Below are 56,829 nucleotides of genomic sequence, written 5' to 3' on the forward strand. Positions count from 1 at the left end.
GCAGGTCCACGTCCAGGGTCTTGTCACGCAGCGCCAGCAGCCCGGACCTGGCGGGCTCCCAGCCCCCGGCGATGTAGGCCAGGCCGTACAGCGGGCCCCATGCCCACGCGGGCGCGCCCAGCAGCTGCAGGGGCAGCGCGAGCAGGAAGAACACCGTCGCGGCGGCGGCCCAGCGGGCCTCCGGCAGCGCGAAGACGCGCGTTCTGCGTCTGGGCGTGTCGCGCGCGCCGGGCGCTGTGTTCACAGCGGAAGACATGGTGGAGGGCCCCTTCGTACGGGCGGGGGTGTGCCGACCCCATCCACCATACAGGAATACATGAACACCCTTTCATCTATCCCGGGTAGACTGTCCGCCATGGGCCACAAGACCGTCCCCGTCACGCGAACCGCCGTTCCCCGTGCCCGCCTGGACGCGGCCAGCGCACCGAAGGTGGCGGCCACACTGCAGGCCCTCGCCACCCCGTCCCGCCTGCTGATCCTGGCCCGGTTGCGAGAGGGGTCCCTGCCCGCGACCGAGCTGGCCACGGCGGTCGGGATGGAGCAGTCCGCCTGCTCCCACCAGCTTCGCCTGCTGCGCAACCTCGGCCTCGTGGTGGGGGAGCGGCGTGGCCGGTCGGTGGTCTACGGGCTGTACGACCACCACGTCGCCGAGCTCCTCGACCAGGCTCTCTACCACGTCGAGCATCTCCAGCTCGGCCTCAGCGAGACCCCCGAGCGGGACGTCGATGAGGACATGGACCAGGACGTCGCGCAGGTCGCGGGCGCCTCGGCCCTTGAGTAGCAACTCGGACGGCCAACGGCGTCAGCGAGGAGAGCGGGGCACGGTTACCGCCGCCCGGCGTTCTCTCGGGCGTCAGGGGAGGGTCAGGATGACCGGTCCGTCGTCGGTGACGATCCGGCCCCGCCCTCGTGCATGATCTGGAGGGCCGGCTCGTCGAGTGAAGTCGGCCCGGTTTGGTGGACTCATGACCTCTGGGTAGCCCCGGTTCCCGGAAGGAGTCCACTGTGCCGAACAACTGTCCGCCGGAGTCCCGCCGGCAGATGGTGGAGCCGATGCGCGCGGCCGGCCGGTGTCTCCCGGCGTAAGGGCCGCCGCACGATGATCGCGGATAGCGGGCTGTGGCCGCGTCCGACCTGGTGAAGCGGACGTTCGAAGCGGACGAGCCGAACCGGATCCGGACGGCCGACATCACGTACGTGCCGACATCACGTACGTGCCGACCTGGCAGGGGTTCGTCTATATCGCTGTGGTCCTGGACGTATCCTCCAGGCGGATCGTCGGCTGGGCGATGGCCGACCATATGCGACTGAGCTGGTGACCGACGCCCTGGCGCCGGAGTGATCCATCACAGCGATCCGGGCGGTCGGCCCAGTACGCCTCGATCGCCTTCGGCCGGCGGTGCGAGCAGGCAGGAGTTCGCCTCTCGACGGGCAGGACCCGGCGCGTCGTGATCACGCAGGTCACACATGGTTGCCATGAATCATTGTAACGAATACAGTGTTTCGCCATCAGCGGGAGGGGTCCGATGAAGGAACAGGCCGATAGTGATCTGCTCGCCGACGCGCCCGGCGTCCATGGGGTCTCGCGCGGCTTCTCCATGCCCGGCGTCCAGTTCGATGTCGCCTCCCATGCGCTGTGCTCGTGCGTCGACCGGATCGACTCCATCGCCATCGGCGACGATCCCGGAGCGCCGCATGGGGATCTCGGTTCAGGCCGGCGCGACGCCGGCGTCCCGTATGGCGGCCCTGGGCGGTGGAGGCTCGGCCACGGAGGCTCGGCCACGGAGGGGGAGGGGTGCGGGTCGGGCGGTTCGTTGAGTGCGCGTGGGTCATGGTGCGGCCTCGCGTGCCCGAGATTCGTGTCACGAATCGTTACACCGTCGAAACATCAGTATCTACATAATTCATAACATTCATTTAGTCCGGGCGTGTGCTCCGCGCCTGTGTTGAAGGACCACCATGAAACGAAGCATTGTTACCCTCGTCGGTGCCGTAGGTGCGAGCGTGCTCGCGCTGACCGGCTGCAGCGCGACCGACAATGGCGACGCAGCGTCGGACGGCGTCACCTACGCGCTCGCCGGCGACCCGGGCCAGCTCAACCCCATAAAGAACGCGACCGTGGCGGCCCAGAACCTCGCCGCGTTCGGCTACGAGTCTCTCGTGTCCTTCACGGCCGGCGCCGACCCGCAGGGACTGCTCGCCGACAAGTGGGAGGAGTCGACCACCGAGCTGCGCTTCACCCTCAAGGACGGCATCGTCTGCGCCGACGGATCCCCGCTGACCGCGAGCGACGTCAAGGCGAGCTTCGACTATGCCGGCCTCAAGGAGACCGGATCCCCGTACCGCGGCGTGTACTTCCCGGCCACCGGACTCAAGATCGACGCCGATGACGCGAGCCGCACTGTCACGTTCCACAGTGACACCCCGCAGAGCTTCCTGCTCGCGACGATCGGCCTCATGCCGGTCGTCTGCCACGCAGGCTCGGCCGACCCCGGCAAGCTCGACAAGGAGTGGATCGGCACCGGCCCGTACAAGCTCGCCGAGTCGTCGCCCGGCCAGAGCTACACGCTCAAGCTCCGCCCCGAGTACGCATGGGGCGCCGGTGGAGTGACCGCCAAGACGCAGGGACTGCCTGCCACCGTGACCGTCCAGGTCGTCGAGAGCGAGTCGACGATCGCCAACATGCTCCAGTCGGGTGAGGTGAACCTCGGGCTCATCGCCGGCGACGATCGCCAGCGGCTCGACTCGCTCGGCCTCAACAAGATCGACGTTCCGGCTCGCCCGGGCCTGGTGTTCTTCAACCAGGCCAAGGGTCGCGCGACCCACGACCTCGCCGTGCGCCAGGCGCTCGCCGGCGCCATCGACCGCGACGCGGTCGGCAAGGTGAGCACGGGCGGTCGCGGCACGCCGATGAAGAGCCTCACGACGTCGTACAGCAACGTCTGCAAGACGACCGACATCACTCCGGCGCTCACGGCGTTCGACAAGGATGCCGCGGCGGCCGCGCTCGACCAGGGCGGCTGGGTGAAGGGCGCGAACGGCACCCGGGAGAAGGACGGCAAGCCGCTGTCGCTCGTGCTGCTCTATCCCGCGAACTCCGACAAGTCGGCTGTCTCGGGTATCGAACTCATCCAGCAGCAGCTCGCCGAGATCGGGGTGAAGGCGACCCCGACGCCGTCGCCGTCGTACACCGACGTCATCTTCCAGGGCGGCGACTGGGACATGTTGTGGGCTCCCATCTCGACGACCCTGCCGAACACGTGGCAGGGCATCCTCTCGGGTGACTTCCCCCCGAAGGGCGGCAACTGGACGTACAACACCAACCAGGAGTTCTTCGACCTGACCGCCACGGCCCAGGGCCAGGCCGGCGAAAAGAGCTGCGACGGCTGGGAGGCCGCGCAGCGGTCGCTGGTCAAGGACCTCGAAGTGCTGCCGCTGTACGAGTCGACCGAGACCGCCTACGGCAACGGCGTCACGTTCAACCTGAACTCCAACACGCTCGTAGTGCCCACCAGCCTGCGCGTGTCGGAGTCGAAGTAGCCTGATGACGCCCTCGACATCCGTGTCCGGTAGCCGCCGCGGCGGCAACCGGTGGCTCGGCTTCCTTCTGCGCCGCACGGGGCGCATGCTCGTCGCGATGTGGGTGATCATCACCGTCGCGTTCCTCGTGCTGCGGATGGCGGGGGGCGACCCTGTCCGTTCCGCGCTCGGCGCGACCGCGGACGAGAGCGTGGTGCAGGCCCGACGGGAGATGCTCGGCCTGAACGATCCCCTCATCGTGCAGTACTTCGACTATCTCTCGGGCCTGTTCCGCGGCGATCTCGGTGTCTCGATCATCACGGGCCGCTCCGTCACCGAGCTCGTCTCGCACCGGCTGCCCGCGACGCTCGAGCTCGCCGGCATCGCCTTCCTCGTCGTGCTGCTCGTCGCCGTCCCGGTGGGTCTCGGCATCGCGATCATCACCCAGGGCAACGGCCGCCGCGGCGCCGAGGCGGTCTTCACGGGGATCACGGCCTTCATCGCCGCCATCCCCGAATACCTCCTGGGCGTGGTCCTCGTCATCGTCTTCGCCATCACGCTGCACGCGTTCCCCGTCGCCGGGCGCACAGGCCCGGCGTCGTACCTGCTGCCCGTGATCGCCCTCTCCGTGTCGGCGGCCGCGTCCATCTCACGCATCGCCCGTATCGAGGCTCTCCACACGCTCAAGGACGACTACGTGCGTACGGCGCGCTCGAAGCGGCTCCCCGCCTGGATGGTCTACTTCCGGCACGCCCTGCCGAACATGCTCACCGCGACGCTCACGATCGGCGGGACGCTGCTCGGGGCGATGATCGCGGGCAGCGTGCTGGTCGAGCAGGTGTTCAACTGGCCGGGGCTCGGAATGGCGTTCGTAGGAGCCATCACGACGAAGGACTACGGCATCGTCCAGGGCCTCGCGCTCGTGTACGCCGCGATCATCCTCGTCGTCAACCTGCTCGTCGACCTCGTGCTCTCCCTGCTCGACCGGCGTACCTCGCTCCTGGAGACCTCATGACGACCCGCCGTTCCGCACTGTCGCGGCAGCCGATGGCGATCATCGCCATGTGCATGCTCGGGGTGCTGGTCCTGCTCGCCGTGTTCGCTCCGGTCGTGTGGGGCGACGAGGCCGTGGCGGCGGATCCCGACTCCATCGCGCTGCCCCTGTCCGCTGAGCACCTGCTCGGCACCGACAAGCTCGGTCGCGACATCCTCCTCCGCACGCTCGTGGCCACCCGGCTTTCGCTCGTGATGGCCATCGCGGCGACACTCATCGGCGCGTGCATCGGCCTGCTGCTCGGGGCCCTGCCCGCGGTGCTGGGCGCTCGCGCCCAGCGTTGGTTCGCGAGCGTCGTCAGCACGTGGCTCGCGTTCCCGGTGCTCCTCGTGGCCATGCTCACGGTAGTCCTCCTCGGGCCGGGGGCCACGACCGCGGTCGTCGCCCTCGCGCTCACGATGACACCGTCGTTCGCGCGCCTCGCGCAGACGCTCTCCTCGCGCGTCGGCGGCTCCGAGTTCCTTGCCGCCGCGCGCATGCTCGGTGTCTCTCGGAGGCGCCAGTTCACGCGGTACGTGCTTCCGAACATCGCCGAGCCCGTCATCGTCAACGTGACCACCTCGATCGGAGGTGGCCTGCTCGCGCTGTCCAGCCTGAGCTTCCTCGGCGTCGGCGTGCAGCCGCCGGACTTCGACTGGGGACGGCTGCTCAGCGAGGGATTCGGTGAGGTGTACAACTCGCCCGTCGCCGCCATCGGCCCCGGTGTCGCCGTCGTGTTCGCCGGCCTCGCGTTCAGCATGCTCGGTGAGTCGCTCGCCGCGCAGTTGCGCAACCGTGAGCACGGGAAGGCGTTGTCGCCTCGCCGGCTCGGCCCGGCACCGGTCGCCGAGCGACCGGCGGAGACGCCGTCCGCGACCGCGACCGACCGTGCGGAGACGATCGTCCCGCTTCTCGAGGTCGACGGGCTCTCGGTCTCCTTTCCCGGACCGGACGGCTGGATTCGCCCCGTCCAAGATGTCTCCTTCCGCATCGCCCCGGGCGAGATCGTGGGCGTGGTCGGCGAGTCCGGCAGCGGCAAGAGCGTCACCATGATGTCGGTCGCGCAGCTCGCCCCGGCGGGTGCGGCCGTGACCGCCCGACGGCTCCGTTTCGACGGTGAGGACCTGACCGGCCTCACGCCCGCGGCTGCGGGCAAGGTGCTCGGGACCCGCGTCGGCGTGGTCTTCCAGGACTCCCTCACGGCGCTCAATCCCGCCCTGCGCGTCGGTACCCAGCTCGCCGAGATCCCGCGCGTCCATGGCGCCGTCGGCCGTGGACAGGCGCATGAGATGGCGGTCCGAGCGCTCGACGACGTGCAGATCCCCGATGCCGCGCACCGCGCTCAGCAGTTCCCGCACGAGTTCTCAGGAGGCATGCGCCAGCGTGCGCTCATCGCGATGTCGCAGATCGGCTCGCCGTCGCTCATCATCGCCGACGAGCCCACCACGGCGCTCGACGTGACCGTCCAACGGCGTGTGCTCGCGCTTCTCCGTCGCGAGTGCGCCGAGTCGGGCACGGCCGCCATCGTCGTGTCGCACGATGTCGCCGTCCTGGCCGAGCTCTGCCAGCGGATTCTCGTGATGTACGCCGGCCGCATCGTCGAGGACGTCGACATCGCCCTCCTCGCGACCCCGGAGCGGCTTGCGCATCCCTACACAAGGGCGCTCACCGCATCGCTTCCCGACCTCGACACCGACCGAACGACGCCGCTGGTGACGATCCCCGGCGAGCCGCCGGACCTGTCGCGTCCCATAACGGGGTGCGCCTTCGCCGCCCGCTGCGCGTTCGCGACCGAGCTCTGCCGGACCGAGACCCCCGTCCCTGTTCCGCACCGCCACGGCGGCCGGGTCGCGTGCTGGCATCCGCAAGACGCGATCGCACCTGACACGACACCTGGACGCGAGGAGGTAGGAGCCTGATGGCCGAACTCGTCATCGAGGACTTGGTCGTGACCTTCGGTCACCGTCAACGCGCCTTCAACGCCGTCGACGGGGTTTCACTGACCGTACCGCACGGTACGATCGTGGGCCTGGTCGGGGAGTCGGGGTCGGGCAAGTCCACCGTCGCACGCACGGTCGCCGGGCTGCAGCGCGCGACATCCGGGCGCATCACGCTCGACGGCGACGACCTTCTGCATACGCGCGGCGTGGACCGTCGTCGCCGTGCGCAAGGCGTGCAGATGATCTTCCAGGATCCCTACTCGTCGCTGAACCCGCGTATGACCGTCGGCGAGACGATCGAGGAGGCCCTGACCACGCACCGCGACCTCGACGCGAAGCAGCGGGCCGCGTCCGTCCGCGAACTGCTCGAGCTCGTGCGGCTGAAGCCGGCGGTCGCAGGCCAGTACCCGTCGCAGATATCGGGCGGGATGCGACAGCGTGTGGCCATCGCGCGGTGCCTCGCCGTGCGTCCGCGGCTCATCGTCGCCGACGAGATCACTTCGGCGCTCGACGCCTCGGTCCAGGGCGCGGTGCTCAATCTCATCCGCGACCTGCAGCGTGAGCTCGAACTTTCGATGATCTTCATCACCCACAACCTCGCCGCCGTCCGCTATATCGCCGATACCACCGCGGTGATGAGCCGCGGACGCGTGGTCGAGTACGGCGACGCGGAGGAGATCGTCGCGAATCCGCGCCATCCCTACACCCAGGCGCTCGTGTCGGCGATCCCGCGCATCGAGAACGCGGGCACCGACCACCTGCTCCGACTCGCCGATGAGGACGGTCTGCGTTGATGCACGAGGACGCCCGCCGGATCCTGCCCGAGCTCATCCGCCTGCGCCGCGGGCTCCACGCGGACCCCGAGCTCGGTCTGCGGTTGCCAAGGACCCAGGAGCGGATCATCACCGCGCTGGCGGACCTCGACCTCGAGGTCACGCTCGGCGAGGAGCTGGATTCGGTCGTGGCGGTGCTACGGGGCGGCCGTCCCGGACCGGTGGTGCTGCTGCGTGCCGACATGGACGCGTTGCCCATGCGTGAGGAGGTCGACCTGCCCTATCGCGCGCGTGGAGACGCGATGCACGCGTGCGGACACGACCTCCACGTGGCCGGACTCGTCGGTGCCGCGATGCTCCTGCACACGCAGCGCGAAAAGCTCGCCGGCGACGTCGTGTTCATGTTCCAGCCCGGCGAGGAGCTCGGCGACGGCGCTGCTCGCATGATCGCCGAGGGGGTGCTCGACGCCGCGGGGGCGCGCCCCACCGCGGCCTACGGCATCCACGTGGTACCAGGCGAGTTCGGCGTCTTCTCGACGCGTCCCGGGCCGCTCATGGCCGGATGCGCCGAGCTGGATGTCGTCGTCCGGGGTCGAGGCGGCCACGCTTCCGCCCCGCACCTCACGGTCGATCCCGTGCCCGCCGTCGCCGAGCTCGTCCAGGCACTCCAGACGTTCGTGACGCGTCGGTTCGACGTCTTCGACCCTGTGGTCCTCACCACGACGCAACTGCAGGCGGGCGGAGTGGCCCGCAACATCATTACGGATGAGGCCAAGCTCGGCGCGACGATCCGCATGCTGTCCGCGGATGTGCTCGACCGGCTGCAGGCCGAGCTTCCCGGGCTGGTCAGGGGTGTCGCCGCGGCCCACGGGTGCGACACCGACGTCGAGGTACGCGTGGTGTGCCCCCCGACGGTCAACGACCCCGCCCTCGCAACCGACGCGTTGGCCACGCTGTCGGCGACCTTCGGCGACGAGCGCGTCCGCGTCTCACCCGCTCCCGTCATGGGATCGGAGGATTTCAGCCAGGTCCTCCGCGAAGTGCCCGGGGTCTTCGTCTTCCTCCGCGCGACGCCGCGCGACATCGATCACGAGACGGCCGCGCCGAACCATTCGCCGCACGTCGTCTTCGACGACGCCGTACTCGCCGACCAGGCCGTCGCGCTCGCGTCGCTGGCGATCCGGCACCTCGGCTGACTGTGCGGACTGTGAGGACGGCGTCGGTGGCCTGACGCAGGCGATCCGCGAGCCGTGCGGTGCTCATGCCCCGCGCGGCTCGCTCCGCCTCGCTCGCCGAACCGTCAGGAGGGGTCGACCGGCTTGTGAGCGGTCGATCGGGCGTAGAAGGCCGCGAGGTCGGCCTTCATCCGCGCTACGACGACCTCGTCGACGAACGTCATGTGGCCCGATTCGTAGAAGCGGAACTCGATGTTCCCGCGCAGATGCGGGGCGAGATACAGCTTGGCGATGTCGACTTCGGCGCCGAAGAACGGAGTCGCGAGGTCGTAGATGCCGCCCATCACCGCGACCCGCAGGTTCGGGTTGCGGCGCATCGCCGCCGAGAGGTCGAGGCTCACGACGGGCACCGGCATCGGTTCGTCGACGCCGGGGGCCTTGTGGTGCCAGTCCCACGCACGCGAGATGACCATGTTGTACAGGTGGCGGTAGTGCAGATCGCTCGTGTAGCCGAGATCGCCGGCGAGGTGCTCCCGGAACGCCGAGAGGTGCGCGCTGTTCACGCCGGCCGTCGCCGCGTCGTCGGTCGCGGGATCGTGCGAGCCGGTGCCGACCACGTACTGGTGATCGGCGACGAATCGAGTGTCGAAGCGGCCGACGACCCGGCCCTTGTCGGCGAGGAGGGCGTAGCGGAACGGCTCCATGCCGACGCGGAACCGACGCTGGCGCACGAGGTCGGCATCGAGGCCGGTGAACGCGCTGAACCGCTCGGCGACCGCCTGCTCACGATCGGCGGGGAGCCGGTCGCCGAGCTGGAGCGCCGTCGCGTACTCGCCCTGTGCGAACTCGCGCGCCTGATCCAGTACCTGCTCGATGCTCGTCGCGTCGATGCGGGACCGGCCGTGGTACCAAGCGGTCGCGGCGAACGAAGGCAGGAGGTTGATGTGCTCCTGGTCGAGACCGAGGTGGTTCTCCGCCCAGTTGAGCATGGTCGAGAGCAGCACGACGCCGTTGAAGTCGAGCCCCTGGTTCTGCAGCCGATGCACGAGCGCGGCCGCTCGCGTCGTGCCGTACGACTCGCCGAAGAGGAAACGGGGCGCGTTCCAGTTGTTCGTCAGGGTGAGGTAGCGGGTGATCGCGCGGGCGAACGCGTCGACGTCCTGGTCGACGCCCCAGACCTCCGCGGCCGACGTGTCGCCGAGCAGGCGCGAATAGCCGGTGCCGGGGGCGTCGAGGAAGACGAGATCGCTGTGCTCGAGCAGGCTGTGCGGGTTGTCGCCGACGGTGTACGGCGGGGGCGGGGTCGCCGCCGGCGTCGCGGTCGGTGTGCGCTTCGGCCCGAACCCGCCGATGTTGAGCCACAGGCTCGCCGAGCCGGGTCCACCGTTGAAGAGGAAGGTGATCGGTCGCCTCGGGGCGCCTTCCTCCTGGAGGGCGGAGTACGCGACGTAGAACATGCTCGTCCTCGGGCGCCCCTGGTCGTCCTGGACGACGACGGTTCCCGCGGCCGCGGTGTACTCGAGCGTGCGCTCGCCGAATCGGATCGTGTGCCGGGTCTCGACGCGTTCCTCCGCGTCGACTGCGGCTGCGGGATCGGTCATCCTGCTCCAATCAATACATACGATTATTGCGAATAGCCTAGCGGAATGTTCCGTGATGGCCCGTTCACGCGATGTGTGGGGCTACGTCGTCTTCGGGTCCCGACTGCTGTTGACAGTGGTAACTCCCGTTTCATATCATCTTAAATGATTATAACTATTTATGTGATGGCTTCGCGAGGACCACGACATGCCCCAGCACTACACGAGCCGGCACTCCGCGGTGATCCGTGACGCCCGCGTTGAATTCACGGCGGAGGTGCGGCGCATCTCGATCGCCGACGAGTCGGAGCGCACGCTCGGCGACGCGTGGACATTCGCGTACATCCGGGACCCGGCAGAGGTGGAGCGCCCGGTGCTCTTCCTCTTCAATGGCGGGCCGGGCTGTGCCTCTGTGTGGCTCCACCTTGGTGGACTCGGCCCCTGGCGCGCCGCGGTGCCCCACGAGCTCGACGTCGCACCCGTCGTGCGCGACGCGCTGGCACCGAGCCCCGACGCCCTCATCGACACCGCCGACCTGGTGTTCGTCGACCCGATCGGCACCGGCTTCGGCCGACTCGCTGACGGCGTCGAACCCGCCGCGATCTCGAGCGTCGACCGCGACGCCGCGATCACCGCGCAGATCGTACGGTCGTGGCTGGAGCGCCACAACCGGCTCGAATCACCGGTCTACCTGCTCGGCGAGAGCTACGGCACGATCAGAGCCGCACTCACCGCCACAGCCCTTCTCGCCGCTGATGAGCCGGTCGCGGTTTCCGGCGTCGCCATGCTCGGCCAGTGCGTGAACGCGCAGGAGACCACACAACGTCCGGGCAACCCCGTCGGGTTCGTCGCCGCCCTCCCGCTGCTCGCCGCCACCGCGTGGTACCACGGGAAGAGCGCCCACGGCGCGCTCGCCCTGGATGAGGTGGTGCGCCGGGCGCACGCGTTCGCCGTGGACGAGTACGCGGTGGCGCTGCTCACCGACGAGATGCCTGCCCCCGTCGTCGAGCGACTGGCGGGCTTCACCGGACTCGGCGCCGCGGAACTCCGGGCGCGCCGCCTGCGTGTCGACAAAGAGGAGTTCCGTACGCTGCTCCTGGCGGACCGAGGGCTCGTGCTCGGGCTGACTGACGCGCGCTACACCTTGCCTGCGCCGGCCGGTACAGGCGAGCCGCATATCGACGCCGCGTCCGTACGACTCGATCCCGTCTTCTACGCCGCCGCACGGCGATTGTTCACCGAGCACTTGGGGATCCCCCGCGAGCAGCGCTACCGCGTCGCCGTCGCCGCGCATGAACGCTGGAACTACCTTGAGAACGCCGCCGTCGCACGGTTCGGCGGCAGCGCGATGCCCTCGCCCTTCGCGATGTTCGACTACCCGGCGCACCTCGCGGCGCTGCTCCGTGCGAATGCCGGCGCGCGCCTGTTCTTCGGCACCGGACACTTCGACACCCTGACGACCGTCGGCTCGCTCGAGCACCTGCGCTCGCAGTATGGACTGCCGGCCGCGCGTCTGCGCGAGGGACGCTACCCGGCCGGACACATGATGTACACCGATCCCCACAGCTTGACCGCGCTGTCGGACGACCTCAGGGCCTTCGTCCGCGAGGGAACAGCGTGACCGACGACGCCGGGAGCGCACCCGCGCGACCCGACTTTCTCGCCGGCGTCGGCATCGACACACTCGCGCGGCGGATGGCCGCGCTCGGCAACAGCAGGGAAGGGAAGTGAGCATGGCGGATGTCGCATTCGTCGGTGGACGCGTGGTGACCGGCACCGGCCGCGTCATCGACCGCGGCACGGTCCTGGTGCGAAACGGCGTCATCGAACGCGTCGACGACGATCCACTCGTACCCAAGGGCGTCCCCATCATCGAGGCGGACGGATGCTGGGTGCTCCCCGGGTTCGTCGACACGCACACCCACATCGGCGCCCACGAGGACGGTGAAGGCCCCGCGGGCGCGGATGCCAGCGAGGTCAGCGCACCTGACATGTCCGCCGTGCGTGCCATCGACGGCATCAACATCGAGGACCGTGCCTTCCGGGACGCGCTCGCGGGCGGAGTCACGACCGTCGTCGTGAAGCCAGGATCGAGCAACCCGATCGGCGGGACGAGCGTGGCGATGAAGACCTGGGGCGGCCGGACCGTCGACGAGCAGGTCGTGAAGCATCCGGTCGGGATGAAGTCGGCCCTGGGCGAGAACCCCAAGCACGCCTGGGGGGAGCGCGGTCAGCTGCCGCGCACGCGGCTCGGCGTCGCGCTCGTCATCCGGAAGGCGCTCATCGAGGCGGGCGAGTACGCCGCCCGGCGGGCCGACGCCCAAGAGAAGGGCGAGTTCTTCGCACGCGACCTCGGCAAGGAGGCGCTCGCCGCGGCACTGGCAGCCGACCTCGTGTGGGACCAGCACGTGCACCGCCACGACGACATCGCGACCGCGCTGCGGATCGCCGACGAGTTCAACCTTCGCCTCGTGCTCAACCACGGCACTGAGGCCCACCGGCTCGCCGCCGAGCTGGCCGAACGCGACGTGCCCGTCATCTTCGGCCCAGTGCTCAGCACCCGAGGCAAGGTCGAGACCCGCGAGGCGTCCGTGAACAATCTCGTCGCGCTGACGCGCGCCGGCGTCCGCACCGCCATCTGCACCGACCACCCGGTGGTGCCGATCGACGCTCTCGTTCTCCAGGCGGCCGTCGCCCGAAGAGCCGGACTGACCTGGGACGAGGCGATCTCGGCGATCAGCTCGGCCGCGGCTGAGATCGCCGGGCTCGACGAGCGGGTCGGCGCACTGGAGCCGGGCCGCGACGGCGATGTCGTCGTGTGGAGCGGCGACCCGCTCGACGTCGGCTCGACCGTTGAGCGCGTGCACATCCACGGACGTGAGGTCTACCGAGTCGAGAGCGGCGCGCCGATCGTGGCGGATCGGTGGGCCGGGCGATGAGCGCGTCGACGCCCGAGTCGCTGCGCGAGGACGCCGCCGGACTCGCCGAAGGTCTCATCGCACTTCGACGCCGTCTGCATCGCGAACCCGAGGTGGGCTTCGACCTGCCGCGCACCCAGGCGGCGATCATCGAGATGCTCAAGCCGCTCGAGCTTGAGATCAGCACGGGTGAGCGTCTCAGTTCTGTGACCGCCGTCCTTCGCGGAGACCGGCCCGGCCCCTCGGTGCTGCTGCGTGCGGACATGGACGCGCTTGCGATCCGTGAGGAGACCGGGCTGGAGTTCGCGTCGCAGAACGGTGCCATGCACGCCTGCGGCCACGATCTGCACGTCGCCGGCCTCGTCGGTGCGGCGCAGTTGCTCGCGGCTCGGAGATCCGAGATCTGCGGTTCCGTCGTCTTCATGTTCCAGCCCGGAGAGGAAGCCGGCGGGGGCGCCCCCCTGATGATCGACGAGGGCGTTCTCGAGGCGGCCGGGCAGCGCGTCGAGGCGGCGTATGGCATCCATGTTCTCCCTGGTGCGCCCGGCACGTTCTCCACGCGTCCCGGTCCGCTCATGGGCGGTGCGAACGTGCTGCGTGTGCGGGTCATCGGACGCGGCGGACACGGTTCGCGCCCTCACGAGGCCGTGGATCCGGTACCGGTGCTCGCGGAGATCGTGCTCGCGCTTCAGTCGTACGTCACCCGTCGCGTGTCCGTGTTCGATCCGGTCGTCATCTCGGTGGCGAAGCTCGCGGCCAGCGACGTGCTCAACGTGATCCCGGAGCATGCGGAGCTCGGCGGGACGGTGCGCACCATGTCGAAGGCGTCGTCCGAACGCCTGGCCACGGAGTTGCCCGCGCTCGCGACGCGTATCGCGGAAGCCCACGGCTGCCGCGCTGAGACGGAGTTCGAGATCGTCTATCCGGTCACCGTCAACGACGCGGAGCGTGCCGACGCCGCCATCCACACGCTGGCCGAGACCTTCGGGGTCGACCGCGTGCAACGGCTCGAGTCGCCGGTGATGGCCTCGGAGGACTTCTCGTTCGTGCTCGACGAGGTGCCCGGAGCCTTCGTGTTCCTGGGGGCGACGCCGTCCCACGTCGATCCGGCGCGGGCGGAGATGAACCACTCGCCTCGTGCGGTTTTCGACGATGGCGTGCTCGCCGACCAGGCTGTGGCGCTTGCCGCACTCGCGCTGCGCCACGTCACAGCTCGGGGCTGAGCGGCTCGGCGTGGGTTGTGCCGCGATGGCGGCGTGACGACCGCCTGATGTCCCACCTTCGGCGCCGACGACCCGCGGCGGACTGCCCGGGCGTCGGCGCCGGCAAGGTCAGGACCGCCGCAGCAGTTCGGCGGCGAGGGTGAGGAAGCGGTCGTTCTCCTCGGTCGCGCCGATCGTCATGCGCAGCCCGTCCGTGCCGTACGCGCGGAGGATGACCCCGCGCTCCTCGAACGCGGCGGCCATGGCCGGGCCGTCGGGCATCGGCATGAAGACGAAGTTGGCCTGGCTGGGCACGACGGGGACGCCCAGGTGGATCAGTTCGTCGGTCACGCGGGTGCGCTCGGCGACGACGTGGGCGATGCGCCGCTTGAGTTCGACGGCGGACTCGGGAGCCAGCGAGGCGAGGGCACCTGCCTGGGCCAGGGTGGAGACCGAGAACCCGACGATCGACTTCCTGATCAGGTCGGCCGTCTCCGGCCGGGTCACGCAGTACCCCACCCGCAGCCCGGCCAGGCCGTACGCCTTGGAGAACGTGCGTAGCACGGCGACGTTGGGCCGCTCGCCGACGAGGTCGATGCCGCACGGCGAGCGAAGGTCGGTGACGAAGTCCTGGTAGGCCTCGTCCAGCACCACGAGCACGTCGTCGGGAAGCGCGTCGAGCAGCTTCTCCAACTCGACCCGGGAGACCACGGTGCCGGTCGGGTTGTTCGGGTTGCAGATGATCACCATCCGGGTCCGGTCGGTGATCGCCGCCGCCATCGCGGGCAGGTCGTGGGCGTACTGCTCGTCCAGCGGGACCGCGACCGCGGTGGCTCCCGAAACCGCGGTCACGATGGGGTAGCTCTCGAAGGCCCGCCACGCGTAGAGGATCTCGTCGCCCGGACCGGCGATGACCGAGGCCAGGACCTGCAGCAGCGCGCCGGAGCCGTTGTCCACGACCACCTGCGACGGATCCACGTCATGCCGCCTCGCCAGTGCCTCGGTCAGTTCCACGCGGTGGAAGTCGGGGTAGCGGTTCAACGTGGCGGCGGCGTGCGAGATCGCATCCAGCACGGTCGGCAACGGTCCGAACGGCATCTCGTTCGAAGAGAGCTTGACCTGGGGACGGCCCGCCACAGGAGCCCGGCCCGGCTTGTAGGAGACCAGCTCGTCGATGGCGGCGCGGTGCTTGACGGTCATCTCACTCCTCTCACAGAGAACAAAATCACGTAAATCTATATAATGATTCTTGTAGAAGAGCAAGACGCGGAAGGGGCCGGCGCCCGTTCGGCGCCGGCCCCTTCCGGGTCCTCGAGATCCTCGAGGTCAGCGGTCGTCGCGTGTCAGCCCGCGGTGGCGCAGGGCCATGGCCTCGGCGCCGCGCTGGTCGCCCCGGATGACCGCTTCGATCAGGTCGACGTGCACCTGGAGCCGGTCGTCGGAGCCCTTGCGGAAGTCCTCCGCGGTTATGGCGGAGGACAGGTCTCTGCTGATGTAGTCGACCAGCCGGGTGTACATGGTCCGCAGCAGGATGTTGGGGGAGATCAGGGCGAGGCGGCGGTGCAGGTCCCAGTTGCGGCGCTGGGCCTCGGCCGCGTCCGGCCAGGATCGCCGCAGCTGCTCCATCATCTCGACCAACTCGTCGATGTCCCGTTCGGTGCGGTGGGCGGCCGCGTCGAGCGCCACCTCCTGGTCGAGCACGTCCAGGACGGCCAGGCAGTGTGTCACCGACGCGCCGTCGTGGCCGAGTTGGAGCATGTCGTGGCCGAGCCGGACCAGTGGTGACTGTTCGGCCACGAAGATGCCGCCACCCGGCCCCGGGCGCACGTCCAGCACGCCGCGCAACCGCAGCACGCGGATCGCCTCGGCCAGCGTTGCCGGCGCGACGCCGAACTGCTGGCGGAGCTCGTCCTTCGTGCCCAGGCGGTGGCCCGGCATGAGGCGGTTGCGGCGAATCGCGCTTTCGAGGCGCTCAACCAGCGTCTCGGCGATCGACGACCGCGCGTCGGTGCGGTCGAAGGTCACCTCGGTGACCGTGTCTGCGTCGTACATTCCGGCTTCTCCCGTGTGCGGCGACCCGTCAACTGTAGATCGTTCGTCGCGCGGCGGGGCGTCTTCCACGCGTCCTCATCCATAGAAACCATACAAATGGTTGACACCCTCCCAGAACAGCCATAACCATATACATGATTTGCGGGGTCGGCTCGGTTTGGAAGAGGTGCGCGATGGGCTCGATCGTCCTCGTGACGAAGATCGCGCACGTGCCGTCGATCCGGCTGTCGCTGAACACTGACACCAGGCATGAGGGCGTCCGGCGGAACGCCGCGGACGGCTTGGTCGAGCTCGGTCGCCGGGCGCGTGAGCGCGGCGCGGACACCTTTGTCCCGCTGAACGCGCACCGGCAGAAAAGCGCCGGCTCTCAGCCTGAACGCGAGCCGCCGGCGACACGATGGTCATCCGCGTCGCCCGCTGCCGCTCGCCGCGCCTGGTCCTCGACCGATGAACTTCCCTAAGGAGACCCATGAACATGACGGGCGGCGAGGCTCTCGCCCGTTCCCTGGCGGCCAACGGCGTCAGCCAGATATTCGGCATCCCCGGCGTGCAACTCGACCACGCCGCGGACGCGCTCTACCACGCGGCCGACAAGATCGCCTTCACCTGCGCGCGCAATGAGCAGGCCGCCTCCTACATGGCCGACGGCTACGCCCGCTCCACCGGGCGGCCCGGCGTCTCGATGGTGGTGCCTGGACCGGGCATGCTGAACGGCCTGGCCGGCCTCGCCACGGCGTACGCCTGCTCCTCGCCGCTGCTCTACATCAGCGGGCAGATCGACTCGGGGGCGATCGGCAGGGGGCTCGGCGCGCTGCACGAGATCCCTGACCAGAGCGGCATCCTGCGCTCGCTCACCAAGTGGAGCGGGCTCGCGACCAGGCCGGAGGACATCCCCGGCATGGTCCACCGCGCCTTCGCCGAGCTGCGCTCCGGCCGGACCCGCCCGGTCGGCCTGGAGATCCCGCCGGACGTGCTCGGCGCGACCGCCGACGTCGAGATCCCCGGTGCGGCTCCGCACGCGCCCGCTGTACCCGACCGGAAGCTGATCGACGCCGTCGCCGAGCTGCTGCGCGGCTCCCAGCGGCCGGTGATCTACGCGGGCGGCGGTGTGATCGCCGCCGACGCGTCGGAGGAGCTGCGCGAGCTGGCGGAGATCCTCCACGCACCTGTCGTGGTGAGCGAGAACGGCCGCGGCGCGATCTCCGCCAGGCACCCGCTCGCGTTCGACGCGCTGGCGTTCCGCCGGCTGCGCGAGCACGCCGACGTCGTGCTCGCCGTCGGCACCCGCTTCGTGACCGCCTTCAGCGAGCAGGTGAACACGGCCGGCGCCCGGCTGGTCCTGATCAACGCCGAGGCCGCCGACCTGGGCGAGCCGCGTACGCCCGACCTCGCGGTGCACGGCGACGCGCGCCTCGCGCTCGCGGCGCTGGCCGAGGAGCTGCGCGGGGTGGCCCGCGAGTCCCGCACGGCCGAGCTCGACGCCGCGCGGGCCTGGCTGGAGGAGCAGTACGCCGACATCGCCCCGCAGCGGGCCTACCTCCGGGCGATCCGCACCGCGCTCCCGGACGACGGGGTCCTGGTCAGCGAGCTGACCCAGATCGGCTACGCCGCCAACACCTGCTTTCCCGTCTACCGGCCGCGCACCTACCTCACCCCCGGCTACCAGGGCACCCTGGGGTACGGCTTCGCCACCGCGCTCGGCGCGAAGGCGGCGGACCCGGACCGGCCGGTCGTCTCCATCACCGGCGACGGCGGCTTCTCCTGGACGCTCCAGGAGCTCTCCACGGCGAAGAAGTACGGCCTGGCCACGGTGACGGTGGTCTTCAACGACGGCTTCTTCGGCAACGTGCGGCGCATCCAGAAGAACCGCTTCGGCGCCCGCTACTTCGCCACCGACCTGGTCAACCCCGACTACGCCAAGCTCGCCGATTCCTTCGGCATCGCCGCGGCCCGCGCGAACGGCCCCGAGGAGCTCGAGGTGGTGCTGAAGGAGGCGCTCACCGCGGGCGAGCCGGTGCTCGTCGAGGCACCCGTCGGGGAGTTCCCCGGCCCCTGGCACCTGATCCACGAGGGCGTCCCGCGCCCCGCACCCCTGGAGGCACCGTGATCCAGCGTGACGACCTGCTGATCGGCGGCGCGTGGATCGCCCCGCGCGGCGACGACGCCTCCGACGCCCTGGCCACTCCCCACACGCTCGACGTGGTCGATCCGGCCACCGGCCAGGTGGCCGGACGGGTCCCGATCGCCTCGGCCGAGGACGTCGACGCCGCCGTACGCGCCGCCGCGGCGGCGTTCCCGAGCTGGTCCCAGGTGCCGATGGCGGAGCGGGCCGCGCTGGTCGAGCGGATCAGGGCGGGAGTCGAGGAGCGGCGCGAGGAGCTGGCCGGGCTGCTCACCCTCCAGATGGGTACGCCCATCACCTTCGCCAGGCAGGCGCAGCTCGGCGTGGCGCTGGCCGACCTCGACGAGATCGTCAAGGCCGGGCGTGAGTACGCCGCCGAGGAGTCCGTCGGCGGCGCCCTGGTCCTGCGTGAGCCCGCCGGCGTCGTCGCCGCGATCACCCCGTGGAACTTCCCGCTGCACCAGATCGCGCTCAAGGTGGGCGCGGCTCTCGTGGCCGGGTGCACGGTGGTCCTCAAGCCGAGCGAGCTGACGCCGCTGGACGCCTACGTCTTCGCCGAGATCGTCCAGGCCGCCGGGGCGCCCCCTGGCGTGTTCAACCTCGTGCCGGGCGACGGGCCGGTCACCGGGGAGGCGCTCGTGGCGCATCCGCTGGTCGACGTCGTCACGCTGACCGGATCCGTCCGGGCCGGAGCGCGGGTGGCCGAACTGGCCGCCCGCACGATCAAGAAGGTGACGCTGGAACTCGGCGGCAAGTCGGCCGGCATCGTGCTCGACGACGCGGACCTGGCGTCCGTCGTCCCGCAGGCGGTCGGCGGGTGCTTCGCGAACGCGGGGCAGATCTGCGCCGCGCTGACCCGGCTGCTCGTCCCCGAGCACCTGCTGGAGGAGGTGGAACGGCTCGCGGTCTCGGCCGCGTCCGGCTGGGTTCCCGGCCCGCCGTCCGATCCCGCCACCAGGCTCGGCCCGCAGGCGTCGCGGCGCCAGCAGCGGGTCGTCCAGGACTACATCTCGGCCGGGATCGCGGAGGGGGCGCGGCTCCTCGTGGGCGGCACCCCGATAGAGGGACCGGGCGCCTACGTCACGCCGACGATCTTCTCGGGGGTACGCCCCGAGATGACGATCGCGCGTGAGGAGATCTTCGGCCCGGTGCTGTCGATCATGAGCTACGCCACCGAGGACGAGGCCGTCGCCATCGCCAACGACTCCGAGTACGGGTTGTCCGGCGGGGTGTGGTCGGCCGACCCGGCCAGGGCGCTGGCGGTCGCCCGTCGCCTGCGTACCGGGATGGTGAGCGTCAACGGCGCGGGGCTCAACGTGGCGGCGCCCTTCGGCGGCTACAAGCGGTCGGGCGTCGGCCGCGAGTGCGGACGCTACGGCATCGAGGAGTTCCTCGAGGTCAAGAGCGTGGTCGGGCTGCCCGAAGGCATGGCCCGAGGCGTCGCCTGAGACGTCGGCGGCCGCATCACCGGCCGCACCCCGGCGCGTCGCGGGTCATGTGACGGGCCGTACCGCGGTTCTCCCACTGGGCCGCGACATCACGAAATTGGCATCTATTTGGTTGAGTGGAGCGGGCATGGCGGAAGTCCGGATCAGCGGGCTGGTGAAGCGCTTCGGAGACTTCACCGCGGTCCGGGACGTCGAGCTGGCGATCCCCGACGGTGAGTTCCTGACGCTGCTCGGCCCCAGCGGCTGTGGCAAGACGACCACGCTGCGCTGCCTCGCCGGCCTGGAGACGCCGACCGAGGGTGAGATCACCATCGGAGGCGACACCGTCTACTCGGCCGCGCGCGGCGTATGCGTGCCGCCGGAGCGGCGCCGGGTCGGCATGGTGTTCCAGAGCTACGCGCTCTGGCCGCACCTGACGGCCGGCGCCAACGTCGGCTACCCGCTTCGCGCGGCCCGCATGGGCGCGGCCGAGCGCAGGGCCAGGGTGGCCGAGATGCTGGAGGCGGTCGGTCTGGCCGACCGCGCCGGGCGCTACCCGGGCGAGCTGTCCGGCGGACAGCAGCAGCGGATCGCGCTCGCCAGGGCGATGGCCGCGCACCCCCGGCTCATGCTCTTCGACGAGCCGCTCTCGAACCTCGACGCCAAGCTGAGGGTCGGCATGCGCACCGCGATCCGCCGGCTCCAGCGGGAGATCGGCACCACGGCCGTCTACGTCACGCACGACCAGGAAGAGGCGATGGCGCTCTCGGACCGGGTCGTGGTGATGAGCGAGGCCGCGGTGCAGCAGCAGGGCACACCCCGGGAGGTCTACACCCGACCGGCCAACCGGTTCGTCGCGGACTTCATGGGGTTCGAGAACCTCCTCGACGGGACCGTGGGGGAGGCCGACGACACCGGGTTCGCCTTCCATCCGGCTCCCGGAGGGCCGCCCCTGCGGGTCGCCGGGCCGCCCCCCGGCCGGTCGGGCTCCGCCGTCGAGATCGCCGTCCGGGCCGCGCATGTGCGGCTTGTCCCGGAAGGGGCCGCGGGCGAGGAGCCCGGCGTACGCCGGGCCGTGGTCCGTGACGCCGTCTACCTCGGCGGACGGACCGAACTGACGGTGGACGCGGAGGGGCTGCCGCTCACCGTGTCCCACGGGCACGTCGACGACGGCGCCGGGGTCCCCGGCGTGGGTGAGCGGGTCGCGGTCGCCCTGACCGCCGCGCACGCCGTGGTGCTCGGCCGGGCCGGAGTCCCGGCGGGGGTGGCCGCGTGACCGCCGGCGCGCCGCCGCACCCCGGGGTGGGGCGGCGTTTCCCTGGCCGTCTCCCCGGCCGACTGGTCGCGCGGGCGCGGCAGATCGGGCCGGGCGCGTGGGCGCTGGCGGTGCTCTGCACGGTGCTGTTCGTGTGGCCGGTGGCGATGATCGCCGTGGCGGCCTTCCACGACGGGCTGATCAGCGATCCAGGCGGGACCTGGACGGCCGGCCCCTTTGTGGAGACGCTCTCCGATTCCGGCACGCTCGCGGTGCTCGGCCAGTCGGTCCTGCTCGCGGGCGTCGTGTCGATACTTTCGATGCTGATCGCGGCGGTCTTCGCCTGGATGGTCGCGCGTACCGACGTGCCGCTGCGCGGGCTGGTGACGCCGCTGATGCTGCTCACCATGGTCAGCCCGAACCTGTTCTTCGCGATCTCCTGGGACATGCTCGGCAACCCGCGGGTGGGGCTCGTCAACCAGGTGATCATGGCGGTGACCGGGGCGGATCAGGGGCCGGTCGACATCACGTCGTGGCCCGGTCTGGTCTTCGTGTGCGTGCTCAAGGCGGTGGGGTTCAACTACTTCCTGATCCTCGCGCCGTTCCTGGCCATGGACCGGTCACTGGAGGAGGCGTCGCTGGTCTCCGGTATGGGGAAGGTCCGCACGTTCTTCCGGGTGCACGTGCCGCTGCTCGCCCCGGCCCTGCTGGGGGCGCTGCTGATGGCGTTCGTGAGCTTCCTGGAGGCGTTCGACTTCCCCCAGATCATCGGGCTTCCCGCGGGGATCCGGGTGTTCTCCACCGAGATCTACCGCTACATCAGCGGTGACGCCGGTGGCCGGTACGCCGAGGCCAGCAGCCTCGCGCTGGTGCTCATGGCGATCATCGTGGTGCTGATCGCGGTGCAGTCCAGGGTGCTGGGCAGGCGGCGGTACACCACGATGAGCGGCAAGTCCTACCGTACGGAACGGTGGTCGCTCGGCCCGGTGCGCTGGCTGGGCACGGCGATGATCGCGCTGCACGCGCTGCTCGCCCTGGTGCTGCCGCTGGTCCAGCTCTACATCGGCAGTTTCCAGTCCTTCTTCGGGCTCTACGACAACTGGACGCTCGACAACTACCGCAGGGTGCTCGACGACCCGGACACGATCAACGCGATCGTCACCACCTTCGGCCTGGCCTTCTTCGGCGGGTTCGTGACCATGTTCCTGTGCGTCGTGCTCGCCTGGGTGATCAGGACGCGGCCCGGTCTGGTCAGCCGTTACATCGGGGGCGCCCTATGGGTGACCGTCACGGTGCCCGGGATCGTGCTCGGCATGGGGATCATGTGGTCGTTCCTCGCGGTCCCCGGGCTGAACCAGCTCTACGCCACCGTCTGGATCATGCTGATCGGCCTGGTCATCGCCGCCGTCCCGGTCGCGGTGCGTACGGCCGAGGGGTCGGTCGCGCAGATCCCGCCGGAATTCGAGGAGGCCGCCAGGGTCTCCGGAGCCGGTCGCGTGCGCGCCTTCCTCGGCCTGATCCTGCGCCTGCTCATCCCCAGCTTCGGGTACGGCTGGTTGGTCGCCGCCATCCTCATCTCCGGCAACCTCGCCGTCCCGCTCCTTCTGGCCTCGCCTGACGTCGACACCGTGGCGATCGAGGTCCTGAACCTGAACCGATCGGGGGACACCGCCACCGCGGCCGCCCTGTTCGGATTGCTGCTCGCCGTTTGGGGAGCGCTCGCCGTACTCGCTCTGCTGGCCCGCGCCGTGGGCCGGCGCCTCAAGGAGAACCGATGAAGCACCTGTTCAGGGCGGCCTCCGCCATGGCCGTCGCGGGCGCGCTCGCGCTGACGGCCGCCTGCGGCGGATCCGCGGGCACCACCGTCGGAGCCGACCAGCTCGACCTCACGCCCCTGAAGGTGGACGCGTCCACGGCCGCCCACCTGAAGGACCTCTACACCAAGGCCACGGACGGCGGCGACACCAAGATCGTCGCGTACATGCAGGGCTGGGAGCAGTACCAGAAGGTGTGGGAGGCGTTCGAGAAGCGCTTCCCCGGGATCACCACCAAGGGCCTGGCGATCAACGGTCCCGAGCTGTCGACCAAGCTCTCCACCGAACGCTCATCCGGCAAGCATGTCGGCAGCCTGCTCGGCGGTCCCGACTTCCAGCGCAAGGACATGCTCAGGACGCTCGATCTGCCGGCAGCGGCGACGCTCGACCCGGCCTACCGCGAGGACTCCGGCGTCTTCTACGCGCCGACCACCACGGTCTGGGGCATCGAGTACAACTCCGAGAAGGTCACCGGCGCCGACGTGCCCAAGAAGTGGGCCGACCTGCTCGACCCCAAGTGGAAGGGCCGGATCGTGGCGGGCGACGCCACCACGCCCAGCGCCACCTCCGGCACGCTCATCCGGTTGTACGGCGGGCACGCGATCGACGACGCCTGGCTGGACCGGCTGAAGGCGCAGGACGTCACGTTCAAGTCGTCGCTGGAGATCGCCGACCAGGCCGTGGCCCGGGGCGAGTTCGACATCCTGCTGACCACGTTGTCGGACTTCTACTTCCCGTCGAAGACGAAGGGCGCGCCGATCGGGTTCGCCTTCCCCCTGGAGGACGGGAACGTCTCGACCCCGACCTACTTCGCCGCGCTCAAGGACGGCGCGGCCCCCGAGGCCACCGAGCTGCTCATGAACTGGCTGTTCACCGCGGAGGCGCAGCAGGCGTTCGCCGGGATCAACGCGCTGCCCACCATGCCCGGCGCTCCCGCGGTCCAGGGGCTGGTGCCGCTGGACCAGGTGAAGCTGCTCGACATCCCCGGCCCGGAGGAGATCACCTCCCTCTGGGACCCCATGACCGCCAAGTTCAAGGACGTCTTCGGCTCCCCCAAGGGCTGAGCCGCGCCGCCGAACCGCGCCAAGGAACAACTCCCGTGAGGCATCCGTCGGGACCCGCGCCGTCGAAGATCATCGCGGTGCGCCTCAGCTAGCGGAGCAGGGAGGAGGAGGGGGCCGCCTGCCCGAGGCCCCCTCCTCCTCCCTCAAGCCGCCCTCGTCGCTCAGCCACTCGGGCGCCCCCGTGGTTGGGTCCGCGCTCGGCTGACGGTCAAGAGATGAGGCTTGTCGGTCTTGTGTCGGCCGCTTGAACGCCACTGGCCTGAGATAATGGATTCACCATGTCTGTTTCACGAGCTGTTCCACGTCGGCGCTCAGCCGTTGACGCTGTTGCGTCCGAGATCGAAGACGGCATCACCGAGGGACGGCTCCGGGTGGGCAGCAGACTCGGCACTCGCGCGGAGCTCGCCAGTAGATTCGGGGTGGCGCCGACGACCATCGCCGAGGTGGTGCGTGTCCTGGAGGCCAAGGGAATGATCACGACCCGCACCGGTCCCCAGGGTGGAGTCTTCATCGCCCAGAGAACGGCGCAGGCCGTGATCGCTAACGGATTCCTGAACCTCCAGGATGTGACGAGTACCGCGATCGACTGCGTCCGGGTGATCGACGCGCTGGAGCCTGCCGTCGCACAGGCGGCCGCCGAGCATCGGTCCGCGGCTGACGCCGAGGACCTCAGCCGGATGCTCGAACAGCTCCGCGCGACATGGAGTGACCGGGTCGCCGGCCTGCGGGCCAACTGGCAGCTGCACCGCCGGATCGCGGAGATCGTGCCCAACCCCGTCCTGAAGACGGTCTATCTCAATCTGCTGGCGTACGTGGAGTCACACGACGACTTCTATGTCGCCGATGACGGCATCCCGCCCAATTCCTCGGTCCGGCTCGAGATCCATGAGGAGTTGGTCACCGCGATCATGGCGGGAGATCGAAGCGCCACCGCGGACGCCGTCCGACGTCACCAGACCGTCTACGACGACTTCTGCGTCGTCGAGGCTCCCTGAGAAGACGCGCTTCGAAACGCCGCACGGAAGACCGCCTCGTCGATCGCCGAAAGATCGAGTCCCACCAGGCCCTTGGAGGGGTCGACCCGGACGATGACACCGCCTGGATCGTCGGGCAGCGGGTCCAGGTCGACGACGGGGTCATCGATCCACACCCAGGGGCGACCGTCGGCGTACTGCCGGATAGCGGCGAGCTTGTTGAACTGCAACGGCAGGTAGGGCCACGGGGTGGCGGGGAGGTCGAGAATGTCGGCCAGCGCGAGGTGAGCGTTCGGTCCCCACTCGGAAGCCCAGACGATGCTGTATCGCTGTGCGAGGTGGGCGACGGCCTCGCGGGTGCCATCGGGTACCTGGAGGTCGCGCACCCACTTTCCTCGTGCCGAGAGATGTTCGAGCCGAGCCGGGACATGCGCCTCGCCATCGAGGACGACGACGCCGTCGACGCCGAGCACGGCCAGCGGTGTCCCGGACGTGACAGCCGCCGGCGTGTACTTGGCCAAGAGCGCGACAGAGCTAAGCATCCACGAGTCCCTCCGCCAGCGCTTCTTCGTGCGTGAGGAAGAAGTTGCCGCCGGTGATGCTGACGACCTCGTCGGCGGGGTCGCGGATCACGCCGACCGGGTCATTGCCGGCGGCGACGGCACGGACCTGCTTGGCCATCATCCGGCGCAGCATCGCCACACCCTGGTCAGTGGTGGTGAGGTGGTCCTCGGAGTGCAGGGAGATCGGTCCCTGGCTCTTCTGCGCCTCGTAGTCACCGGGCATGCGCCGGTGCTCCTCCTCGTTGAGTTCGGCCCACGGCTTGCCGCCGAAGGTGGAGCGCAGCTTGACCAGGAAGTCGGGGTCCTCGTGGAGCGCGAGGGTGAAGATGCGGAAGGTGGTGTCGTCCTCGGGCACGACCCACCCGATCAGGTTGGTCTGGCCCGGCGTGAGCCGGGGGCTGGGCACGACACGGAGGTTGGGGAACATCACCTCGGTTCGCCGGCGTAGCGCCCGCTTGTCGTCGAGCTTTCTGATCTGTGTCGAGCGGACCCCGACCGGTGTGTACTCGAACGTGACCTCAGGTATCACGGCCATCTCCGGGGTGAACTGCTCGCCGCTGAACCGCGCGTGCAGGATCGGCACGTGGAAGGGGTCCATCACGTTCTCCCAGTGCTGCAGCCAGTTGAAGTCCAGCACCTCCGGCCCACCACCGCCGACGCCGGCGTCGTTGACGATGAGATGCTGCCCCTCGGGGATGGTCTCGAAGACGTCGTACCGGGGCAGGACGGGCTTCTTGTCCGCCGGCCCCATGTAGGCCCACACCAGTCCGTAGCGCTCCTGCACCGGGTACCAGGGTTGACGGACCTTGTCGCGGTGCTGGCCGAGGTCGGGCTCGCATGGCTGCTCCAAGCAGTGGCCCGTCGGATCGAAGACCCAGCCGTGATAGCAGCAGCGGATGCCGTCCTCTTCCACCCCTCCGTAGTAGAGCGAGGCGCCGCGGTGGATGCATCGCGGATGCAGGAGGGCGGGCTCGCCACGGCCGGTGCGGAAGAGGATGAGCTCCTCGCCCAGGACCTTGACGCGGCGCGGGGTGGTAGTGACCTTCTCGACCTTCGAGATCGGATGCCAGTACCGGCGCATCACCTCTCCGTACGGCGTGCCGGGGCCGACCTGGGCGAGCTCGTTCAGCGGTGCGCCGAGCTTCAGCCCGTAGGCGGTCCCCGTGTCGAGTGCGGCTTCGGTGGCGTGGGTCGTCGTCGTGTCAGACATCGAGTTCCAACTCCTCGGTCAGGGCCCGCGAGACGCAGACCATCATCGTTTCGTTTGCTTGCTTCTCCGCGTCGGTGAGGATGGAGTCACGGTGGTCGACCGCGCCGTGGAGCACGGCGAGCTCGCAGGTCCCGCAGACGCCTTCGCGGCAAGAAGACGGGACATCGACGCCGGCACTCGCCAGGGCGTCGAGAATGCTCTGGTCGGGTTCGACCGTGACCGACTGCTGCGAGCGCGCGCAACGCACCACGAAGGTCCCTTGGCGCAACGGCTCACTCAACGGCTTGGCCTGGAAGCGCTCCACTCTGACCTCGCGCCCGAGGTCGCGGGCGTGCTGCTCCACCTCGACCAGCATCCGCTCGGGACCGCAGCAGTAGATGGCCGCCGACGGGTGCGCTCCCGCGACGGCATCGCGCAGGTTGAGGCGCTTTCCCTCGTCCGAGGCGAACACATGAACGGTCCCGGTGCCGCCGCCGTCGCCGAGCTCGTCACGCAACGGGACGGCATGGCGTGAACGGACGGCGAGATACAGATCCCACGGCCTCCCCTCGGCAGTGGCACGCCGCGTCATCGGGAGGAACGGAGTGATGCCGATGCCACCGGCGAGGAAGACATACCGCGGGGCGTCGACGAAGGGAAACGTGCTGCGTGGCGCGCTCACCTTCAGGATCTCGCCGACCCGCAGCCGCTCGTGGACGTGCTTCGACCCACCGCGGCCGGCCTGCTCGAGAGCGACGGTGATCCGGTAGGACGAACGGTCAGCGGGATCACCGCTGAGGGAGTACTGCCGGACCAGGGTCGGCGCCAGTTCGACGTCGACGTGAGCGCCCGGCGTCCACGCCGGAAGAGCCGCGCCGTCGTCCGAGCCGAGTATGACGGACACGATTCCTGCCGCTTCCCAGTGCAGCGTGACGACCCGTAGCGCGAGGTACGTCTGCGCTTTCGCGCCGGTCTCCAGCGGTGGGTCGAGCTGCGTCACCGTCATCGAAGCGGCTCACGAACGAAGAGCCCATGGAGATCGGCGGGCGGCCCCATCACGCTCGTCTCGAGTCCGACAGCGGAGAACCCGCCGGGCGCTTCGATGGCACTTTGATTCATCCTGACCTTCCAGTTCAAGGCAGCGGCACCCCCCACAAGGTGACGTGGCAGCGGCCACAGTAGTGCATATTAGACATGTTTAATAGGTCTGAATCATGTGACCCTGGGGGAGGCGCCCCGTGCGCGCGACCGCCCGAAGAGCCGCTTGAAGTCAGGCGGCTTCCGGCGCCGACTCCCGCGCCGAGGTCGGCTCACCCTGCTCCCGTGTCCCCGTCATGCCGCTCTCCTCACCCTCGCGGCGTCGCCACGGTCGGGCCGTCTCGCCGCCCATCGAGCCGATGGAGGGCGCCTTCCCGGCACCGACGGGCGGCATCGAGGGTATTGGATGTATTGAATAGGTTTAATGGGTTCCATTCTGATGCCGGATCGTATACGTTTCCTGACGATCGATCGCAGCGGCTGCGGCCTGCGCCGCGCCAACTGGCATGGGGGAGGTAGCACGCGTGGCCCACGGCACAACGGCAGCGGGTTGGACACTCGCGGACCGGCCGCGTGCCGATGCCGGTACAGGACGCGTGGCGGCCCGCAAAGTTCCGCGCACGCCGCGCATGACCGGCGAGAGCGCGGGCGCCTTCCTCACGCCGGCGGATCCCGGCGATCGCGACGCCGACCTGACCGCGAGCGTCGGTCCGCCGGCGGCGGACGAACGGATCTCTGCCCGGCCGGCCGCGACAGAGCTCACCTGATGACTGCCGAGCCCCTGGTCGCCGACATCCGAACTCCCGTCACCCCTCGACCAGAGCGTCAGCTGCTGCGGCTGCTTGGCCCTGCCTTCGTCGCCGCGATCGCGTATGTCGATCCCGGTAACGTCGCCGCGAACCTGTCCGCCGGGGCGGAGTACGGCTATCTGCTGGTGTGGGTCCTCGTCCTCGCGAACGCCATGGCGGTCCTCGTCCAGTATCTGTCCGCGAAGCTGGGACTGGTCACGGGGCGCACGCTCCCCGAGATTCTCGGCGACCGCCTGCCACGACCGGCGCGGCTGCTCTATTGGGCGCAGGCCGAGGTCACCATGGTTGCCACTGATCTCGCGGAGGTGATCGGTGGTGCGATCGCCCTTGAGATTCTGCTGGGTTTGCCCCTTCTGGTGGGCGGCATCCTCGTCGGCGTGCTCTCGATGGCCTTGCTCGAATTCCACTCCCGGCGTGGCCAGCGGGCTTTCGAGATACTCATCGTCGGCCTGCTCGCGGTGATCACAATCGGATTCGCCGGCGGCTTGCTGGTGAGCCCCGTGAACTGGTCCAGTGCGGCCGGCGGCCTGATCCCCCGTCTGGATGGGGCGCCTACGGTTCTACTGGCCGCCGGGATGATCGGCGCGACCGTCATGCCACATGCGGTTTACCTCCACTCGGGCCTGGTGCGCGATCGTCATGGCTTCCGCGACGATCCGCGACGTACGCGGCGACTGCTGACGGTCACGGGCTGCGACGTCGTGGCCGCTCTCGTCGTCGCCGGCGGCGTCAATGTCGCCATGCTGCTACTCGCGGCAGCGGCTCTGCCGGACGCGGCCGGTGTCGACACGATCCAGGGGGCCGCCCGCGCCATCACCGCTCATCTCGGAGTCGTCCCGGGTCTCATCTTCGGAGTCGGTCTGCTTGCCTCCGGGTTGGCGTCCACCTCCGTGGGAAGCCATGCGGGAGCGGCGGTCATGGACGGCCTTCTCCACGTCCGGGTGCCCCTCCTCGTGCGACGGCTCGCGACCCTTGTCCCTGCTCTGATCGTGCTTGGGCTCGGCGTCGATCCGACATGGGCCCTCGTCCTCACTCAGGTGGTGCTCTCGGTAGGAATCCCGTTCGTGCTTGTGCCGCTCGTCTGGTACACGAGCCGGCGTCGCCTCATGGGGGAGTTCGCCAACAGCCCCGCTCTACGTGTCGTGAGTACGGCGGTCTGCGTGGCCATCGCCGTGCTGAACGTCGTCCTGATCCTCATGGTCGCCACATAGGCGAATCACGCAATGTATGCAATCAGATCCAATTATCACGGAGCGTAACAGTGCTTCAGCAAGAACAGATCGAGCAGATCGCCGATGAGCTGCTCGCCGCCGACCGCGAGCGGAGCGTGGTGCCGCTCCTGTCCGCCCGCAACCCCGGGATGGAGATCGAGGACGCCTACGCCGTCCAGGCGCTCTGGGCGAGGCGCCGGGTCGAGGCGGGCCGCACGACCGTCGGCCACAAGATCGGCTTGACCTCCAAGGTGATGCAGGCCGCCATCGGGATCAGCGAGCCCGACTACGGGGTGATCTTCGATGACATGGTCTTCGAGAACGGTTCCGTGGTGCCGTTCGACAACTACTCCAACGTGCGCGTCGAGGTCGAGCTGGCCTTCGTGCTGGACAAGCCGCTCGCCGGCCCTGCCTGCACCTTGTTCGACGTGCTCGACGCCACCAAGTATGTCGTCCCCGCCTTGGAGATTCTCAACTCCCACATCGAGCTGCGGGGCCGGACCATCGTCGACACGATCAGCGACAACGCGGCGATGGGCGCGATGGTCGTCGGCGGGCGCCCTGTCGCGGTCGACGCGGTCGACCTGCGCTGGGTGAGCGCCCTGCTCTACAAGAACCAGACCATCGAGGAGACCGGGGTCGCCGCGGGCGTGCTCAACCACCCCGCCACGGGTGTGGCCTGGCTCGCCAACAAGCTCGCTCAGCACGGGACCACGCTTGAGGCCGGTGAGATCATCCTGGCCGGTTCGTTCACCCGTCCGATGTGGGTGGAGCGCGGCGACACCGTCCACGCGGACTACGGCGACCTGGGGGCGATCACGTGTCGCTTCGAGTAGATCCGACCTTCCGCGAGGCGCTCGCCGCGGCCCGCCGACCACTGATCGGCATGTGGGTATGCAGCGGCAGTCCGCTGGTCGCCGAGATCTGCGCCGGCAGCGGGCTCGACTGGCTGCTGGTCGACGCCGAGCACAGCCCCAACGGCCTGGAGTCCCTGCTCGCCCAGCTGCAGGCCGTCCACGGTTACCCCGTGACCCCGCTCGTGCGCCCTCCGGTCGGCGACCCCGTCGTCATCAAGCAGTACCTCGACCTGGGCGTGCAGAACCTCCTGATCCCGATGGTCGACACCGCGGAACAGGCCGCGGCGATGGTGAGCGCGGTCGAGTACCCGCCGCGCGGCATTCGGGGAGTGGGCAGCGCGTTGGCGCGCGGCTCTCGCTGGAACCGGGTCCCCGACTATCTGCGCACCGCACGCGAGACCATTTCGCTCTATCTCCAGATCGAGTCCGCCGAGGCGGTCGGGAACGTCGAAGCCATCGTCTCCACGCCCGGAGTCGACGGGGTCTTCATCGGACCCTCCGACCTGGCGGCCTCGATGGGGGTGCTCGGCGAGCAGGACCATCCCGAGGTGGTGGCCGCGGTCGAGCACTGCCTCAGGGTCGCCGCAGCGGCGGGCGTCAAGGTCGGCCTCAACTCCTTCGCACCGGCGCTCGCCCAGCGCTACCTCACCGCCGGCGCCGACTTCATCCTCGTCGGCGCCGACGTCCAACTGCTCGCCCGCGGGAGCGAGAGGCTCGCCGCCGAGTTCATCGGGGAGACTTCGTGAGCACGATCGAACGGCCCGGCAAGATCATCGCCCTGCACCTGAACTACCCGTCCCGCATCGCGCAGCGCGGGCGAACCCCGGCGTACCCGTCGTTCTTCCTCAAGCCGGTCTCGTCGATGGCCGCGAGCGGCGACGTCATCGAGCGTCCGGCCGGCACGGAGCTCCTGGCGTACGAGGGTGAGGTCGCGTTGATCGTGGGCACCCGGGCGCGGCGGGTCACTCCCGAGGAGGGGTGGGCGTCGATCTCGGGGATCACCGCCGCCAACGACTGGGGCGTCTACGACCTCCGCCATGTCGACAAGGGGTCGAACCTTCGCAACAAGGGGGGAGACGGGTTCACCCCGCTGGGTCCCGAGGTGATCCCGGCAGCGTTGGTCGACCCCACGGCCCTGCGCGTCCGTACCTGGGTCAACGGCGTACTCAAGCAGGACGACACGACCGCGGATCTGGTCTTCCCGTTCGGGACGCTCGTGGCCGACCTGTCGCAACTGATCACCCTTGAGCCCGGCGACGTCATCCTGACCGGTACGCCGGCCGGCTCCTCCGTCGCGGTCCCGGGCGACGTGGTGGAGGTCGAGGTCGACGCGCCGACCGCCCCCGGTGCGCCCAGCACCGGCCGTCTGGTCACCAGGGTGGTCGAGGGGACGACGCCGTTCGCCGAGTACGGCGCGAAGCCCCATGTCGACGACCTGCAGCGCGTCGAGGCATGGGGCGACGCCGAGACAGCAGGTGTCACCGTGCCGGCACCGTTCGTCCTGACCCATGAACTGCGCGACAAGCTCTCGTCGGCCGCCGTGGCGACGATCAGCGCGCAACTGCGCAAGCTCGGCTATCCGCACTCTTCGATCGACGGCGTCCACCCGCTGGTGCCCGGGACGAAGATGGTCGGGATCGCGCGGACCTTGCGCTTCGTCGCGCACCGACCAGATCTGTTCGAGTCGCACGGCGGCGGCTTCAACGCTCAGAAGCAGGCCTTCGACTCGCTCACAGAGGGCGAGGTGCTGGTGATCGAGGCCCGCGGCGACGCGACCGCCGGCACCGTCGGCGACGTTCTCGCTCTGCGCGCGAAGACGCTGGGTGCCGCTGGGATCGTCACGGACGGGGCCGCGCGTGACTCGGCCGCCGTCGCCGCCATCGGCATTCCGACGTTCGCCCAGGCCGCTCATCCCTCCGTGCTCGGGAGGCGGCACGTCCCGTGGGAGGTCGACGCCACGATCACCTGCGGAGGTACCACCGTGGTGCCCGGTGATGTCGTAGTCGGCGACGACGACGGAGTCGTCGTCATCCCGCGGCAGCTCGTCGAACAGGTCGCCACCGGAGCCGCCGACCAGGAGGCCGAGGACGCGTGGGTCGCCGCGCGGGTGGCGGAGGGCCATCCCGTCGACGGCCTCTTCCCCCTCAACGCCGAGTGGCGTCAGCGGTATCGGATCTGGCGGGAGGAACAGTCGTGACCCAGACCAGGAGCAAGTCTCAGATCGCCTACGACTGGATCCGCGAACGGATCGAGACCCGGCAGTTCTCGCCCGGGTACCGCCTGGTCCTCGATGTCCTCGCGAGGCAGCTCGGCGTCAGCACGGTTCCGGTGCGCGAGGCGATACGCCTGCTCGAGGCGGAGGGCCTGGTGACCTTCGAACGAAACGTCGGCGCCCAGGTCGCCTTCATTCAGGAGCAGGAGTACCTGCACACGATGCAGACGCTCGCCCTGGTGGAGGGCGCCGCGACCGCGCTGTCGGCACCCCGCATCACCGGCGACCATGTCGCCCGGGCTCGAGCGATCAACGACCAGATGGCCGAGTCCCTGAAGGACTTCGACCCGCAGCGGTTCACTGAGCTCAACCTCGCCTTTCACACGGTGCTCTTCGAGGAGTGCCCCAACCCGCACATCGTCGACCTCGTCCACCGCGGCTGGAAGCGGCTGGCCGTGCTCCGTGACTCCGTCTTCGGCTTCGTGCCCGGTCGCGCGCAGGAGTCCGTCGACGAGCACGAGGCGCTCCTACGGCTGCTCGAGGCCGGGCAGACACCACTGACCATCGAGCTCGCGGCTCGTGACCACAGGCTCGGCACTCTCAACGCGGTGCTGGCCTACCAGGCCGACCGTCAGCGTCATGCCACTTCCAACGCCGACCGCTGACCCCCAATCCACCGACTCACTGACCCAGGAGCAACCATGAGTCAGCACGCCCCCGACGGCCTGCCGGATCGCATCCAGCACTTCATCGACGGAAAGTTCGTCGACAGCGTCGACGGCGACACCTTCGACGTGCTCAACCCCGTCACCAACCAGGTCTACATCAAGGCCGCAGCCGGCAAGAAAGCAGACATCGACCTCGCGGTGGCCGCGGCGACGCGGGCCTTCGAGGGTACGTGGCCGAAGCTGCCGCCCCGCCAGCGCTCGCGGGTGCTGCACCGGGTGGCCGACCTGGTCGAGGCGCAGGACAAACGGCTCGCCGCGCTGGAGACGTGGGACACCGGTCTTCCGATCACGCAGGCGCTCGGCCAGGCTCAACGCGCCGCCGAGAACTTCCGGTTCTTCGCGGACCTGATCGTCGCTCAGCGCGACGACACCTACAAGGTGCCCGGTCGCCAGATGAACTACGTGAACCGCAAGCCCAAGGGCGTCGCGGGCCTCATCACGCCGTGGAACACCCCGTTCATGCTCGAGTCCTGGAAGCTCGCCCCGGCGCTGGCCACCGGCAACACCGTGGTGCTCAAGCCCGCCGAGTTCACCCCCCTGTCGGCATCGCTGTGGGCGGAGATCTTCCGCGAGGCGGGCGTGCCGGACGGTGTCTTCAACCTGGTCAACGGCTTCGGCGAGGACGCCGGCGACGCGCTCGTGAAGCACCCCGACGTGCCGCTGATCTCGTTCACCGGCGAGAGCAGCACCGGGCAGATCATCTTCGGCAACGCGGCGCCGTACCTCAAGGGCCTCTCCATGGAGCTCGGCGGCAAGTCGCCGGCCGTGGTCTTCGCCGACGCCGACCTGGAATCGGCGCTGGACGCGACGGTTTTCGGGGTGTTCTCGCTCAACGGCGAGCGCTGCACGGCCGGCAGCCGCATCCTCGTCGAGCGATCCATCTACGCCGAGTTCGTGGAGCGCTATGCCGAGCGCGCGAGGAACATCGTGGTCGGCGACCCGCACGACCCCGCGACCGAGGTCGGTGCGCTCGTGCACCCCGAGCACTACGACAAGGTCATGAGCTACGTCGAGATCGGCAAGAACGAGGCCCGTCTCGTTGCGGGCGGAGGCCGCCCGGAGGGCTTCCCCGAGGGCAACTACGTCGCCCCGACCGTCTTCGTCGACGTCCAGCCGGACGCCCGGATCTTCCAGGAGGAGATCTTCGGCCCGGTTGTCGCGATCACCCCGTTCGAAGGCGACGAGGAGGCTCTCAAGCTCGCCAACGGCGTCAAGTACGGCCTTGCGGCATATATCTGGACGAATGATCTCAAGCGCGCCCATACGTTCTCCCAAGGCGTTGACGCGGGCATGGTCTGGCTCAACTCGAACAACGTGCGCGACCTGCGCACCCCGTTCGGCGGCGTGAAGGCCTCCGGTCTCGGCCATGAGGGCGGCTACCGGTCGATCGACTTCTACACGGACCAGCAGGCCGTGCACATCACTCTGAACGACGCCCACACGCCGCGCTTCGGCCGCGGACCTGAGGCGGCCACGTCCTTCACGACGCAGAAATGAGCGAGGAAAGCACCATGACCATGGACATCCCCACCCCGAAGGCTCCGGCGCCTGACATCGTCCGGTGCGCGTACATGGAGCTGGTCGTCACCGACCTGAAGAAGTCGCGTGAGTTCTACGTCGACCTGCTCGGTCTCGTCGTCACCGAGGAGACCGAGAACGAGATCTACCTGCGGACGTTTGAGGAGTTCATCCACCACAACCTCGTGTTGCGTCAGGGCCCGGTGGCCGCTGTCGCCGCGTTCGCCTACCGTGTTCGCTCTCCCGAGGAGCTCGACAAGGCGGTTGCGTTCTACACGGAGCTCGGCTGCCGCGTTGAGCGCCGCAAGGAGGGCTTCGTCAAGGGCATCGGCGACGCGGTCCGGGTCCAGGACCCGCTCGGGTTCCCGATCGAGTACTTCTACGAGGTCGAGCACGTCGAGCGCCTCGCCTGGCGCTATGACCTGCATATCCCGGGTGCGCTGGTGCGCCTCGACCATTTCAACCAGGTCACGCCGGACGTCCCGCGTGCGGCGAAGCACATGGTGGATCTCGGTTTCCGGGTGACCGAGGATATCGAGGACGCCGAAGGCACCGTCTACGCCGCGTGGATGCGCCGTAAGCCGACCGTGCACGACACCGCGATGACCGGTGGCAACGGCCCGCGCATGCATCACGTCGCCTTCGCGACCCACGAGAAACACAACATCATCGCGATCTGCGACAAGATGGGCGCTCTGCGCATCTCCGACCGGATCGAGCGCGGCCCGGGCCGTCACGGTGTCTCGAACGCGTTCTACCTCTACATTCTCGATCCGGATGGCCATCGTGTGGAGGTCTACACGCAGGACTACTGGACCGGCGACCCGGACAACCCCCTCGTCACGTGGGACGTCCACGACAATCAGCGTCGCGACTGGTGGGGTAACCCGGTCGTCCCGAGCTGGTACACCGAGGCGTCGACGGTGCTCGACCTCGACGGCAACCCGGTGCCGGTCGTGGAGCGCACGCACAACAGCGAGATGGCAGTGACGGTCGGCGCAGACGGCTTCTCCTACACCCGCGTGGGCGACGTCGAGCGCGGCTTCAAGCTCGGCGAACAGTTGTAGCCGGCAGACGACGGCCGCGGCCGAGGCGGAGCTGCTCGCGCCGGTCCCGAAGCGACTCTTCATCGCGGGAGCGTGGGTGGACGCGGTGGCGATCGTCAACGCCGGGGTCTGGGACGGCCGACGCGCTCTCGACGCGGTGGCGGCTCAGGAGACCTGGGCCGCCACCGCGACGTGACCGTGCTCGTGCCGTAGACGATGTCAGGCGGTCAGGCGGGTGCCGCGGCGCCAGACGGCTCGTGTGTTGAGGGTGTCGGAGATCGTGGTGGTGGGATCGCCGTCGACGAGCACCAGGTCGGCGCGCAGACCCTCGGCGATGCGTCCGCGGTCGTCGAGGCCGAAGCGCCGGGCGGGGGTGGCGGTCGCCGCGGTGAGCGCTTCGACCGGTGTGAGGCCCGCCTGGACGAGATAGTGCAGTTCGTGATGGACGCTCGCGCCGTGGGCCAGGCCGCCCAGGAACGGCATCGGCACCGACGCGTCGGTGCCGACCAGGATGTCGACACCCGCGTCGTGCAGTGCCTTGACCGAATTCAGCACGTGCTCCAGCTTTCCTTCGGGGTAGTGCCCGAAGCTGCTGCGCAGCGTGGTCATCCACGCCTCGTCCAGGCGGGAGGACACGCGTTCGTCATCGGCGAGGGCGTCGCCGGTGATGCCCATCATGGAGGCGTTCAGGACCACGCAGGGTACGACGAACGCGCCGGACTCGGCGATGAGATCGATGATCTCGGCGTCGTGTGGGCGATCCATGAACAGGTGGACCAGCCCGCCGATCCCGGCCTTGATCGACATTCTCGTGGCGTCCACGGTCAGGGCGTGTGCCACGGTGAGCATGCCGTGCCGGTGCGCCTCGGCGACCCCGGCGTCCAGCGTCGCCTGGTCGAGCATCGGCAGGCCCGGGCAGCCCTCGATCGAGCCGTCGTCCACCATGAACTTGATGTAGTCCGAACCCGATGCGACCAGCTTGGGGATGAAGGCGACCGCTTCCTGCGGGGTGGCGGAGAACGGCATCACCGGTGGATCACCGGCCGGTCGGCCGCCACCGCCGCCGGGACGGAAGTCCTTGGGGAACAACTCACTGGGGTGTCCGCCCGGCGGGGTGATCCCGAACCCGGCGGAGCGCACGTCTGCCATCGCGTCGTTCTCGCTGATGTGGCCCCTGCGCGGCTTGGTCGAGGTGCCCTGCATCTCCAGTTCGGTGGTGACTCCGAACCGCAGGGCCAGCGCCAGCGACGCCTCGTCGGTGTGCACGTGCGCGTCGAACAGGCCCGGGAGAAGCGTCGCGCCACGCGCGTCCACCACCTCCACTCCCTCCGGCGCGTCACCGCCGATGCGGGTGATGACCTGCCCGTCGATCACGACGGTCTGCTCGCCCAGAACACGCTCTCCGTCGAACACGCGCGCGTTGGTGATCGCTGTAGCCATGTCGCCTCCTTGTCTTGTCGAGCGGAGCCCATGTTGCGTTAAGTGAAACCACGGATACCCATCGCGATGGGGCGCTGGCGGTTGGGCTCCCGTGTGGGTCTGCGAACGCCCGCTTCGGCTTCACTGTATACGTAATGACTTCGAAGTCGTAATGACTACAGATATGAATCCATTGCATGTTCATCCTCGTTCTGTATCCGGATAGGCTGCCGCCTGTGGAGACGTTGGGCCGCCGCGAGCGCAAGAAGATGCAGACCCGGGAGGCGTTGCGCCAGGCCGCGCTGCGCCTGTTCCTTGAACACGGCTACGACAACGTGACCGTCGCGCAGATCGCCGAGGAGGCCGACACCGCGGTCACGACCGTCTTCGCCTACTTCCCCGACGGCAAGGAAAGCCTGATCTTCGACGACGGCGTGGAGCGGGCAGAGGGCCTGGTCGCCGCGGTGCGAAACCGTCCCCCCGGGGAGGCGATCCTGCGGGCCCTGCGCGCCTACCTGGCCACCCGCGGCCCGTTCACCACCGACCCCTCACCCGAGCTGCGCCGTACCACCGAGCTGATCATGAACACGCCGGCGCTCCGCGGCTACCAGCGCAAGCTCTGGACCCGCTGTCACGACATGCTCGCCCAGGCCATCGCCGACGCCTCGGGGCATGACCCCGGCGACATGGTGGTGCGGGCCCTGGCCCGCTACGTCCTCGAGGTCCCCGACCTCGCCGCCGGCGAACCGGAGCCCCGGACGGCCATGGACGCCGTCTTCGACCTCCTGGAAACAGGCTGGAACGGCCCCTGAGACTCGGGCGGCTGCTGAGAATCCGCGGCGCCCTGAGACTCGGGCGGCCCTCGGGCTCGCTCGTGATCCACTACGGTGACCGCCCATGAGAATCATCGTTGTCGGCGGCAGCGGCTTTCTCGGAGGCGAACTCGTCCGGCTGTCCGCGCGGGATGGCCATGCGGTGGCCGCTACGTATCTGACCCGGCCAGGGGAAGTAGCGGGAGTCGACTGGCTGCGGCTCGATGTTCGTGATCGTGAAGCTGTGACCGACCTGATCGGTGTGCTCAGCCCTGACGTAGTCGTCAACGCGGCCTTCCGCCAGTCCGACTGGGCGACAACGGCGATGGGTGCCGCCCATGTGGCCATCGCGACCTCCAAGGCCGGAGGACGGCTGGTGCACGTGTCCAGCGACGCCGTCTTCTCCGGGAGCGCGATCACCTACGCCGAGGACTGCGTCCCTGATCCGGTCACTCCGTACGGGGCGGCGAAGGCGGCCGCTGAAGTGGCTGTGCAGGTGATCACGCCAACGGCGTTGATCGCGCGGACGTCTCTGATCGTCGGGGACGGCGGCTCTTCGCACGAGGCCGTGGTGCACTCGCTGGCCGCCGGCCGTGAGCAGGGCATGTTGTTCACCGATGATGTGCGCTGCCCCGTGCATGTCAGTGATCTGGCGTCAGCCCTGCTGGAGCTGGCACGCTCCGACCGTGCGGGGATGCACCACGTCGCCGGAGCGGATGCGGTGAGTCGTTACGAGCTCGGGTGCCTTATCGCGCGGCGTGACGGATTCGATCCGGCCCGCCTGCCGTTCGGTCGTCGCGCCGACACGGACGTGCCCGGGCCGATCGATGTGCGGTTGGACTGTGACAGGACTCAGCGGCAGCTGCGGACCAGGTTGCGCGGTGCGCGGGAGTTCCTGAGGTAGTTCCCGGCGATCACTGCCGCCCTGTGGGCGCGCGCCGCGGTTCGGTGCCTTTCTTGTGATGAGCCGGGCGCCGGTAGGCCTCGCCAGGGGCGAGGACGCGGCCGACCCGGTGGCGCGGGACGGCCGGTTCCTGGAACCTCGGGAGCGACCGGAGCCGACCGCGGCCCCATCTGATGGCCCTGATCCTGTCCCCGCCCAAGGAACCGGACCAGGGGTCCGACCAGTAGGCGCCCGCAATTTGTGCGGCGGCCGTCCCGCCTTACATCCCGCCTTACGTCACGTCGCCGGGGCGGTCACGCGGGTGAGGTGGACCAACTCGCTCATCGTGTCGAACGGCAGCGGCCGGGGCAGGCCGTGACTCATCAGGACGGCACCGTGGTGGACGACCCCGGTGTCCTCGTCGCGATAGACCCCGTCCGGATCGAGGGCCCTGAGCAGGACCGGGGCGGTGGCACGGCGCAGGGCGGACGGCTGCCAGACGAACACCACGGTCTCCGGCCCGCGCGTGTACTGCACCGCGCCCTCCCCGAGGCGGTACATCCTGCCGCCGTGCACGATCGGCCGGATCCGCTTGTACTGCTCCACGAGCGCCGTCGCCCAGCTCAGGTCCTCCGCACTCCAGGCGCGCAGGTCGCCGCCGATGCCGAGCGCTCCCGCCATCGCGACGTGGAAGCGGTAGCGGACCGGGGACGGGCGGGCGGTGATCTGGTTCGGGCTGTCGGTGACCCAGGCCCCCATCGTGCAGGCGGGATAGATCTGCGTGTAGCCGTGCTGGATGGCGACCCGCTGGAGCGCGTCGGTGTTGTCGGAGGTCCAGATCTGGTCGGCACGGGCCAGCATGCCCAGGTCGGCCCGGCCGCCGCCGCTGGCGCACCCCTCGATGAGCAGGTCCGGGTGGTCGGCGCGCAGTCGGTCGATGACGGCGTACACGTTCCGGATGTACGGGATCCAGACGTCGTCTCCGGCCTCGGTGAAGGGGCGGTTCATGTCCCACTTCAGGAAGGAGATGTCGTTCCTGATCACCAGGTCGTCCAGCCAGCCGTGCGCCCACTCGGCGACGTCGGAACGGGAGAAGTCGAGCAGCAGTTGGTTGCGCAGCTCCGTCCGCGTGCGGTTCGGCTGGTGCAGCACCCACTCCGGATGCGCGCGGTGGAGGTCGCTGTCGGGGTTGACCGACTCCGGTTCCACCCAGATGCCGAATCTCATGCCGAGCCGTTTCACGTGGTCGATCAGAGGCGTGAGACCACGTGGAAAGCGGTCCGGGTTGGGCCACCAGTCGCCCAGCCCCGCGTGATCATCGGTCCGCCCGCCGAACCAGGCGTCGTCCATCACGAACAACTCGACGCCGACGCTCGCGGCCCGTTCGGCCAGCGCCATCTGCTGTGCCTCGGAGATGTCGAACTCGGTCGCCTCCCACGAGTTGTAGATCACCGGTCGGACGCGGTCGGGGGCGGGCAGGACGTGCCGGCGGATGTGGTCGTGCCAGCGGCGGCTCGTGCCTCCGAAGCCGTCGGGCGCGTACACGCCGGTGAAGACGGGCGTTTCGAGCTCCTCGCCCGGCCCGAGCCGCCAGGTCAGCCCCTCGTGGCCGAATCCGCCGGTCCATCCGGCGCGGCCGTCCTGGTCACGGTCGAGGGTCATGCGCCAGCTCCCGCTCCAGGCGAGCGCCGTGCTCCACACGTCGCCGTGGTCCTCGGTCGCGTCGCCCGCGTCGAGCATCAGCCACGGGTTCACCTGGTGGCCGCTGTGCCCGCGCCTGCTCGTCAGCACGGTCTCGGCCTCGGGTACGAGACCACGCCGGACCTGGAACTCCCGCCCCCAGTCACCGACCACATGGGTCATCCTGTAGTCCTCGCGCGGCGGCATCGTCCAGGCCGCCGAGTCGCAGCGCAGGACGGTGACCGGCTCGCTCCCCGCGTTGCGCAGCCGGGTCCAGCGCTCGATCGCGTCACTGCCGGACCGCACCCGGTAGTGCAGCGTGATCTCCAGCGGGTAGTGCCGGTCCGCCATCCGGATCGCGAGGTGCCCGCCTTCTGCCTTGCCCCCTGCCTCGCCGCCTGCGCTACCGCCCGCGTCCGTGTCGATGTCCGTGTCGATGTCCGTGCCGATGTCGTGGCCGAGGTGGCGCCACTCCACCCCGCGTACGGCGTCGCCGTACCGGATCTGGAGCGAGGCCGCGCCGAACCGTCCGCCGCCCTCGGCCGGAAGCTCCTCGCGGTCCGGCGGCAGGGTGCGCGCCTGCTCGATCGTCAGCCGCCGCCCCCAGTGCACGTTGTACGGGGCGTCGTCGGAGCCGAGCCGGACGGCGTAACCGCTGGACGGAGTGGACAGCAGCCACAGCCGCGCGTCCGCGTCGTAGATCATCATGGTCCTCCCGGGGTGAGGCGTTCAGGCGCCGGTCCGCAGCCACACGGCGGTGTCGGCGGGAAGCAGGCCGCCATCGAGCGGCCCGCTGGCGAGTAGCACCTCGTCGTACGCGGGCAGTTCGACCGGCTCCGTACCGAGATTGGCGACGAGGACGAAGCCCGGTTCCCGCCCGAACGCCAGCACGTCGGGACCGAGATCCAGCCAGGTCATGTCACCGTCGCCGAGCGCGGGATGGCGGCGGCGTTCCGCCAGCGCGGCCCGGTAGAGGGCGAGCATCGAGCCGGAGTCGGCCCGCTGACGCTCGACCGCCAGGTCCGCCCAGTCGTCGGGCTGCGGCAGCCAGGTGCGGACCGGCCGGTCGGCGAAGCCGTACGGCGCGGCGGAACCGGCCCAGGGGAGCGGCACGCGGCAGCCGTCCCTGCCCATGAAGGTCCGGGCCGTGCGCTCGAACATCGGGTCCTGGCGCTGATCGTCCGGGATGGCCAGGTGCTCGGGCAGGCCCAGCTCGTCGCCCTGGTAGATGTAGGCCGCGCCCGGCAGCGCGAGCAGCAGCAGCGCCGCCGCGCGGGCCCGGCGGGTCCCCAACGCGCGGTCCACGTCGATGCGGCCGAGCAGGACGTCGGGGGTGGGGTTGCGGACGAGGGCCTGGTCGACGCCGTACCGGGTCACCATGCGGGGCACGTCGTGGTTGCCGAGCACCCACGGGACAGAGCCGCCGGTCTCGACGGCGAGTCGGTGGGAGTCGTCGATGACCGCGCGGAACTCGGCCGCGGACCACGGTGTCGGCATCAACCGGAAGTTGAACAACTGCGCAAGGCCGTCCCCGGCGAGGTACGGCGCGGCCCTGGCGGCGTCGTCGAACCAGATCTCGGCCACCGTGCCGCGCGGCCCGGGGAACGCTTCTGCGGGATAGGAGTCCAGGATCTTCCGCCACGACCGGTACAGCTCCAGCAACTCGGGCTGGTGCTCGTACGGCACCGGCGTGCCGTCGGGGATGAGGTAGGCGTTCTGGCGGTCGGGCGGCAGGTCGGGGAGGCCCTCCTGCTTGTACAGCATGGCGGCCACATCGATGCGGAAGCCCGCCACGCCCCGGTCCAGCCAGAAACGCAGCACCCGCTCGAACATCGCCACCACGTCGGGGTTGCGCCAGTTCCAGTCCGGCTGTCCCGAGTCGAACAGGTGCAGGTACCACTGGCCGTCGGCGACGCGGGTCCAGGCGCGGCCGCCGAAGTTCGACTGCCAGTTGTTGGGCTCGTCGCGGAAGATGAACCGGTCGCGCCCCGGGCTGCCGGGCGGTGCCGCCAGGGCCTCCCTGAACCAGGGGTGTTCCGAGGAGCAGTGGTTGGGCACGATGTCCACGATCACCCTGATCCGGCGCGCCGCCGCCTCCACCACGAGGGCGTCGAAGTCGGCCAGCGTGCCGTACCGGGGATCCACGTCGCAGTAGTCGGCGACGTCGTAGCCGCCGTCCGCCATCGGCGAGGGATAGAACGGGCTGAGCCAGACGGCGTCCACTCCCAGCTCGGCCAGGTGGTCCAGCCGCGTCCGCACGCCGCGCAGATCCCCCTCCCCGTCGCCGTCGGCGTCGGCGAAGCTGCGCGGATACACCTGGTAGACGACGGCGTCACGCCACCACGGGCCGGACGCGGGGATGGCCGCGGGATCGGGCATAGGGATGGTGCCGCTCGAAGGATCGGCCATCGAGGCCGGCACCGGGTCGGATGTCGAGGTGGGCATCGGGTCGGACATCGTTTCCTCTCTCTTCCGCGCGCTCTACCGAACGCCGCGGATCTTCCAGACGAGTAGGGCGCCGCACGCGGCGAACGCCGCCGCGACGCCGTACATCAGGGGGTAGCCGCCGGCGGAGGTGACCAGGGGCGCGGCGACCACCGGGCCGAGGACGCCGGCGGCCGAGTTCGCCAGGCTCACCACCCCGAGGTCCTTGGCCCGGTCGGTGGCGGCGGGCAGCAGCTGGGTGACCATGGCCTGGTCCACCGACGCGAACATCCCGGTGCCCGCGCCGAGGAGCGCCGCCGCGGCGATGACGGCCGGCCAGCTCGCCAGTGTGGCGAGCACCAGCGCGGAGGCGCCCATGGTCAGGCCGCCTACGAAGACGATCGGCTTGCGCCGCCCGATCCGATCTGACAGCCAGCCCGCCAGCAGGCCCGGCGCGACGCTGCTCAGCGTGAAGACCGTCACCAGGACCAGCACGCCCTGCTCGGCCGTGGATCCGGGGAAGAGCCGCTCGTACCGCACGGCGTCCCTCAGGAAGAAGAGCAGATAGCCGATTCCCATCGAGAGCGTGAGATTGATCAGGAACCTGCTCAGCCAGGCCCAGGCGAAATCGGGATGGCGGCGCGGGCTGATCCAGAGGCCGGTGACGAACGCGCGCGGCTCCAGCCTGCGGCCGGGGGAGCGCGCGATCGGGGCCTCGCGGGTGAGGAGACCGAAGGGCAGCACCGTCAGGAGGACCAGGGCCGCCACCGCCACGTACCCGGGGAACAGGCCGGTGACCGCCATCGTCACGACCAGGCCGCCGAGCAGCGGCCCGGTGAGCTGGCCCACGCCCGCCAGCGCGGACACCTTGCCCCGCTGGCGTACGGGTACCTGGTCGGGGACGGTCGCCACCGCCGTGGCCATCATCGCGGTGAAGGAGAGCTGGGCCAGGCACCAGCCCACCACCAGTCCGCCCAGCGACTCCTGGCCGCCGAGGAAGACCAGTGAGGTCGCGCAGAGCAGCGCGCCCGTCACGATCCAGGGGCGGCGGCGGCCGAACCGGCCGACGGTCCGGTCCGACAGCGCGCCGAACACCGGATTGGCGATGGCGGTGAACACGGCTCCCGCGGCGAAGACCACGGCCAGGGACGCCTCCTTGTGCAGAGGGTCGATGCGCTCCACATGGGACGGCAGCAGGATCTGGCCTCCCGTGGTGGAGGCCATGACGATCCCCATCTGGACCATGGCGAGGAGGGACATCCAGCCGACGGAGACCCTCCGGGTGGGCTCCGCGGGTACGGCACCCGATCCGGCGTCGTGCGAGGTGGGCGCCTCGGATAAGGGGGTGTCCCGTTCGGTGCCGCGTTCACTGTCAGGTTCGGCATCGCTTTCGGCGTCGAGTCCGGAGTTGGGTTCGGCGTCGAGTCCGGAGTTGGGTTCGGCGTCGCGTTCGGAGTCGGGTTCGGGTGTGGTGCGCCGATCGGCCACGGACGCCCCTCCTGTCCTAAGGTGAGTGGGCGCCACGTTAGAACATGACGGGGTGTCATGTTAAGACCCTGGAGGGATCACGTTGGCCAGTCACGGCATCCGTCGCAGGCCGGTCCAGAAACGCAGCATCGAACGGGTCGAACGGATCCTCGACGCCTGCGCCGGGCTCCTGGACGAGGTCGGCTTCGACGCCCTGACCACCTCGGAGGTCGCCCGCCGCGCGGGTGTGCCGAGCGGTACGGTCTACCAGTTCTTCGACGGCAAGCCCGGCATGATGCGCGAGCTCGCCATGCGCAACCTGGAGCTGCTGATCGAGCGGCTGCGGCGCCGCTCCGCCGACGAGCCCGCGCTCACCTGGCCACGGGCGGCCGAGGTCGTCATCGAGGAGACCATCGAGATGCGCCGCAGCGTCCCCGGTTTCACCGTGGTCGACTTCGCCGACACCCGCCCCGGTGGCGCGTCCTTCCTGCCCGACGGCGAGACGGAGGAAGGCGGGGACGTGCTGGCCGACCGGCTCTACGCGTTCGCCGTCGAGGAGATCGGGCTGCCTCCGATCACCGACCCGCATCGCGTCATGCGGCTCGCCATCGAGGCCACGTCGGTGGCGCTCGCCCTGGCCTTCCGCGCCTCGCGCCAGGGCGACCCGGCGATGATCGACCAGGCACGGCGGCTGCTGCGCGCCTACTTCGCCGACCTATCCGCCTGACCCCGCCTGATCCGGGTGCGGCTACGCGGCGGACGAGCGGGAGAAACGTCTTGCCGGACTCTCAGGGGCGGGCGTCCTGCCGGTTCTTCTTCGGTTGCCGGGTACTGTCATGGCCTTGTCGAGATGTCCGCCACGGCGGCATCACCGCTTGGGCTGGAACACGGAATGAGGCTGCCCACGGCCAGTTCGACAACCTCAGTCGCGAGCGCGCCCAGATCATGGTCGACGGCATCAACCTGTTCATCCGCCAGCACATCCCTGACAGGTAGATGGCGCTCCAATGGAGCCTCAGGAGGTTGATCACGCGCCACGTTGAGCCCGAGGTATTCCGCGTCGCCCGCCCCGAACTCGACTACGACGGACTCGCCCGCTACCTCCACGACATCGGCGACTCCTGGCTGGAGTGCCTCGACCGCGAGGCCCGAACTGATCAACCCCAGACTGTCAGCAAAATTTGCTGACAGTCTGGGGTGTCTACGCGCGTGCTCGACACGAGGATTCGTGCTGATCCCCGAGGGCGGTTCTCGTTGAGAATCCACCCGGTTCATTTCAGAGGCAGAAGTCCCCGTAGTAGCCGAGGGTGCAGTCGTCGACGACAACTACGCCGCCGCTCCAGGGACGACCCCAGGTACCCCACGGGTTACCCCAGGGGTGACCCCAGTAGCCGGCCGGCCGACCCCAGCCGCCCGGCCGACCCCAGCCGCCCGGCCGACCCCAGCCGCCGGGCCGACCCCAGTCGCTGTGGGTGGTGTTGACTGCGGCGCTGTCGACCTGCGCGACAGTAGCTGGGCTCTCCGGTGCGAGCGTCTCCGCCGAAGCGGCGACTGGCGCCATGACGGCGAAAGCGACGCAGGCGGAACTGGCGAGAAGTACGCGGTGGAGCATGCTTGTGGATCCTCTCCTGTCCATGTGTGGTCACTAGCTGTGACCGCTTCCACGCTATCCATCTGTCGATCATGGATCTGGACGGAGACACATCAAGGGATGGCAATCATATGATCCTGTCGACGGATTGCCCCGTGGGAGCGAGATGATCCGATGGCCCGGCACATTCGCCGGAAGTCTGGTCGAATGGTCATAATGCGTATCAACATGCGTTGCGATATCCGCAAGTCATGATCCAAGCCAGCGCCGATGCCGACATCAAGCGGGCCTGCCAGGAGTGGCAGGCGCCGGCGTCACCGATGAGAAGTTGGGGCAATCGCGGGCGGCGCAGGGCTCCACGCGCACCTGGCCGCGCTTCCGCCCGAGCACGTGTGGGAGATCTCGGCCGCCGCCGCGCCGCTCGCCTCGACCGCTGAGGAGGTGCTCTCTGAAGCGCAACAGGACCAGCCGTGACCGCCCGCTGCCGCGAACCTCCCGTCGAACCCATCGACGGCCCCGGCACCTGGTCCACCTACGGATGCGCCTCAGCGCGAGAGCCTCGCCCATGGATGTACCACGGCAAACAGTGATGCACAGCCTCGATCACATACGAATCGACGTCCAGCCACGCCCACATCCGAGTCTTCTTCGTCCGTAGGACTCATTATGAGTGGAATTGATCTTGTCGGGGAAGCGGGCCTCTGACCTGCTGCCCTGCGCTGCGTCGATCATCTTTCACCTACGGTGTTCCGCGTATGTGCCGGATCTTGAAATGCGCTTCCACATGGCTTTGAGGTCTTGCTGTACGCAACGAGCGCCTCATAGTGTCCGCTGTGTGGTGGTCGAAGGTGGGCAGTCCGAAGCGGCCCTGGAGTTCTTGCGTACCTTGGGGTCGGGGCAGGTTCGCCAGGGAGTTGTCACCTCCATTGAACGCTGCGGCGTATTCGTGGATCTCGATGGTGCTGATGGCCTGGTGCTCGTGCCTGAGTTGGCGTGGTGCCACTTCGAAGACGCGTCCGAGATCGTCCAGGTCGGCCAGGAGGTTGTCATGGTCCTGGATGTTGATCTTGAGTGTGCGCAGGTGTCACTGTCGTTGAAGGCGCTGCAGAGTGATCCGCGGGTAGAGATCGCGCGGACGCGGCCAAGCCCGTCCTCGCGTACACGCGAACGTGCGGTCAATAGCGCTGGCGTAGGTGCGGTGGGTGTTGGGTGTTGGCATCCCGTGACGACTCAGCCACTGGTTGAGAATTGCGAGCACATCGCTGTGTAGGGATGTGTCGGCAAGGTCGTTGCGGGACCTCCAGACGGACCGAAGGAGATGTCGTTGCAGCAGGTATGGGCCGGTGTGGACATGGCGTCGTGAACAATCCAGGCGCGTCGGGAGCGAACCAGGTGACTCCGGCCGTCTCAACAGAGAACAGCGGACGCGAAGCCTCCGCGTGATCCCCAGTTGCCGGCAGAACGGAGCGGTCATGCGCGTCGCCATCTTCATCACTGCCGTCACCGTCGTCGTGGGGGCCTGTTCCCCCGCCCCGGCGGGGTCCATCGACGCCTGGCACGCGCCCGCGAGCGGCACATCGCAGCTCGGCGCTGTCCAGCATGCCTGGCCCGGCTGGCAGATCGTCAAGGTCAGCAACATTCCCAGGCACGACGTGCTCAACGATGTGACGGTCCTGCCTGGAGGAACGGTATGGGCGGTCGGGCAGCGAGACGTGGACGGCGTGAACAGGGGCGTGGTCGAGCGGTTCGACGGCAGATCGTGGACGTCGATCGCGAACAGCCCGCCCTTCGGCCTGAAGGTGATCACCGCCATCTCGGACTCGGACGTGTGGGTGTTCGGCAGCAGTCTGGCCGTGCACTGGAATGGCCGTTCCTGGACGAACCACTCCCTGGGCGGCTCCCTGGGCGGCGGCTTCACCGCCACCGGCGCGGCCGGCGTACGTGCGACGGACGTGTGGGCCGTCTCACCGTCGGTGCCCACGGCCAGGCACTGGAACGGCACCACGTGGGCGTCCGTTCCCGTGCCGGGCTTACTCAGGGCCATCGACGCGCATGCCGGCGGAGAGGTTTGGGCGGCGGGGCGCAACGGGCAGCAGCCCCTCGTCATCCGCTGGAACGGCACGGCCTGGGCGGAGGTCCCCCTGCCCGCACTGAAGCTCCCGTCGGCTGATGCCCTGGCCACCCTGGACGACATCGCGGTGCTCGGACCGAAGGACGTGTGGGCGGTCGGCAGTCTCAGCTGGAATAGACCAGAGGAGACGCACTCCCGGAGCCTGAGCGCGCACTGGGACGGCACCACATGGACGATGGCAGTGGGCACGGTCGACGGCCAGCAGCTCAGGAAGGTGGAGGCGGACGGCACCGGCGGGCTCTGGATAGTCGAGTCCAAATGGAACCCCACCCTCTGGCACGTGACCGGCAAGACCTGGACGAAGGTGCCGCTACCTTCCACAGCCAGGACAGCCGCAGCCAGGCGGGACACCGTGCTGTCCTCACTCGCGCGCCAGCCCGGGACGGCGACAGTGTGGGCGGTGGGGTCCACGGCCCGGGACGACCTCTCGGCGAACGGCACGTTCTGGCGCATCTCGTGAGACCGCACATGACGGCCTGAAAGCACCTGTGGGGCGAGGACTGAAAGCAACTGCAACTAGAACTGCAACTAGAGGCCCCGTGGAGATCAAAAAGCCCCCCTCGCTACGACTTCCGTTCTAGGAGTCGTCGCAACACCCCAGCTTGGGGAGTGCGATGGAGTTCGAGATCCGCAAGATCCGGTCCCCTCAGGGGCGACGGAAGCTGACTCGTGAGCGGGGGTGCCGGGGATCATGCGCGGCAAGCGGTACACCGACTCGGGGGAGACCCACGACGAACGCGGCCTCAAGTATCGCGGGGCGAAGGAGACCCGGCCCGTTCCGATCCCGCCCGAACTGGTGACGATCCTGCGCGACCACATCGCGGCCCACGGCGTCGCCGCTGACGGGCGGCTGTTCCGCACCGAGTCCGGCAAAGCCTTCTCCGGCTCGACGTTGTCCAAGATCTGGAAGGAAGCACGCGGGTACGCCTTCCCTCCGGACGCCGTCGCGTCGCCGCTGGCGGCCCGGCCGTGCGACCTGCGGCACGCGGCGGTCTCGCTCTGGCTGAACGCGGGGGTCCATGCCCCGGAAGCCGCGGAACGAGCCGGGCACGGTGTGGACGTGATGTTGCGCGTCTACGCCAAGTGCATCGACGGGCAACGCGAGATGGCCAACCGCCGAATCCTGGAAGCCCTCGCCTGATGAGACGAGATCACATCGAAGGACCCTGGGAGATCTCCCGGGGTCCTTCGATGTTCAAGGCACGATGGCGGGCCATAAGATCCGCACATGTCGGAGACGATGATCCCTTATCTGTTATTCGTCCTCCCCGGTGTGCTTTTCGGTGTGGCGTTCCTCTTGTGGCTCACCCGATTAAGCAAGATCCTTCGGCAGCGGCGCGTGCTCAAGTACGTCGATCCGATGCGGGCGATGGATCTGACGGGGCGGGTCCGTCAGCTCAAGGTGAGGGGCCGCGAGGAGGAGGCCGTCATCCTCGTCCAGGACGAGATCGGGATGGACGAGCGCACCGCCCGCTCGTGGGTCAGATGCCTGTGACCCGTCCGCAAACTGCTGGAGCCACCTGGGAAAACGGGGCAAAGAGCATTCCGCGTATGTTCCGCGACCACTGGCATCCGGCTGCTTTCGGCGGCTCTCGGCTGCCTGTCACGTCAACCATCATCAGACGAGAAACCGCAGGTGGTAGGGCATATTCACTGAACAAGTCGAGTAGGGCGGGTGGGACTTGAACCCACGACCCACGGATTCATCATCCGAGGTATGTCACAGTTCTCGCTCGCCATTAATTAAACGGACATCATGCCCCAAAACAGGGCCAGCGGTGAGATAGGGGTATTCCCCGGAGAGTTCCGAACTTACCCTTTTCCTATTCGTGTGCGAGGTGGGCACGAACCGACAACAGCCAAGGGGAGCGATGGAGACATCGACCAGACAGGATGCCGAGGCATCGCGTCCGGGTGCCGAGGGGTCGGCTCCGGCACTGCGGCTGAAGGGTCTTCACAAGGTCTTCGCCGACAACGTCGCGGTCAACCATGTCGAGCTGATCGTTCCTCGGGGCTCGTTCTTCGGCCTCGTCGGGCCCAACGGCGCCGGAAAGACCACGGTGCTGTCGATGGCAGTGGGCCTGCTGCGACCCGACGACGGCCGGTCCGAGGTGTTCGGCGTCGACGTGTGGTCCGAGCCGGTCCGGGCCAAGTCACTGATGGGCGTCCTGCCGGATGGTCTCGCGATGCCCGAGCGGCTGACCGGCCGGGAGCTGCTGACGTTCATCGGGCAGCTGCGCGGCATCGCCGACGACGTGGTGGCTCAGCGGACGCAGGAACTGCTCGATGTCATGGAGCTCAACGGCGCCGAGCGCACGCTGATCGTCGATTACTCCACCGGCATGCGCAAGAAGATCGGTCTCGCGACCGCGCTGCTGCACGGGCCCCGGCTGCTGGTGCTCGACGAGCCCTTCGAAGCGGTCGACCCGGTCTCGGCGGCCGCGCTCAAGTCGATCCTGGTGCGGTTCGTCGCCTCGGGCGGCTCGGTGGTCCTCTCCAGCCACGTCATGGCACTCGTCGAGCAGTTGTGCGACACCGTCGCCGTGATGGCCGAAGGTAAGGTCGTCGCCGCCGGCCCGCTCGACGAGGTGCGCGGCGGCGGCACCCTGGAGGAGACCTTCGTCCGCCTCGTGGGCGTCGAGGTCGGCGACGGGGAGGGGTTGTCGTGGTTGGCATCCTGATCCGGATGAAGCTGGTGATCATCCGCCACTCCATGACCGGGGGCAAGGCCACCTGGATGGTCGTCGGCGGCGTCATCGGGGTCGCCCTCGCGGTCGCCACGATCTGGCTCAGCCTGGTGGAGACCACCCACCCGACCGTGGTGGCCGATCTGCTCGCCGCGGTCTACGTCATGTGGATGCTCGGCTGGATCGTCGGACCGGTCTGGGGCGGCTCCACGGTGTTGCGTGTCGACCACTTCGCACTGCTGTCCGTGCCGCATCGACGGCTCGCCGTCGGGCTGCTCGGTGCGGCCTTCGTCGGCATCACCACCGCTGTGACGCTCCTGGCCTTCCTGAGTCTGATCGTCTACGCCGCCCGCCTCGGCGTCGTGCCCGCGCTGGCGGCGGTGCCGGCCGTGGTGCTGCAGTTGGTCTTCGTCGTCCTGCTCTCGCGGGTAGCCATGGTCGTCTTCGGTGTCGTGGCGAAGTCCCGCATCGGCGCCGCTTTCACTGGCGTCCTCATCGCCGCGATGATGGTGCTTGCCCAGTCCGGCTGGATGGTCGCCGCCGCGATCAAGATCTCCGGGGTGCTCACCCACGGCTTCGGCCCCGGCTTCTCGAACGCGGTTCGGGCCATCCCGTCCGGGTGGGGGCTCGTCGCCGTCGAGTCGGCCGACCGGGGCGAGTGGTGGGTGACGCTCGGCGCGCTCGCCGGGCTGGCACTGCTCATCGTGCTGCTGCTCCTCTGCTGGAGCCGCAGCCTCGGCACACCGCGGCGGGCCAGGGTCACCATCCGCGGCTCGCGCAATGCCAAGGTTTCCAGCCGTGGGCTGTTCGCCGGGAACACCGGCGCCGTGTTGCGCAAGGAGCTGCGCACCTGGTGGCGTGACCCGCTGCGGACCCAGACGGTGTTCGTCCCGTTGGTCTGGGCGCTGGGCACGGCCCTGCTGCCACTCACGTTCGACGCGAAGCTGCTGTTGCCCTGGGCCGCCCCGGCGCTCGCCGTCATGGCCGGCAGCGCCGCGTCCAATCTCTACGGCCAGGACGGCACCGCGCTGTGGATGACTCTGCTCACCGGCAGCGAACGTGCGGACCTGCGCGGCCGGCAGTTGGCCTACCTGCTCATCTTCGGCCCCATCACCCTGATCATCGCGGTGGTCTTCACCGCGTGGAGCGGTCTGACCTGGGCCTGGCCCTGGGTGCTGGCCTTCGTGCCGGCGATGCTCGGCGGCGGGGTCGGCCTCGGTGCGCTCATCTCGGTGGTGGCACTCGCACCCGGCCCCGACGCTCACAAGCGCCCCGACAACCCGTTGGAGCACGGCGACACGACCGGCCAGGCCAACCTCATGTTCTGGGGCGGGCTGCTGCCGGGGATCCCGGCGGCGACGTTCCTCACACTCGGCACCGTGTATGACAACGCGTTCCTGCTGTGGACGGCCGTCCCGGTCGGTGTGGCCACGGGCGTCTTCCTCGCCTGGTGGCTCGGGCGGGTGGCGATCCGTCGCCTGCAGGTGCGCGGCCCGGAGATGCTCTTCCTCATGCGCACCGGCCGCAGCACCACGTCGGTCAAGATCGAGATACCGAAGCGGAGCGCGTGGATCTCCGTCATCGGCTGGACGCTGGGCTCGATCGCGCTCTTCCCACAGGGGATCGTGCCGATGATCGTCCTGTTGGTCGACGTCGACGTGAGGTCGTGGTTCCTGGCGCTCTACCTTCCCGGAGTGCTCCAGTGGCCCACAGCTGTCGTCATGGTCCTGCTCGGCTCCTACCTGTACTACCTCGCCATCAAGGTGACCATCCCGAAGAAGCCCCCGACCTCACCGGGCGACCCGGACGGTGACGGCATGGCTGAGTCGCCCGTCCCGCCGACCGGGCAGCGCCAGGAGCTCGAATCCGTCTGCGCGGTGTCATCCGAAATGCGCCACCAAGGCGACCACCCGTGATGGCGTCGATGAGCGCGCGGGCCGACCGCCACCTACGGCTGGGCCAACTGCCAGAGCGCCGCTGAGGACCACAGGATCGCGATGAGGGTGACCAGGGTGCCGCCGGCGAGTGGCAACGCCCAGCCGGGTAAGTGCCGGCTCCGGACGAGGAGTACCTTCGCGGCGAATGCGCCGTAGAAGAAGCAGCCGGCGAGGGAGTGCAGGGCGACCCGGGCGCTGTCCGTCTGCACTCCGTAGGCGGTGATGCAGTGGTAGGCGATGGGTAGCGAGAGCACGAACAGCACGGCTCCACCGACGCGGTGGGCGAGGTGGACCGGGCGGGGGGCGGCGCCGGCCCCGGGTAGCCGTTGGTAGATCCACAGCGCCAATATGAGCTGGTAGAAGGCCAGGACCAGCAGCGCCGTACCGACTTGCGCCTTCAGAAGGTTCGCGTCGTCGCCGCGGCGCCCGAACAGGCTGCTGGCGAAGTCCGGGGTGTGTATCCGGCCGAAGGCGTACAAGGCCGCCGTCACGGCCAGGGCGAGCCCGGCGGCCGTCGCCAGCCGCAGCCGGGCCGGGCGGGGTGACATCCTCGGCGCAGCTCCCACGTCCGCCTGCTCCCTCCCCATGATCCCGGCCGCCGGGGCCGTAGCGACAGCCCGCTCGACGTTGCGCGTATGGCAGCTGTCGTGGCCGACAGCAATCAGCCCGTTTCGATCTTCTTGCCCTTCGGGTCGAGCACGTACCACTTGGCACCAAAGGAGTCGACACCCTGCCCGGTGATGTCGCCGGGCTTGACGTCGGTGACGAAGTAGTACAGCGGGTGGCCGTTGTAGGTGACCTGGGTGGTGTGGTCGGTCCTAGCGGTGGTGCCGAGCAAGGCGGGTGATGCGCCGTTGCCGGCCTGCGGCTTGCCCGCGGTGGTCAGGGGCGGCCAGGCGGTCGCGCACCTGCTGTAGCAGGTCGAGCTGGTGCCCTTGTCCGCCTCGAACAGGTACAGCGTGCGTCCTCGGCCGTCGACGAGGATCTTGCCGAGCCTGGAGTCTCGGACCGCGACGGTGGCGTTCGCGACGGTGGCGCTGGCGGGGCTGGCGCTGCCGGCCGGGGTCTTCCCGGTCGGCGAACTCGGGACAGCCGGCGCGAGCTTCGACTGGCCGAGCGCGTAGCGGGCGATGGCGGTGCCGAGTTCGTTGCCGGACTTGTGGTCGAGCCGGGTGTGCACGCCCCCCCAGATGCGGCTGAGCCCGGCTTCGGTCGCGGTGGCGCTCAAGCTGGTATAGGGCTTGGCGTAGGACCGCGGGCTGCCGGCGCTCGCCGGTGAGGCGAGGGTGAAGGTGTTGCGGTCGCCGTAGAAGCGGGCGATTACGGTAGCGGCGGCCGTGCTGATGTCGCTGTGCATGCCCGGGTAGGACGGGTCCGGAGGGGTGGTGACCAGCGGGGTCCATGACGGGTCTCGCTTGACCTGCGGGTTGTCGGCGGCGAGGCGGATGGCGGTGACCGGCCGCCAGAACCGGTATGTGTACTTGGCGTCGTAGATGCCGATGGTGGCATCGGCGAGGGTGAGGTTGAGCAGGGCGAACATGTCCGCCGACTGGTCGAGGTCGCTGTGGCGCGCGAGGGCGACCTGTTGGGCGACGTCGTACCAGTAGTTCTGGGCGGGGCCGCCCCAGAGCTTGGCGAGCCTGGTCTGTTCGGCCGTCCGCGTGATGCTGCGGGCGGCGCCGATGGTCTTGACCTCGTTGATGGCGGCCGCGTACGCACGGCTGGTCAGCGTCGGGGGCGCGCCAGGACGGAACTGGTGGCCGGTACGGAGGAGGAATGGGGTGACTTTGCCCCAGTTGGTGAACTCCGGTGCCTTGAAGGCGGGCGGAGTCGACCGGTAGTCGCCGGGTTTGCCGGTGGTGGCGTAGGGCGGCGGGGTGGCGTCGGCGCCGTCGTGCGCGCGCAGGGCGATGATGGCGCGGGCCGCTTGGGCGCCGACGTTGATGCCCTCCTGTTTGGCGCGGCCGTCGGGAATGTCGGCGAGATCGGTGGACAGTTGGCGGTCCAGGCTGGTCTTGTGCGCCGGGTACAGGGCGGTGAGGGCGCCGTGCGCGGCCGCCGCGGCCGCGGCGGGGCGTGAGGCATCCCGTGGTGCGGTGAGGCTGGGGCCGTAGAGCGGGTGAGCGCGGCTGATCGCGTTGACCGCGTCATAGACGGCTGCGCTCATGATGGCGAAGTTACGTGTGGGGTGGACGGTGGACGGCTCCGCGTGCGGATTGCGCACGATGTCGAGCAACGTCCGGTTCCACTCGATCACCACGTTGCCCCGGGTCGGCTGCGCGACGACGTGCGCGGTCCCGAGCGGGGTGGCATGGGCGGCGGGTGCCGTGGCGTGCTGGGCACCGAGTGTCAGGAAGGCCACCGCGAGCGCGAGCACAGACCGCCGCTGGGTTCTTCTTGGTTCGGGAAGTGCGAGGATCCTCACGATCCTCCTCCTGTCAGGTAGCGGAGGGAGGAAAGATGACAAGCCACTTCAGCGTCTCTACGCCAACCAACGCCCACCGTGTCAGGGACCCCCGCTTCTCAACCCAGGCGGGATTTAGCCGTGCCGGTCGTCACCGTGCGGGCTCGTAGGGCTTGCGTCGTCAGGACCCGCTCGGCGCATCGCTGGTTCGCTTGCGGAAGCCGCTCCAGTCATTGCGAAAAGCACCGTAACGACAGGACACGACTAAAGCCGTAATCTCGCCGTTCTCTTCATGGACGCCAGTGCCCCTTCGTCAGCATTGCTCGATTGGTTCGAATATTGAACGCAGAAGGCTCTCTCTCCTGGACGAAGGCACTTCCCGATCGGGTGGCTGGCGGCGAGAAACTTCTATTCACGGGCCGCTGGAACAGGGCAATCAAAACGCCTTCCGTGCCGGATGTAATCAAACATCCCATACCGCCGCATTCACTACCATAGCCGACAGCAAACGCGCGTAAACATTGCCGAGGCAAAGCCCTATGCAAGCTGGACCATCCACTCCGCAGCGCGGGCAGGGCCCCGGCAAAGTCGTTTAGCGCCGGTTGATCATGTGATGCCCAGGATCGCGAGGGGTCTGCTGGCGTCGCGGGCGAGGCACCGCAGGGCTTGGGCGATGTTGGTCTGCCAGGCCAGGCGGATCGCACTGATCGCGAGGTTGCGCAACGTGGCCATCACACGAGGAGCATTGCCAGTACGAGCCTGGGAGCGGTCTTCGTCGTAGGCGACGTCGCGGACGTAGTGCACCTTGTTCTCGATGGTCCAATGACCACGGATCCAGGCGGCCAGTTCGGCGGGCCGGGCGTGGTGGACGGGAACACTGGTGATCGCATGAACGGTGACGGTTCGCCATCTCGCGCCCGGCCGCAGGCCGCGGACCTGGCGTTTGATCTGCATCGCCTGGAGGGCGTGCGGGAAGACGATGCCGGCCGCGATGCTGACCACCTTGATCGAGCGGTGTTCCTCGCGGCCGTGACCTCGATCCTTGTCACGATGGCCGACCTCGACCTGTCGCCAGGGAAACGCGGTGAGCTGGCGGTGCAGACCCGGCTGGTTCTTCTTCACGACCAGCAGGTAGTGCGCGCCCTTCTCCGTGACCAGGAAGGTGGCGTGGTCGCGCTGGGTGTGCAGCGCGTCAGCAGTGACCACCTTCCCTGCCAGGTCCAGCCCCGCCAGCAGCGGCCGGACGCGCGTGATCTCGTTGGTCTACCGTCCACGTCGGTCTGCGCCAGCACCGTGCCGGTGCGGTGATCGACGGCTGACAGCAGATGGATGGCCCCACCCTCGCGGGGGCGGGCACCACGCAGGGCCTTGCCGT

Annotated in this window: 51 protein-coding genes and 1 pseudogene (1 of these 52 only partly in view); 34 read left to right on the forward strand and 18 right to left on the reverse strand. The window is 69.1% G+C overall.

Annotated features, from left to right (window positions below; translation table 11 throughout):
* Positions 1–256, reverse strand: the start of a protein-coding gene (locus IMZ11_RS07030; RefSeq protein ID WP_228638736.1) for a heavy metal translocating P-type ATPase. 1,712 nt of this gene lie to the left of the window's left edge; only the first 256 of its 1,968 coding nucleotides appear in the window; the start codon lies at positions 254–256; the stop codon falls past the left edge of the window.
* Between the two features lie 99 nt (positions 257–355).
* On the opposite strand from IMZ11_RS07030, the gene IMZ11_RS07035 reads away from it, so the two are divergent.
* Positions 356–781 carry a metalloregulator ArsR/SmtB family transcription factor gene (locus tag IMZ11_RS07035; RefSeq protein ID WP_228638738.1) on the forward strand — a complete coding sequence of 142 codons (426 nt, stop codon included), beginning with the start codon at positions 356–358 and terminating at the stop codon, positions 779–781.
* A 344-nt stretch (positions 782–1,125) separates the two neighbouring features.
* Positions 1,126–1,433, forward strand: a pseudogene (locus tag IMZ11_RS46635) (DDE-type integrase/transposase/recombinase); the annotation flags it as partial.
* Positions 1,434–1,481: 48 nt separating this feature from the next.
* Here the strand turns inward: IMZ11_RS46635 and IMZ11_RS07040 are convergent.
* Positions 1,482–1,697 (reverse strand): hypothetical protein, encoded by a 216-nt coding sequence (locus IMZ11_RS07040; protein ID WP_228638740.1) that lies wholly within the window; start codon positions 1,695–1,697, stop codon positions 1,482–1,484.
* 262 nt (positions 1,698–1,959) lie between these two features.
* Here IMZ11_RS07040 and IMZ11_RS07045 point away from each other — a divergent pair, with 262 nt between their 5' ends.
* The 5 genes from IMZ11_RS07045 to IMZ11_RS07065 are packed head-to-tail and all read left to right on the forward strand — an operon-like array spanning position 1,960 to position 8,461.
* Positions 1,960–3,540: an ABC transporter substrate-binding protein gene (locus IMZ11_RS07045; RefSeq protein ID WP_228638743.1), complete on the forward strand. Its 1,581-nt coding sequence runs from the start codon at positions 1,960–1,962 to the stop codon at positions 3,538–3,540.
* A gap of 4 nt (positions 3,541–3,544) precedes the next feature.
* Positions 3,545–4,534: an ABC transporter permease gene (locus IMZ11_RS07050; protein WP_228638745.1), complete on the forward strand. Its 990-nt coding sequence runs from the start codon at positions 3,545–3,547 to the stop codon at positions 4,532–4,534.
* On the forward strand, positions 4,531–6,471 hold the full coding sequence (locus IMZ11_RS07055; RefSeq protein ID WP_228638748.1) for a dipeptide/oligopeptide/nickel ABC transporter permease/ATP-binding protein: 1,941 nt from the start codon (positions 4,531–4,533) through the stop codon (positions 6,469–6,471). Before IMZ11_RS07050 ends, IMZ11_RS07055 begins: the two co-directional genes overlap by 4 nt.
* Complete coding sequence (locus IMZ11_RS07060; RefSeq protein ID WP_228638751.1) at positions 6,471–7,286, forward strand: ABC transporter ATP-binding protein; 816 nt, start codon at positions 6,471–6,473, stop codon at positions 7,284–7,286. The genes IMZ11_RS07055 and IMZ11_RS07060 overlap by 1 nt, the downstream gene beginning before the upstream one ends.
* Positions 7,286–8,461 carry a M20 family metallopeptidase gene (locus IMZ11_RS07065; RefSeq protein ID WP_228638754.1) on the forward strand — a complete coding sequence of 392 codons (1,176 nt, stop codon included), beginning with the start codon at positions 7,286–7,288 and terminating at the stop codon, positions 8,459–8,461. Before IMZ11_RS07060 ends, IMZ11_RS07065 begins: the two co-directional genes overlap by 1 nt.
* Positions 8,462–8,565: 104 nt before the next feature.
* Here IMZ11_RS07065 and IMZ11_RS07070 read toward each other — a convergent pair whose 3' ends face one another.
* Complete coding sequence (locus IMZ11_RS07070; protein ID WP_228638756.1) at positions 8,566–10,041, reverse strand: S10 family peptidase; 1,476 nt, start codon at positions 10,039–10,041, stop codon at positions 8,566–8,568.
* 187 nt (positions 10,042–10,228) lie between these two features.
* On the opposite strand from IMZ11_RS07070, the gene IMZ11_RS07075 reads away from it, so the two are divergent.
* From IMZ11_RS07075 to IMZ11_RS07085, 3 genes are all read left to right on the forward strand, one after another.
* The gene (locus IMZ11_RS07075; protein ID WP_228638759.1) at positions 10,229–11,641 is read left to right on the forward strand and encodes a hypothetical protein; all 1,413 of its coding nucleotides are present in this window, start codon (positions 10,229–10,231) and stop codon (positions 11,639–11,641) included.
* A gap of 112 nt (positions 11,642–11,753) precedes the next feature.
* Complete coding sequence (locus tag IMZ11_RS07080; protein WP_228638762.1) at positions 11,754–12,959, forward strand: amidohydrolase family protein; 1,206 nt, start codon at positions 11,754–11,756, stop codon at positions 12,957–12,959.
* Positions 12,956–14,161 carry a M20 family metallopeptidase gene (locus tag IMZ11_RS07085; RefSeq protein WP_228638765.1) on the forward strand — a complete coding sequence of 402 codons (1,206 nt, stop codon included), beginning with the start codon at positions 12,956–12,958 and terminating at the stop codon, positions 14,159–14,161. The genes IMZ11_RS07080 and IMZ11_RS07085 overlap by 4 nt, the downstream gene beginning before the upstream one ends.
* A 108-nt stretch (positions 14,162–14,269) precedes the next feature.
* Here the strand turns inward: IMZ11_RS07085 and hisC are convergent, their stop codons facing one another.
* Together hisC and IMZ11_RS07095 are read right to left on the reverse strand one after the other, a co-directional pair.
* Positions 14,270–15,340 (reverse strand): histidinol-phosphate transaminase, encoded by a 1,071-nt coding sequence (gene hisC / locus IMZ11_RS07090; protein WP_228638767.1) that lies wholly within the window; start codon positions 15,338–15,340, stop codon positions 14,270–14,272.
* Positions 15,341–15,466: 126 nt separating this feature from the next.
* Positions 15,467–16,192, reverse strand: coding sequence for a FadR/GntR family transcriptional regulator (locus tag IMZ11_RS07095; RefSeq protein WP_228638769.1), 726 nt, complete (start codon positions 16,190–16,192; stop codon positions 15,467–15,469).
* A 173-nt stretch (positions 16,193–16,365) separates the two neighbouring features.
* Here IMZ11_RS07095 and IMZ11_RS07100 point away from each other — a divergent pair, with 173 nt between their 5' ends.
* From IMZ11_RS07100 to IMZ11_RS07130, 7 genes are all read left to right on the forward strand, one after another.
* On the forward strand, positions 16,366–16,653 hold the full coding sequence (locus tag IMZ11_RS07100) for a hypothetical protein (protein WP_228638771.1): 288 nt from the start codon (positions 16,366–16,368) through the stop codon (positions 16,651–16,653).
* A gap of 8 nt (positions 16,654–16,661) precedes the next feature.
* A complete protein-coding gene (locus IMZ11_RS07105) occupies positions 16,662–18,299 on the forward strand; it encodes a thiamine pyrophosphate-dependent enzyme (RefSeq protein ID WP_228638773.1) in 1,638 nt (545 codons plus the stop codon).
* Complete coding sequence (locus IMZ11_RS07110; RefSeq protein WP_308066761.1) at positions 18,296–19,762, forward strand: aldehyde dehydrogenase family protein; 1,467 nt, start codon at positions 18,296–18,298, stop codon at positions 19,760–19,762. The genes IMZ11_RS07105 and IMZ11_RS07110 overlap by 4 nt, the downstream gene beginning before the upstream one ends.
* Positions 19,763–19,889: 127 nt before the next feature.
* Entirely contained in the window at positions 19,890–21,017 is a 1,128-nt protein-coding gene (locus IMZ11_RS07115) for an ABC transporter ATP-binding protein (protein ID WP_228638774.1), read from the forward strand.
* Positions 21,014–22,774 (forward strand): iron ABC transporter permease, encoded by a 1,761-nt coding sequence (locus IMZ11_RS07120; RefSeq protein ID WP_228638776.1) that lies wholly within the window; start codon positions 21,014–21,016, stop codon positions 22,772–22,774. Before IMZ11_RS07115 ends, IMZ11_RS07120 begins: the two co-directional genes overlap by 4 nt.
* The gene (locus IMZ11_RS07125) at positions 22,771–23,874 is read left to right on the forward strand and encodes an ABC transporter substrate-binding protein (RefSeq protein WP_228638779.1); all 1,104 of its coding nucleotides are present in this window, start codon (positions 22,771–22,773) and stop codon (positions 23,872–23,874) included. The genes IMZ11_RS07120 and IMZ11_RS07125 overlap by 4 nt, the downstream gene beginning before the upstream one ends.
* A gap of 278 nt (positions 23,875–24,152) precedes the next feature.
* The gene (locus tag IMZ11_RS07130) at positions 24,153–24,869 is read left to right on the forward strand and encodes a FadR/GntR family transcriptional regulator (protein WP_228638782.1); all 717 of its coding nucleotides are present in this window, start codon (positions 24,153–24,155) and stop codon (positions 24,867–24,869) included.
* On the opposite strand, the gene IMZ11_RS07135 is transcribed toward IMZ11_RS07130, so the two are convergent.
* The 4 genes from IMZ11_RS07135 to IMZ11_RS07150 form a co-directional block, all read right to left on the reverse strand.
* Positions 24,836–25,390, reverse strand: a complete 555-nt coding sequence (locus IMZ11_RS07135) for a hypothetical protein (RefSeq protein ID WP_228638785.1) — start codon at positions 25,388–25,390, stop codon at positions 24,836–24,838. The genes IMZ11_RS07130 and IMZ11_RS07135 overlap by 34 nt on opposite strands.
* Positions 25,383–26,621 carry an aromatic ring-hydroxylating dioxygenase subunit alpha gene (locus IMZ11_RS07140; RefSeq protein WP_228638788.1) on the reverse strand — a complete coding sequence of 413 codons (1,239 nt, stop codon included), beginning with the start codon at positions 26,619–26,621 and terminating at the stop codon, positions 25,383–25,385. The genes IMZ11_RS07135 and IMZ11_RS07140 overlap by 8 nt, the downstream gene beginning before the upstream one ends.
* A complete protein-coding gene (locus tag IMZ11_RS07145; protein ID WP_228638791.1) occupies positions 26,614–27,606 on the reverse strand; it encodes a PDR/VanB family oxidoreductase in 993 nt (330 codons plus the stop codon). Before IMZ11_RS07145 ends, IMZ11_RS07140 begins: the two co-directional genes overlap by 8 nt.
* Positions 27,607–27,870: 264 nt before the next feature.
* Positions 27,871–28,032 carry a hypothetical protein gene (locus tag IMZ11_RS07150; RefSeq protein WP_228638794.1) on the reverse strand — a complete coding sequence of 54 codons (162 nt, stop codon included), beginning with the start codon at positions 28,030–28,032 and terminating at the stop codon, positions 27,871–27,873.
* A gap of 202 nt (positions 28,033–28,234) precedes the next feature.
* On the opposite strand from IMZ11_RS07150, the gene IMZ11_RS07155 reads away from it, so the two are divergent.
* From IMZ11_RS07155 to hpaD, 8 genes are read left to right on the forward strand one after another with little or no spacing between them, the layout of a single operon-like run.
* Positions 28,235–28,405, forward strand: coding sequence for a hypothetical protein (locus IMZ11_RS07155; RefSeq protein WP_228638796.1), 171 nt, complete (start codon positions 28,235–28,237; stop codon positions 28,403–28,405).
* The gene (locus IMZ11_RS07160) at positions 28,405–29,658 is read left to right on the forward strand and encodes an Nramp family divalent metal transporter (protein ID WP_228638799.1); all 1,254 of its coding nucleotides are present in this window, start codon (positions 28,405–28,407) and stop codon (positions 29,656–29,658) included. Before IMZ11_RS07155 ends, IMZ11_RS07160 begins: the two co-directional genes overlap by 1 nt.
* Before the next feature lie 50 nt (positions 29,659–29,708).
* Positions 29,709–30,494, forward strand: a complete 786-nt coding sequence (hpaH, locus tag IMZ11_RS07165; RefSeq protein WP_228638802.1) for a 2-oxo-hept-4-ene-1,7-dioate hydratase — start codon at positions 29,709–29,711, stop codon at positions 30,492–30,494.
* Positions 30,479–31,261, forward strand: coding sequence for an HpcH/HpaI aldolase/citrate lyase family protein (locus tag IMZ11_RS07170; protein WP_228638805.1), 783 nt, complete (start codon positions 30,479–30,481; stop codon positions 31,259–31,261). The genes hpaH and IMZ11_RS07170 overlap by 16 nt, the downstream gene beginning before the upstream one ends.
* Positions 31,258–32,712: a fumarylacetoacetate hydrolase family protein gene (locus IMZ11_RS07175; RefSeq protein WP_228638808.1), complete on the forward strand. Its 1,455-nt coding sequence runs from the start codon at positions 31,258–31,260 to the stop codon at positions 32,710–32,712. The genes IMZ11_RS07170 and IMZ11_RS07175 overlap by 4 nt, the downstream gene beginning before the upstream one ends.
* The gene (locus tag IMZ11_RS07180) at positions 32,709–33,392 is read left to right on the forward strand and encodes a GntR family transcriptional regulator (protein ID WP_228638809.1); all 684 of its coding nucleotides are present in this window, start codon (positions 32,709–32,711) and stop codon (positions 33,390–33,392) included. The genes IMZ11_RS07175 and IMZ11_RS07180 overlap by 4 nt, the downstream gene beginning before the upstream one ends.
* A gap of 36 nt (positions 33,393–33,428) precedes the next feature.
* A complete protein-coding gene (gene hpaE, locus IMZ11_RS07185) occupies positions 33,429–34,952 on the forward strand; it encodes a 5-carboxymethyl-2-hydroxymuconate semialdehyde dehydrogenase (protein ID WP_228638812.1) in 1,524 nt (507 codons plus the stop codon).
* Positions 34,953–34,966: 14 nt separating this feature from the next.
* Positions 34,967–36,040, forward strand: a complete 1,074-nt coding sequence (hpaD, locus tag IMZ11_RS07190; protein WP_228638815.1) for a 3,4-dihydroxyphenylacetate 2,3-dioxygenase — start codon at positions 34,967–34,969, stop codon at positions 36,038–36,040.
* 198 nt (positions 36,041–36,238) lie between these two features.
* Here the strand turns inward: hpaD and IMZ11_RS07195 are convergent, their stop codons facing one another.
* A complete protein-coding gene (locus tag IMZ11_RS07195; protein ID WP_228638817.1) occupies positions 36,239–37,459 on the reverse strand; it encodes an amidohydrolase family protein in 1,221 nt (406 codons plus the stop codon).
* Between the two features lie 215 nt (positions 37,460–37,674).
* Here IMZ11_RS07195 and IMZ11_RS07200 point away from each other — a divergent pair, with 215 nt between their 5' ends.
* Positions 37,675–38,250 (forward strand): TetR/AcrR family transcriptional regulator, encoded by a 576-nt coding sequence (locus IMZ11_RS07200; protein WP_228638820.1) that lies wholly within the window; start codon positions 37,675–37,677, stop codon positions 38,248–38,250.
* A gap of 85 nt (positions 38,251–38,335) precedes the next feature.
* Positions 38,336–39,154, forward strand: coding sequence for a sugar nucleotide-binding protein (locus tag IMZ11_RS07205; protein WP_228638822.1), 819 nt, complete (start codon positions 38,336–38,338; stop codon positions 39,152–39,154).
* Positions 39,155–39,430: 276 nt separating this feature from the next.
* Here IMZ11_RS07205 and IMZ11_RS07210 read toward each other — a convergent pair whose 3' ends face one another.
* The 3 genes from IMZ11_RS07210 to IMZ11_RS07220 all read right to left on the reverse strand — a co-directional run bounded on the left by IMZ11_RS07210 (position 39,431) and on the right by IMZ11_RS07220 (position 44,725).
* A complete protein-coding gene (locus IMZ11_RS07210; protein WP_228638825.1) occupies positions 39,431–41,521 on the reverse strand; it encodes an alpha-galactosidase in 2,091 nt (696 codons plus the stop codon).
* Between the two features lie 21 nt (positions 41,522–41,542).
* Positions 41,543–43,192, reverse strand: coding sequence for a glycoside hydrolase family 13 protein (locus IMZ11_RS07215; RefSeq protein ID WP_228638928.1), 1,650 nt, complete (start codon positions 43,190–43,192; stop codon positions 41,543–41,545).
* Between the two features lie 102 nt (positions 43,193–43,294).
* Positions 43,295–44,725 carry an MFS transporter gene (locus IMZ11_RS07220; protein WP_228638827.1) on the reverse strand — a complete coding sequence of 477 codons (1,431 nt, stop codon included), beginning with the start codon at positions 44,723–44,725 and terminating at the stop codon, positions 43,295–43,297.
* Positions 44,726–44,807: 82 nt separating this feature from the next.
* Here IMZ11_RS07220 and IMZ11_RS07225 point away from each other — a divergent pair, with 82 nt between their 5' ends.
* Positions 44,808–45,431 carry a TetR/AcrR family transcriptional regulator gene (locus IMZ11_RS07225; protein ID WP_228638830.1) on the forward strand — a complete coding sequence of 208 codons (624 nt, stop codon included), beginning with the start codon at positions 44,808–44,810 and terminating at the stop codon, positions 45,429–45,431.
* Between the two features lie 107 nt (positions 45,432–45,538).
* On the opposite strand, the gene IMZ11_RS07230 is transcribed toward IMZ11_RS07225, so the two are convergent.
* Both IMZ11_RS07230 and IMZ11_RS07235 read right to left on the reverse strand, forming a co-directional pair.
* Positions 45,539–45,865: a hypothetical protein gene (locus tag IMZ11_RS07230; RefSeq protein ID WP_228638833.1), complete on the reverse strand. Its 327-nt coding sequence runs from the start codon at positions 45,863–45,865 to the stop codon at positions 45,539–45,541.
* A gap of 115 nt (positions 45,866–45,980) precedes the next feature.
* Positions 45,981–46,316 (reverse strand): hypothetical protein, encoded by a 336-nt coding sequence (locus IMZ11_RS07235; protein WP_228638836.1) that lies wholly within the window; start codon positions 46,314–46,316, stop codon positions 45,981–45,983.
* A gap of 814 nt (positions 46,317–47,130) precedes the next feature.
* Here IMZ11_RS07235 and IMZ11_RS46640 point away from each other — a divergent pair.
* The 6 genes from IMZ11_RS46640 to IMZ11_RS07265 all read left to right on the forward strand — a co-directional run bounded on the left by IMZ11_RS46640 (position 47,131) and on the right by IMZ11_RS07265 (position 53,029).
* Complete coding sequence (locus IMZ11_RS46640; RefSeq protein WP_374462247.1) at positions 47,131–47,565, forward strand: S1 RNA-binding domain-containing protein; 435 nt, start codon at positions 47,131–47,133, stop codon at positions 47,563–47,565.
* 202 nt (positions 47,566–47,767) lie between these two features.
* Complete coding sequence (locus tag IMZ11_RS07245) at positions 47,768–48,886, forward strand: hypothetical protein (RefSeq protein WP_228638839.1); 1,119 nt, start codon at positions 47,768–47,770, stop codon at positions 48,884–48,886.
* A gap of 231 nt (positions 48,887–49,117) precedes the next feature.
* Positions 49,118–49,567, forward strand: coding sequence for a hypothetical protein (locus IMZ11_RS07250; protein ID WP_305075851.1), 450 nt, complete (start codon positions 49,118–49,120; stop codon positions 49,565–49,567).
* An 87-nt stretch (positions 49,568–49,654) separates the two neighbouring features.
* Positions 49,655–49,921, forward strand: coding sequence for a hypothetical protein (locus tag IMZ11_RS07255; RefSeq protein ID WP_228638842.1), 267 nt, complete (start codon positions 49,655–49,657; stop codon positions 49,919–49,921).
* 376 nt (positions 49,922–50,297) lie between these two features.
* Positions 50,298–51,107, forward strand: a complete 810-nt coding sequence (locus tag IMZ11_RS07260) for an ABC transporter ATP-binding protein (RefSeq protein ID WP_228638845.1) — start codon at positions 50,298–50,300, stop codon at positions 51,105–51,107.
* Positions 51,092–53,029 carry a hypothetical protein gene (locus IMZ11_RS07265; protein WP_228638848.1) on the forward strand — a complete coding sequence of 646 codons (1,938 nt, stop codon included), beginning with the start codon at positions 51,092–51,094 and terminating at the stop codon, positions 53,027–53,029. The genes IMZ11_RS07260 and IMZ11_RS07265 overlap by 16 nt, the downstream gene beginning before the upstream one ends.
* A 32-nt stretch (positions 53,030–53,061) precedes the next feature.
* On the opposite strand, the gene IMZ11_RS07270 is transcribed toward IMZ11_RS07265, so the two are convergent.
* From IMZ11_RS07270 to IMZ11_RS07280, 3 genes are all read right to left on the reverse strand, one after another.
* Complete coding sequence (locus IMZ11_RS07270) at positions 53,062–53,598, reverse strand: DUF6529 family protein (RefSeq protein ID WP_228638851.1); 537 nt, start codon at positions 53,596–53,598, stop codon at positions 53,062–53,064.
* Between the two features lie 113 nt (positions 53,599–53,711).
* Complete coding sequence (locus IMZ11_RS46120; protein ID WP_228638853.1) at positions 53,712–55,475, reverse strand: phosphatase PAP2 family protein; 1,764 nt, start codon at positions 55,473–55,475, stop codon at positions 53,712–53,714.
* Between the two features lie 585 nt (positions 55,476–56,060).
* Positions 56,061–56,708 carry an ISAs1 family transposase gene (locus IMZ11_RS07280; protein ID WP_228638930.1) on the reverse strand — a complete coding sequence of 216 codons (648 nt, stop codon included), beginning with the start codon at positions 56,706–56,708 and terminating at the stop codon, positions 56,061–56,063.
* Between the last annotated feature and the right edge of the window lie 121 nt (positions 56,709–56,829).

It is taken from the genome of Microtetraspora sp. AC03309 (assembly GCF_020826795.1).
Lineage (GTDB): Bacteria > Actinomycetota > Actinomycetes > Streptosporangiales > Streptosporangiaceae > Microtetraspora > Microtetraspora glauca.

Coding starts and splice junctions, on each gene's coding strand:
- hpaE (WP_228638812.1), top strand. CDS start 33,429: ATGAGTCAGCACGCCCCCGACGGCCTGCCGGATCGCATCCAGCACTTC.
- IMZ11_RS07055 (WP_228638748.1), top strand. CDS start 4,531: ATGACGACCCGCCGTTCCGCACTGTCGCGGCAGCCGATGGCGATCATC.
- IMZ11_RS07100 (WP_228638771.1), top strand. CDS start 16,366: ATGGGCTCGATCGTCCTCGTGACGAAGATCGCGCACGTGCCGTCGATC.
- IMZ11_RS07215 (WP_228638928.1), bottom strand. CDS start 43,192: ATGCCCGATCCCGCGGCCATCCCCGCGTCCGGCCCGTGGTGGCGTGAC.
- IMZ11_RS07140 (WP_228638788.1), bottom strand. CDS start 26,621: ATGTCTGACACGACGACGACCCACGCCACCGAAGCCGCACTCGACACG.
- IMZ11_RS07115 (WP_228638774.1), top strand. CDS start 19,890: ATGGCGGAAGTCCGGATCAGCGGGCTGGTGAAGCGCTTCGGAGACTTC.
- IMZ11_RS07085 (WP_228638765.1), top strand. CDS start 12,956: ATGAGCGCGTCGACGCCCGAGTCGCTGCGCGAGGACGCCGCCGGACTC.
- IMZ11_RS07095 (WP_228638769.1), bottom strand. CDS start 16,192: ATGTACGACGCAGACACGGTCACCGAGGTGACCTTCGACCGCACCGAC.
- IMZ11_RS07205 (WP_228638822.1), top strand. CDS start 38,336: ATGAGAATCATCGTTGTCGGCGGCAGCGGCTTTCTCGGAGGCGAACTC.
- IMZ11_RS07250 (WP_305075851.1), top strand. CDS start 49,118: ATGCGCGGCAAGCGGTACACCGACTCGGGGGAGACCCACGACGAACGC.
- IMZ11_RS07150 (WP_228638794.1), bottom strand. CDS start 28,032: ATGCCGCCCGTCGGTGCCGGGAAGGCGCCCTCCATCGGCTCGATGGGC.
- IMZ11_RS07065 (WP_228638754.1), top strand. CDS start 7,286: ATGCACGAGGACGCCCGCCGGATCCTGCCCGAGCTCATCCGCCTGCGC.
- hisC (WP_228638767.1), bottom strand. CDS start 15,340: ATGACCGTCAAGCACCGCGCCGCCATCGACGAGCTGGTCTCCTACAAG.
- IMZ11_RS07255 (WP_228638842.1), top strand. CDS start 49,655: ATGTCGGAGACGATGATCCCTTATCTGTTATTCGTCCTCCCCGGTGTG.
- IMZ11_RS07070 (WP_228638756.1), bottom strand. CDS start 10,041: ATGACCGATCCCGCAGCCGCAGTCGACGCGGAGGAACGCGTCGAGACC.
- IMZ11_RS07245 (WP_228638839.1), top strand. CDS start 47,768: ATGCGCGTCGCCATCTTCATCACTGCCGTCACCGTCGTCGTGGGGGCC.
- hpaD (WP_228638815.1), top strand. CDS start 34,967: ATGACCATGGACATCCCCACCCCGAAGGCTCCGGCGCCTGACATCGTC.
- IMZ11_RS07270 (WP_228638851.1), bottom strand. CDS start 53,598: ATGTCACCCCGCCCGGCCCGGCTGCGGCTGGCGACGGCCGCCGGGCTC.
- IMZ11_RS07075 (WP_228638759.1), top strand. CDS start 10,229: ATGCCCCAGCACTACACGAGCCGGCACTCCGCGGTGATCCGTGACGCC.
- IMZ11_RS07260 (WP_228638845.1), top strand. CDS start 50,298: ATGGAGACATCGACCAGACAGGATGCCGAGGCATCGCGTCCGGGTGCC.
- IMZ11_RS07060 (WP_228638751.1), top strand. CDS start 6,471: ATGGCCGAACTCGTCATCGAGGACTTGGTCGTGACCTTCGGTCACCGT.
- IMZ11_RS07040 (WP_228638740.1), bottom strand. CDS start 1,697: ATGCGGCGCTCCGGGATCGTCGCCGATGGCGATGGAGTCGATCCGGTC.
- IMZ11_RS07035 (WP_228638738.1), top strand. CDS start 356: ATGGGCCACAAGACCGTCCCCGTCACGCGAACCGCCGTTCCCCGTGCC.
- IMZ11_RS07130 (WP_228638782.1), top strand. CDS start 24,153: ATGTCTGTTTCACGAGCTGTTCCACGTCGGCGCTCAGCCGTTGACGCT.
- IMZ11_RS07235 (WP_228638836.1), bottom strand. CDS start 46,316: ATGCTCCACCGCGTACTTCTCGCCAGTTCCGCCTGCGTCGCTTTCGCC.
- IMZ11_RS07210 (WP_228638825.1), bottom strand. CDS start 41,521: ATGATGATCTACGACGCGGACGCGCGGCTGTGGCTGCTGTCCACTCCG.
- IMZ11_RS07195 (WP_228638817.1), bottom strand. CDS start 37,459: ATGGCTACAGCGATCACCAACGCGCGCGTGTTCGACGGAGAGCGTGTT.
- IMZ11_RS07135 (WP_228638785.1), bottom strand. CDS start 25,390: ATGCTTAGCTCTGTCGCGCTCTTGGCCAAGTACACGCCGGCGGCTGTC.
- IMZ11_RS07050 (WP_228638745.1), top strand. CDS start 3,545: ATGACGCCCTCGACATCCGTGTCCGGTAGCCGCCGCGGCGGCAACCGG.
- IMZ11_RS07080 (WP_228638762.1), top strand. CDS start 11,754: ATGGCGGATGTCGCATTCGTCGGTGGACGCGTGGTGACCGGCACCGGC.
- IMZ11_RS07145 (WP_228638791.1), bottom strand. CDS start 27,606: ATGACGGTGACGCAGCTCGACCCACCGCTGGAGACCGGCGCGAAAGCG.
- IMZ11_RS07045 (WP_228638743.1), top strand. CDS start 1,960: ATGAAACGAAGCATTGTTACCCTCGTCGGTGCCGTAGGTGCGAGCGTG.
- IMZ11_RS07105 (WP_228638773.1), top strand. CDS start 16,662: ATGAACATGACGGGCGGCGAGGCTCTCGCCCGTTCCCTGGCGGCCAAC.
- IMZ11_RS07160 (WP_228638799.1), top strand. CDS start 28,405: ATGACTGCCGAGCCCCTGGTCGCCGACATCCGAACTCCCGTCACCCCT.
- IMZ11_RS07125 (WP_228638779.1), top strand. CDS start 22,771: ATGAAGCACCTGTTCAGGGCGGCCTCCGCCATGGCCGTCGCGGGCGCG.